Here is a 47,622-nt window from a genome sequence, read left to right as displayed (position 1 = left end):
AATTAATTTAACTAAAATAAGGAATCAATGTAGGGCGGACTTTAGTCCGCTAATGTAGGCAATCGATATATAAACGGACTAAAGTCCACTCTACGCGCTATTTTATATTACCAAAACATTCTCTAAAAAAGGTTAAAGCAATTTTACCGGGGTACTTAAAACACTTTACTGCAACTAGATAGAAGCCCTAACTAGAGCGACCTGGTCAGGGCTTTTTTATGAATATTGTTAATCTGGTGCTTTTAGTATCAATCGTTAGTTTCCTACTTTCTTTAAAGCTGCAATCTGGTATCTTTGTACTCTGGTCAATTGTTTGTATGCCTACAAACCATACTTTAAAGGATCTTACCTAATGGCGTCATCAAGTATACATATTCATTATTTTACCGATGTCTTATGTGTCTGGGCTTATCTGGCTCAGGTACGACTGGATGAGTTAATTAAGAACAACTCTGCTGATATAGAGATCAGCTATCATTTTATGCCTATCTTTGGCAATACCGAGCACAGGACAGGCGCGCCATGCTACCTCACGAAATTCCGGGACTCCTGTCGCCGTAATTCGTTCACCTACGCAGCGAATAGGAGATGCTCCAGCCGCCCTGCGTCCGCCACAGACTGAGCACAAAGCAGCTCAGTCATGGCTACCACAAATGGCTCTACGGCTATTCGGGATAAAATTTTAGCCTCCCTCGCGCGCTATCGCGCACTTCGGATTGGCAAATTTCCCTGCGCCTTCTGGAGACTATCAGCCCGTCCGGGGCTGACAGCGTAGGTGAGGGCTGGAAAGATAGAGGCGGGTATGCAGGATTCGGCAAGCATACTCATAAGGTCTGCACAGCCTATCCTCACCTGAGTTTGCATCAAGATGTGTGGAGAATAAATACGCCAAGAACCTCAGCAACCAGCCATTTATTTATCAAAGCGGTTCAATGCCTGGTCGATGAAGGTGTGATCAGCAATGAGGCTGATGCAGGTCTGCAGCACAGGACATTATTTGAAGAATATGTCTGGCAGGTACGCCTGGCATTTTTTCAGGATGCCAGAGATATTGGCAGCAGGACTGTGCTGATGGATATTGTCAAAACCTTACAATTACCGATCACTGAAATGGAGCGTGTGCTAGATAATGGTGCGGCTTTGGCTGCCTTGTTCCGGGATATTGAGCTAAGAGATGAGTTTCGGGTAGAGGGAAGTCCCACGTATATTCTGAATGAAGGACGACAGCGGGGAGTCGCTATTTTTGCGAAAGCTTGTTTTGGGCATCCCAGCCCAAGCAAGCAGCAAAAACTTAACGCGACCACTTATGCCTCCGGCGGCCCCGATTCGTCCTCGTCACCTCGTCCCGACCCAACAAGGGGTCGGAACATAGGCTCCAAATGACTTGACGCCGTGTCGGATGGCCTTTTATTTTGTCTCCACCTTCGCTAACGCTCAGACTCCGACAAAATAACGGCCCTACGGCTATCGCGGACTAAAAATCATCACTTCGCTTAGGCTCCGTTTCCCTGATTTTCAGCGTTGGCCTTTGATGAATCAGACCGAGCACGATCTAAGTCTACAAAACGTATTTATAAGGTTTACAAGCAGAAACACAAAGGCTCCGGCGGGTATGTTAATGGACAAACGATAGTATTATTGCTGCTAGTTACCTCATCCATTACAGTGCCTGTCGGTTTTTTCTTTTATATGCCGGATCCAGCCTTAAAGCAGTGGGATAAAGAAGATAAACGCAGGCGCGCCATGCTACCTCACGGAATTCCGGGACTCCTGTTGCCATAATTCGTTCAACTACGCAGCGGATGGGAGATGCCCTGAACGCCCTGCGTCCGCAACGACTACGCACAAAAGCCGCTTCGTCATTACTACCTCACTGGCTGGACGGCTATTCGGAATGCAATTCTTGCTCCTCTCGCGTGCTGCTAGCACACGTCGAATCAGCGAATTGCCCTGTCGCCTATCAGGGACTAAAAATCACCACTTCGCTAAGCTCCGTTTCCATGATTTTCAGCGTTCGAGTGGTGCTACCTTCAGGTAGGTTATAGGCTGCTTTGTTTAGGTGCTTCTTCTTTTAATGGGCTGAAGTTTCCCAATTATTGAGTAGCTGAAATACACAATGCTGGTGTATCGAGGTTTATTTTAGGTGGTTTTGCCATGTTTATAGCAAACCCCTACTTAATTCCCCTTAGGCAATAGCATTTGAAACGAATGAAAAGACTATTTTTTTCATATAGTTGTAGCATAGTTTCAATTTTACCATAAATAGTTATTGGGAAACTTCAGATAATGGGAACACTGATGGTTTAAGTTGTCATAACTCAACATATGCTCACAACTACTTGTCCGATCTTTGAATAAGCAGTGCTTTAATCATCGACAGGTTTGGCAACTTGCCTTACCGATGATAATTGCCAATATTTCTACACCATTATTAGGCTTGGTCGATACTGCGGTGATGGGGCATCTGGATAATGCCAATTACCTTGGTGCCGTTGCACTTGCAGGGTTGATATTCAATTTCCTTTTCTGGGGCTTCGGCTTTTTGCGCATGGGCACGTCAGGTCTTAGCGCCCAAGCATTTGGCGCTGATGATCCGGTAGAGTTACGGGCTATTTTAGTACGGGCTATGATGCTTGCCTTGTGCATATCCTTGATTATATTAGCCTGCCAGCAGCCTATCGCTACGCTTAGCTTTCATCTGATTAATAGTCACGCAAATATTGAGCCCCTGCGGGGAGTCGCTATTTTTGCGAAAGCTTGTTTTGGGCATCCCAGCCCAAGCAAGCGGCAAAAACTTAACGCGACCACTTATGCCTCCGGCGGCCCCGATTCGTCCTCGTCACCTCGTCCCGACCCAACAAGGGGTCGGAACATAGGCTCCAAATGACTTGACGCCGTGTCGGATGGCCTTTTATTTTGTCTCCACCTTCGCTAACGCTCAGACTCCGACAAAACAACGGCCCTACGGCTATCGCGGACTAAAAATCATCACTTCGCTTAGGCTCCGTTTCCCTGATTTTCAGCGGGCGCAGCAGTATTTTTTTTTACGTATCTGGAGCGCACCTGCTACTTTATGTCAGTATGTCATTTTAGGCTGGTTTTTAGGTCGACAAAATACTACTAGCCCTTTAGCCATCGTCGTCACAACTAATGTATGCAATATCTGCTTAGATCTGTTATTTGTCATGCATTACGGCATGAATACCGAGGGTGTCGCTCTGGCATCGGTATTGGCTGAATTTACTGGATTAGTCCTCGGCATATTTCTAATCACCCGGAATCTTCCAAAATGCCCTCGCTCCCTGTCATGGTCAACGCTGTTTCAGTACGACAAAATTAAAGCTATGCTGCTGATCAATAGCCACTTGTTTGTGCGAACTCTATGTCTGATTTTTACCTTTAGCTTTTTTACTGTGCAAGGTGCAAAATTTGGCAGTGCTACTCTAGCTGCCAATGCGGTTTTAATGAATTTTCAAACGTTTATGGCTTATGCTCTGGATGGCTTTGCTCACGCTGCCGAAGCGTTGATTGGCCGATCATTAGGCGCTAAAAACAAAGCCCTGTTCCAGCAATCGCTTAAAACGACAGGCCTATGGTCTTTAATGGTAGCGCTATTTTTTACCCTGACATTTAGCCTTGCGGGGAAAGATATTATTAATGCCTTAACTCATTCGCTGTCAGCCCCGGACGGGCTGATAGTCTCCAGAAGGCGCAGGGAAATTTGCCAATCCGAAGTGCGCGATAGCGCGCGAGGGAGGCTAAAATTTTATCCCGAATAGCCGTAGAGCCATTTGTGGTAGCCATGACTGAGCTGCTTTGTGCTCAGTCTGTGGCGGACGCAGGGCGGCTGGAGCATCTCCTATTCGCTGCGTAGGTGAACGAATTACGGCGACAGGAGTCCCGGAATTTCGTGAGGTAGCATGGCGCGCCTGTAACTGAGGTCCGTGACCCTGCCTATGAGTATCTACCCTGGCTTATAGCCTTGCCGCTGATATCGTTTAGTAGCTTTCTAATGGATGGCGTGTTTATCGGCGCGACTTTGTCCAGGCAGATGCGCGATTGCATTGTATTTTCGCTATTTGTAGTTTTTTTACCTGCATGGTATTACTCTCAGTCTTTGGGGAATCAAGGGCTGTAGCTGGCGCTTACTTTATTTATGCTTTGTCGCAGCCTTATCATGCTGGCTTACTTTTTATATTATCAGCGCTTGCTCTTTCAGTCGCTTTCTTTAAAATCATAAAAAAAGCACAGCTTGAAGGGTGTGGCTTGAGCCCACAAGTCCCCATCTCTTTATTAGAGGCGGACTAAAGCCGCGCCCTACGATTATTGCCAGATATATGCGCCTATTGATTCTCTGCACATGTGATATTATACGTTTTTCAATTTCAGTCTAGGCAGGCCTTATGAGCGTAAAAATTTACCATAATCCAAGATGCAGTAAATCACGTCAAACACTACAATTACTGGAAGAAAATGGCGTGCAAGCTGAAATCATTGAATATTTAGAAACCCCACCTACAGCTGAAGAGCTCGATACTATTTTGACTTTGCTGGATATGCAGCCGCGTGAATTAATGCGCAAAAGAGAAGCTGAGTATAAAGCAACCGGCATGGATAATCCTGATCTGGACCGTGATGCATTGATTGCAGGCATGGTGAGTTCTCCCAAATTAATTGAGCGTCCTATTGTGCTGGCAAATGGAAAAGCGGCAGTAGGCCGTCCACCAGAAAGCGTTTTGGCAATTTTATAAGTCTCTATTTACATAATATTCGTAGGGCGTGGCTTTAGCCCGCAGTTATTTAGATAATGGCGAGCTAAAGCTACGTCCTACCCCCCCCCTTCAGAAAAAATGGTCAATATTCTTGTTTTACTGAAGTTTCCCAATAATTATTTATGGTAAAATTGAGACTATGCTACAACTATATGAAAAAAATAGTCTTTTCATTCGTTTCAAATGCTATTGCCTAAGGGGAATTAAGTAGGGGTTTGCTATAAACATGGCAAAACCACCTAAAATAAACCTCGATACACCAGCATTGTGTATTTCAGCTACTCAATAATTGGGAAACTTCAGTTGTTTTATATTACAGCCCTAATGGCACCACCAAGACTATGGCGCAGCAAATTGCCCGGGGTATAGAGTCCGTTTCTGACGCAGAAGCCATGCTGCGTACCGTGCCTATAGTCTCAGCCGTCTGTGAACAGAGCGCTGACGTGATTCCTGAGTCGGGTTACCTTTATGCCACGCTGGATGATTTGCGACAATGCGATGGTATGGCATTAGGTAGCCCGACGCATTTTGGTAATATGGCGGCGCCGTTAAAGTACTTTATCGATAATACGACCGATGTCTGGTTTAGAGGTGCTCTAACTAACAAGCCAGCCGCAGTATTTACCTCGACAGGAAGCATGCATGGTGGCCAGGAAACAACCTTAATCTCGATGATGCTACCCTTATTACATCACGGCATGATTCTATTAGGCCTGCCCAGTAGTGAACATGCTTTACGCGAAACACAGACCGGTGGCACGCCCTATGGTGCAAGCCATGTCTCGCACGGACAACAATCATTAAGCAAAGATGAGAAAAGCCTTTGCTTTGCCCTCGGCGCACGTCTGGCACATACTGCTTTAAAATTAAAAACATCATGAATGCACGTCATTATTACACTCTTGCTCTAACGGGTTATGTGGGCTTATTTTCCCTGCTTATGCTCTGGAACACACTTATTTCGCCACCTGAAAAACTCCCCGTTGCCCTGGTACTTATTTTTACCGTGAGTCCTTTATTATTACCATTACGCGGGTTTATAAAAGGTAATTTGAAAAGCAGCTCGTGGATGGCTTATCTGAGCATGCCTTATTTTATCCATGGCAGCATTGAGGCTTATGCCCGCACAGAGCGATTATTACCCTCGCTGGAAGTGCTGTTCAGCCTGATGCTATTTTTAGGTTGCACTCTTTTTGTACGTTATGCGGCAAGAAACCAGTAATAATGGCGGAGCAAATCCCGGTACAATTTGATCTCCAGGCGGAACAATCCTTTGCCAGTTTTTACACCGCAAGTCATCAGCAAGTCATTCAACAGCTAACAGATACTGCGAGTGGACAAGGCGAGCAGCAACTCTATCTCTGGGGTAAACAAGGTTCGGGTAAATCACATCTATTACAGGCCTGTTGCCTGCGCGCCCATCAACGCAATCTAAGTGCTTTCTTTCTGCCCTTAGATAAAAACCAGCCACCTACTCCCGAAATTCTTAGCGGCCTGGAAACTTTTGATCTTATTTGTATAGATAATATTGAAGTGTGTGCAGGAAATAAAATATGGGAACTTGCTTTATTTAATTTCTATAATCGACATCGGGAAAATAATCACAAGCTGATTGTTTCGGCAGATTGTCCACCGAACTACCTGCCAATAGATTTGGCAGATTTAAAAACCCGTATGAACTGGGGCTTAACTCTAAAACTACAAGAACTTTCAGATACTGAACAGATATCAGCACTCACCTTTAAAGCGAAGAACCGAGGCTTTGAAATATCGCCACAGGTTGGTGATTTTCTACGTAAACATTATGCGCGTGACCTGCCGGAATTATGGAGCCTGTTACCAAAACTGGAACAAGCGACATTGGTTGCCAAGCGTAAATTGACCGTGCCTTTTTTAAAGCAGATTCTGGCTGAAGATACCGAGCTGTAAAACAGCTGAGATGTTGATCTAGCCTCAATTGAAACATCAATGCTTTAAGCACCTTCTACCAGCTACATCACTCACACCCCGCCAATTCCTGGTAATAATCTACAGCGCCGACAACTTCAATCCGGCTAGATAAATCCGCACTTCTTATATGCACTTCCTGTTCATAGAAAAAACCCAGATAGGTATTCGACTTTGCATAGTAACGATAGGTATAACCACCCCATTGTTGAGAGTTGCTTGAGCCTAGAGTAAATAGGTCTGGATATTGCTTTTCTGCCCACTGAAATAAACAATCTGATGTAACTGAAAAATCAGTTTTCTCCGCGAGTGTAAAAACACCAGAGCTGGTAGAGGCATATATGCTGCTGGTAGTGGTATGAAACGCTATATTATTTTCATTTTCCAGGCCTGTATTAATCCTGCTCCAGGTGCTGCCACTGTCAGTACTATGATAAACCTCGCCACTGTCTGCTTTCACCGCAAATAAGCCGCCACTATTATTGGGATCAAACACCATTTGCGGGGCCGCTGCATAATCATCTGTTAGCAATTGCTCAAGCGTAGGTTGCCAGTTTTCACCACCATCTGTTGATAACAAAATACGGCTCAATCCTCTGAAAAAAAGCAGCGTATCCGGATTAACCGAGTTAATCAGTAACTTCCATTCCCCAAACGCAGCCGTTTTTGGTTCAAAAAATACTTGCCAACTGTCACCTCGGTCGCTTGATTTAAAGATGCCTCCTGAGGCGAATGCATATAAGGAATTTGCATCAACGGGGTCAAACACAGGTAACTGCTGGAAACGATAGTCTGGGTCTACTACAGGGATTAAGCCCTGAAATGTAGGAGATTTAGGCGTGATATGGCGCTTATTGAATGGAATTCTAGGCGACTCTAACACTTGCGCAATGCGGCTTATACTCTTCCAGCTCTGCCCTGCATCTACAGTTCTGGCTATATCCCCTGCGATAAGCGTATAAATCGTGCCATCTTGTGCATAGGCTACTTGCGCATTTCTGGCAACAGACAATACTACTCAGTGTTTGCCGACATCTTTGCTTAAATATAAACCTTCATAGCTCTGACAAATAATTTCGCTATTCTGCACAGGGTTAAGCAGAAAGTTATTGCAAACTCCACTAACCGGCTCTTGTGTGGTAAAAGTTTGCCAAGACTGCCCTGCATCAATACTTTTATAGTAATGATTATAATCACTTACCAGATACATCACGCCATTATCAGCAATGCTTAATTGATTGCCAATTAGATTGATGCCTGTATTGCTTAGTACCCAGGTTTTACCGCCATCCTCACTGCGTAAAACGCCTTGCCCCTGCCCGGCTATCATTAATAATTTTTGCGTATTCTCTGCATGAATTGTAATTTCGGAGCCCGTGATATTAGGCGACACATCAATCAATTGCCATGTCTCTCCTGCGTCATAAGATTTAGCAATACGATTTGCATACATAGCTTGATCTTCGATTTTTTCAACAGTCAGATTGGCGTATAAAATCTGCGGGACTGCTGGGTCTATATGGATTCTGCTGATAATATAACTAACGAATTTTTCTGTGACCTGACCAACAAGCGCCCAACTTTCCCCACGATTAAAACTAACCATCGCGCTGCCGCTAAACGTGGCGTACAGCTTTGCATTATCATCTGCAACAATGCTCAAGCCACCCTTATATTACAACTTAGATAACCGCGCCCTGTGGGCGGGGGTAAAAAAAGCTTTGCGTAAAGATCTGCTCAAGAGTATCAAGTAGTTAAGTTGTTCCCGCAATTTAACTAGGAGAAACAAATGAGCAGATTTCAAAAATTATCACATGTCGTCTGGTTTTGCCAGTACCATATTGTTTTTGTACCAAAATATCGTTATCAAATTTTAAAAGGGCTCTTGGTAAGTATGTTTATCAAAGCATTTATGCTCATACAGAGAGAGAGAGAGCTGGATGTGAAGTTATCGAATTATCGGGGAGTCGCTATTTTTGCGAAAGCTTGTTTTGGGCATCCCAGCCCAAGCAAGCAGCAAAAACTTAACGCGACCACTTATGCCTCCGGCGGCCCCGATTCGTCCTCGTCACCTCGTCCCGACCCAACAAGGGGTCGGAACATAGGCTCCAAATGACTTGACGCCGTGTCGGATGGCCTTTTATTTTGTCTCCACCTTCGCTAACGCTCAGACTCCGACAAAATAACGGCCCTACGGCTATCGCGGACTAAAAATCATCACTTCGCTTAGGCTCCGTTTCCCTGATTTTCAGCGAATGTACAAACTAATCATGTCCACTTACTTGTAAAAATACCCCCCAAGGTTTCAGTATCAGATTTAGTTGGAAGAGTAAAAGGAAAAACTGCAATTCAAGCTTTCCAGAAATTCCGGAGCTTGCGAACAAAGAAGTATTGGGGGAATCATTTTTGGTCGGCTGGTTACTGTGTTGATACCGTAGGTATGGATGCAGAAATGATAAGAAAGTATGTAAAGTTCCAAGAAAATAAATAACCACTAAAATATTGGGAACTGAAGTTTCCTCCTGAATAAGACACTCCATAGCATCAGTGCTCCCCTATCAATTGAGGCCGTGAAACTAACCTCGCCACAAGAGAGCTCATAAAGCACTGTAAAGACATTCCTGTTATTATTGCGTTTTGAACTGCCCGAATGGTATACGAGCTGATACGAGATATTCTTGCCTGGAAAAATAATGGATTCACAAAACGATCTCGTTTTTGGGCCTGTTGCTGCCGCTGAAAATCATGGAAACGGAGCTTAGCGAAGTGGTGATTTTTAGTCCCTGATAGGCGACAGGGCAATTCGCTGATTCGACGTGTGCTAGCAGCACGCGAGAGGAGCAAGAATTGCATTCCGAATAGCCGTCCAGCCAGTGAGGTAGTAATGACGAAGCGGCTTTTGTGCGTAGTCGTTGCGGACGCAGGGCGTTCAGGGCATCTCCCATCCGCTGCGTAGGTGAACGAATTATGGCGACAGGAGTCCCGGAATTTCGTGAGGTAGCATGGCGCGTCTGTTTCACCACCCTCAGGCCCAATTCTTTGCCAATACCTTGCGTCTTCCGCTGTCAGCCCCGGACGGGCTGATAGTCTCCAGAAGGCGCAGGGAAATTTGCCAATCCGAAGTGCGCGATAGCGCGCGAGGGAGGCTAAAATTTTATCCCGAATAGCCGTAGAGCCATTTGTGGTAGCCATGACTGAGCTGCTTTGTGCTCAGTCTGTGGCGGACGCAGGGCGGCTGGAGCATCTCCTATTCGCTGCGTAGGTGAACGAATTACGGCGACAGGAGTCTCGGAATTTCGTGAGGTAGCATGGCGCGCCTGTATGGCGTAAAGGTTTGAGCTAAGAGTCAAAGAAGCAATGAATAGGCTTAGTTTTACTAATAGCGCTGTACTTGATGTTTTTTTCATACGCGGATTCATCCTGTGAATTAAAGAACCTACTGAGCCATCATCCCCTAGAACTGTATTTCCATTTTCCCGTATTGGGCAAGCGACATATCGGCTACTGTTTAGAAAAGCGAGACTATTCCATATTCCGCAAAGCCTCGGTGACTGCACGCAGATCATCCATAATCCAGGTCGGCGCATAATCAATCTGCTCTATATCTTCCTCTGTTGAAGCCCCGGTTAACACCATCAAACTGCGCATACCCGTGCGCACTGCTCCTAAAATATCAGTATCCAGACGATCACCAATAGCTATGGTGTTTTCCGCACTGCTGTTTAATACTGCCAATGCCTGCTGATAAATAATCGGCTCCGGCTTGCCTATCACTTTGGGCGTACAATCGGTTGCCGCTTGTAAAGCTGCTAAAATTGCGCCGTTACCCTGTATTAGCCCTAGCTCAGTTGGCAATGTAGTATCGCCATTAGTGGCAATAAACTCTGCACCTGCGCGTAAATTTAATGTTGCGGTAGATAGTTTGTCCCAGCTTATCGACTCGTCTTTACCACAGACAACAATATCTGCCCCCAGCCCTGGCGTATCCTCGGTATTTAACTCGAATAGCTCAGTTAGAATAAAACCCTGTTCCTCTAGTGGCTGGATTGCACCATCCTCACCTAAAACAAACACCCGCGTTTTAGCCGGATCATTATGCTGCGCTAGGTACAGAGCGGTTGCCATGCCCGAGGTCAAGATTTCCTTAGCTTCAATACTAACCCCCATGCGCGCCAGTTTTTTGATATATTGCTGATTGGTAAGGCTGGCATTATTGGTCGCCAGTACAAACGGGATTTGCTTCTCGCGTATTACCTGAAAGAAATCGTTTAATCCGGCAATAGCTTGTTCTCCATGCCATAATACGCCATCCATATCGATTATTAGCGCGTGTATATTTGTGAAAGGTGCAGTCATGTTAAGTTCTTTTTGGAAGCAAAATAAACGAATAAAAAATGCAGGCATTAGCTGCCTGTTATTAGTGCTGTTCAGTATAACAGGCTGTAGTATAAAACAACCACGCCAGGCTGCAATAGCATCAGCACACCCTCTGGCAACACAGGCAGGTTTTGAAATTTTACACCAGGGCGGCAATGTATTTGATGCCGCTGTCGCGGTGAGTGCAGCCCTGGCCGTCGTGGAGCCGTCTGGCTCAGGGCTGGGTGGCGGTGGATTCTGGTTATTACACCGGGAAAGCGATGAGCTGGATATTATGATTGATGGCCGCGAAAAAGCACCTCTAGCGGCACATAAAGATATGTTTCTTGATGCATCTGGCGAGGCAAAAAAACAACTCTCGTTAAATGGCGCTCTAGCGGCTGGAATTCCCGGCATGCCTGCAGGGCTTGTACATCTATCTGAAAAGTATGGCAAGCTACCTTTGGCAACAAGCCTGCAGCCAGCCATACGCTATGCAGAGCAAGGTTTTAAAATTGACACCAGACATCAGAAGCTATTAGGCATGCGTAGCGCTGTTCTAAATCAACACCCTGAAACGGCTGCTATTTTCTTAGATAAGGGTCGAGTACCGGAAAAGGGCAGCATACTCAGGCAAACAGACCTGGTGAAGACCTTGAAAATCATTGCGGCTCAAGGCAAGGCGGGTTTTTATGCAGGGCTTATTGCTGATAAATTAGTGATAGCAGTACAGCAGGGTGGCGGAATCTGGACACTAGACGACTTACATCATTATCAGATTGTCGAGCGGACTCCAGTCACAGGGAGTTATCAGGGCATTAAAGTCACCAGTGCTGCTCTACCTTCATCAGGCGGTATCGTTTTGCTGGAAGCGCTGAATATTCTGGAAACAGTTGACTTGGCAACGATGGATAGCATCACGCGAAAACACATGATAGTTGAAGCAATGCGCCATGCTTATCATGACCGTGCTTTATATTTAGGCGATGCCGATTTTATCGATGTGCCAGTTGAACGTTTGATTAACAAACAATATGCTTATGGCCTAGCCACGACCTTGCGTACCGACCAGGCTTTACCCAGTGAATATTTAACCGGACACACTCAAGCTAAGCAGGGCGGGCGTAATACCACGCACTTTTCTATTATAGATAATGAAGGCAACCGCGTAGCCGCTACATTAAGCATAAACTTTCCCTTTGGTGCAGGGCTAGTTGCAGAAGGCACCGGGGTAGTACTGAATAATGAAATGGATGATTTCGTCAGTGCGAAAGATAGTGGCAATGGTTACGGCTTAGTTGGCGGTGATGCCAATGCTATTGCCCCGGAAAAACGCATGTTATCCAGCATGACACCTACTTTTCTAGAAGATAGTGAACGTATTGCTGTATTAGGCACACCCGGTGGCAGCCGCATTATTTCCATGGTGTTATTAGCTACTCTGGACTTTGCTGCGGGATATTCACCAGAGTCGTGGGTGAAGGTAAAACGCTTTCATCATCAATATATCCCTGATCAGATTTTATATGAAAAAGCTGGTTTAACTAGCGAGGAAATAAATGGCCTGCAAGCCCTGGGTCACCAACTAAAGCAATATTATAATTATGGCAATATGCAGGCGGTGCAACTGAATAAAGCAACTGACAGCTTGTCCGCTGCCAGCGATCACCGAGGCGAAGGTTTAGCCAGTGTACAGCGAATTAATGAATAAACCTGAGATTAAAGTTTACTACACTGCTTCGGTATTAAGTTATACATTCAGGCTATCAGGCTATCAGGCGGTGCTGGATAAAGATGAATTAGCAACCGCTGAGCGTTTTAGTCTTCCTGAATTTAAGACACGCTATATTGTTAGCCATGGAATTCTCAGGCAATTATTAGCCGAGTTTCTGCATCAGTCAGCAGCAAACATACGCATAGCAAGAACCGACTTCGGCAAGCCTTTTTTACCCGATTATCCTGAACTAAGCTTTAATATGTCTCACTCAGGCGATATTATGGCTATTGCAATCAGCTACCAGTGCCAGCTAGGAATCGATGTGGAATGTTACAAAACACGTAATACCTGGGAAGGCCTGGTAAAGAAATGCTTTGCACCTGAGGAATCAGCTTATTGGTATAGCCTGGATACTGCCGACCGAAGTCGCGCTTTCTATCAGTTCTGGGTTAAAAAAGAAGCCTTTGTGAAGGCAGTTGGTAAAGGCATTACCCTAGGCTTAAATAAATGCGTGATAAATCCCGATAAGCTAAGCTCGTTTTTGCGTGTACCTGAATCCGGTGGCTTAGCTAAGCGATGGCAGATTTATGTTCTGGATCTAGCTGAAAATGAATTTGGTGCGGTGGTGTGTGATCGGAAAGACGCAGTATTGCACAAAATACCAATTCCCTGATGACAAATAAATCTACAACTAAATTGGAACAAAGTGCGGGGCGTAGGCAGGGGGTGAAGCTTGCGTAATCCCAGCATTTTTAGTTGCTGGTTTTCGTACCTCTACCCAGCCTACATTTACATTGGATATTTTTATCACCGCTAAAGACTACGCTGCTAGATGTCGAAATTATTTCGTATACAATCTTTTATACTCGATGTTCAAGTTTTTGATATTGAGAAGGTAAAATCAGGTATTCTGAGGTTGTTGTAATTTTATCGGTGTAAGCCCATGTTAATGAATGCCCCAGCCACCTTTATCCAAAGCTATATTGACGATTTAAATGATGCGCTCAATCAGCTAAAACCCGGAGCCGCTTTGACACGGATTCAAGCGGCTTGGTTGGGCACTTGTTTAACGGGCATACTGCTAATGAACTCTGTTTGCTGGGCTAAGTTTGAGCGAGCAAGCCTTGGAGATTGCAAAGTAGCCGCATTATCCTGGGTGTTTCGTAAAGCAAGTATACCCTGGGACTGGTTGCTACGGGAGAGTGTGGTCTTAATTTTAAAACGTTATGGCATTACTGAAGGTGTGTTGGCCTTTGATGAATCAGACCGAGCACGATCTAAGTCTACAAAACGTATTTATAAGGGTTACAAGCAGAAACACAAAGGCTCCGGCGGGTATGTTAATGGACAAACGATAGTATTATTGCTGCTAGTTACCTCATCCATTACAGTGCCTGTCGGTTTTTTCTTTTATATGCCGGATCCAGCCTTAAAACAGTGGGATAAAGAAGATAAACGGTTGAAAAAGAGCGGTATAGCAAAAAAATATCGGCCTATTAAGCCTGAACGTGACAGTGCCTACCCGACCAAAACAGAGATTGCATTAGGCTTATTAAAAGAGTTTAAAGTTGCGCATAGCCTGATTAAAATTAAAGGCGTACTGGCTTGATGCGCTGTATGGTGAAAAAGCCTTTATGGACGAAGCAGCTAAAGAATCTGGAGGCTCGCAGGTGATTAGCCAATTACGTAAAAACCAAAATATTGAATATAGAGGTAGAATAAGGTCAGTCGAGAGCTACTTTAATTCGATTAACAAAGGCATTGATCAGATAATACGTGTACGTGGCGGCAAAGAGATTAAAGTGACTGTCAGCAGTGCACGATTGAAGGTGAGTTCTCACAGTAAAAAACGCTTTGTCATTGCCTTAAAATATGACGGTGAAAACGACTATCGCTATTTAGTGGCGACAGACCTGACTTGGCGCACACAAGATATTATTCAAGCCTATACGTTGAGATGGCTGATTGAGGTTTTCTTTGAGGACTGGAAGCTTTATGAAGGATGGGGGCGTGAGGCCAAACAATTAGATGAAGAGGGATCAAGCCGTGGCCTGATTCTGAGTCTTTTGTTTGACCATTGCCTTCTCCTTCACCCAGAGCAAATAGCCCGCATTGAAAGCAAACTACCTGCGTATACCGTAGGAAGCTTACAGCGCAAGTCTCAAATGGATGTACTGCTTGAGTTCATCACGTCATTGCTAGAGTTTCCAGATCCTGGTGATAAGCTGAAAGAGTTAGGTGAATTAATAAAGGATGTGTTTCAACTGATGCCATCAGGAAAACATATGATTGGCAGAGATTTAGGGCGCTTAGAGCCAACACCATCATTAAAGTATTGTTCTGCTGGGTGAAGGTAAGAGTTTGATGGCAATGGGATGGAAAAACTTGAACATCGAGTTTATAGATAATTTTTTTAAGCACCCGATCAATCAGGAGTTCAAATGTCCGGTTTCTTTTCCAGGCAACGTGCCGTTGCCAAGCCTAATTATAATAGATGGATGGTTCCCCCAGCTGCACTGGCTGTTCATCTATGCATAGGGCAGGCATACGCTTTCAGTGTGTTTAACAGCCCATTAACGCGCATCATCGGTATTACTGAATCTGCTCCGGATGACTGGAAATTAACCTCTTTAGGCTGGATATTTAGCCTGGCCATTGTATTTTTAGGTCTATCTGCCGCTTTCGGCGGTAAGTGGCTAGAAAAAGTAGGTCCCAGGCTGACTATGTTTGTTGCTGCTTGCTGTTTTGGTGGTGGGTTTTTAGTGGCTGCATTAGGCGTTTACCTGCACCAAATCTGGATTGTTTACTTAGGTTATGGAGTAATAGGCGGGGTTGGTCTTGGGCTAGGCTATGTTTCACCGGTTTCAACCTTGATCAAATGGTTCCCCAATCGGCGTGGAATGGCAACAGGTATGGCAATTATGGGCTTTGGTGGTGGCGCTATGATAGGTGCGCCGCTATCGATTTTGTTGATGGAGCACTTCCAGTCAGCAAGCTCGGTGGGCGTTATGGAAACCTTTATCATCATGGGCTGTGTGTATTTTCTGTCGATGCTGATTGGCTCTTTTACCATCCGTACCCCTCCTGAAAACTGGCAACCGAAAGGCTGGAAACCACCTATCGTGCAAAATGACATGATCAGTCAACATCATGTGCACATTGATCAAGTCTTGAAAACACCACAATTTTATTTGCTTTGGTTAGTGTTGTGTTTAAATGTAACCGCCGGTATAGGAGTGCTAGGGCAAGCCTCGGTGATGATTCAGGAAATATTTAAAGGCACGATAAGTGCAGCCGCAGCGGCCGGGTTTGTTGGGCTCTTAAGCCTGTTTAATATGGGGGGACGATTCTTCTGGTCTTCTGCATCAGATTTTATAGGCCGTAAAAACACCTACTTTATCTTCTTTGTCTTTGGTATAGCATTGTATTCATCAGTTCCAACTATAGGCGCTTCAGGCAATATGGGATTATTTATCCTCTTATATGCACTCATCTTAAGCATGTACGGAGGCGTATTTTCCACTATCCCCGCCTATCTAGCCGATATATTCGGCACTAAATATGTAGGTGGCATACACGGTCGATTACTCACAGCATGGGCTACAGCTGGAGTGCTTGGTCCTGTTCTAATCAATTACATACGTGAATTCCAGATTGAGCAAGGCGTTGCAAAGGCCGATGCCTATAGCGTGACCATGTATATTATGGCAGGGCTTTTAAGTTTAGGCTTTATCTGCAATGCATTGATCCGGCCTGTGCATGAAAAACATCATATTAAGCAAGAGGATCTTGATGAAATAGATGGTATTTTTCCACGCTCTGATGCTAACGAATCCGAACAGACATTAACCGGGAAGAAATAACAATAGGAGCTACCATGAAAAACTCAAGAACACACAGCGTTGCTGATCTACTGCTTTTATTATTGTTCTGGCTTTATGTCAGCGTACCCCTTGCATGGGGTATCTGGTCGACCTTGCAAAAAGCACTGACCTTGTTTAATTAATTTGTATAGAAAAAATACCTGGATAATTTCGATGACTAGGACGCGGGGTCTTTAGCCCCGTATGGTACAAACGGAGCTAAAGACCCCGCTTCCTTTTGTGTGGAATTAATTTTATGTATGCTCTAAGATCATTAAAGAATAACCACCCTCCTGTAAAACGATTGTTAACCATAGAGAGTTTATTTGAATACCTACCCCATTCCAGATGAGACAAATGATTTTCTAGCAGCTTATGTATGCTTGATAGTAAAAAGCCTAAAGCAGTTTAAGGGATCGGGGAGTCGCTATTTTTGCGAAAGCTTGTTTTGGGCATCCCAGCCCAAGCAAGCAGCAAAAACTTAACGCGACCACTTATGCCTCCGGCGGCCCCGATTCGTCCTCGTCACCTCGTCCCGACCCAACAAGGGGTCGGAACATAGGCTCCAAATGACTTGACGCCGTGTCGGATGGCCTTTTATTTTGTCTCCACCTTCGCTAACGCTCAGACTCCGACAAAACAACGGCCCTACGGCTATCGCGGACTAAAAATCTTCACTTCGCTAAAGCTCCGTTTCCAGGATTTTCAGCGGAGGAGTTAACAGACTCTTCTCTAAGTATTGAAGAACAGGCAAAGCAGATTTATGAAGCTCCTTATGTGCTTTTAGCGCATAACGCAACAGTTGACCCTGTTTTCCAGTATGCCAATAAAAAAGGCCTGGAGTTATTTGAAATGAACTGGGATGAATTTACTCAGCTACATTCAAAATACTCCGCAGAACCCCAAAACCGCAAGGAACGGGAGCGACTGCTGAATGAGGTGCTATTAAAAGGCTATGCGGATAACTATTCAGGCGTGCGCATTTCAAAAACAGGCCGCAGATTTTTTATAAAAGCGGCAACAGTATGGAATATTCTTGATGATAATAATGAGAAGATTGGCCAGGCAGCATTGTTTAGACTGAAGTTTCCCAATTATTGAGTAGCTGAAATACACAATGCTGGTGTATCGAGGTTTATTTTAGGCGGTTTTGCCATGTTTATAGCAAACCCCTACTTAATTCCCCTTAGGCAATAGCATTTGAAACGAATGAAAAGACTATCTTTTTCATATAGTTGTAGCATAGTTTCAATTTTACCATAAATAATTATTGGGAAACTTCAGTTAATAAAGTGCCTTTAATATCTGCTGATACAAAATTACAGAATATTATAATACTCCCCATTGTCCAGACCAATTTATTAAATAGTTAAGATAGCCCTTCCCTTTTTATATTAATAATTTGTTATTATTGCGCCGCAGGCGTTTTGATACTACTCTTTGCCGACTGCGGTGAAATGTGGTCAAAGGGTGAATTAGTGTGGGTAAGTTCGTGGGAAACGGCTTTATCGTTTTCCATCAGCTTATCCACACGTTCCGTAGGAAATTCACGCTTTGTCCACATGGAGTCCGCCTGCAGGGACTCTCACGTATAGACCGTTTTTTTTATAATAAACCTCCGCTGGCGTTCGATAGTCCAAGGACTGATGAATTCGTCTGTGATTGTAAAATTCAAGATAGTCTTTCAGCCCTAAATATGCCATCAGTGTTCCCATTGAAAGAAGAAGTACCTAAACAAAGCAGCCTATAACCTACCTGAATGTAGCACCACTCGAATATTCCCATCTTTTTGATTTTAATCACTTATCACAGCAAATAGACACTCTGTAGGCACCGTAACCCATCTTCGTCACTATTGATGATGTAGTTGTTATAAATCAATTGGTTGAAATTTTAAAAAGTAGCCAGTTGGCACTACAGATTTTGTGTTTTTGTATAAAACGTTGGATTTTTTAGAGTATTTTTGTCGCATGTAAATTACACTCAAATAATGATGATTTTTTTGACAAAAGTCAATGAATTTATCGACAAAAATAATATAAATGGCACTACAAAACTTTCAAAAAAACACCATTGATTTTAACAGGCGCGCCATGCTACCTCACGAAATTCCGGGACTCCTGTCGCCGTAATTCGTTCACCTACGCAGCGAATAGGAGATGCTCCAGCCGCCCTGCGTCCGCCACAGACTGAGCACAAAGCAGCTCAGTCATGGCTACCACAAATGGCTCTACGGCTATTCGGGATAAAATTTTAGCCTCCCTCGCGCGCTATCGCGCACTTCGGATTGGCAAATTTCCCTGCGCCTTCTGGAGACTATCAGCCCGTCCGGGGCTGACAGCGAGAGAATTTTTCGACAAAAAATCGCTTAAACCGATGAATCAATGGCTTAGAAAGATGAAAGTGACGAAGATGGGTTAAAGCATTCCCGGAACTTGACGAATACACCATAGAAGCGGCGGATGGACATTTTATTGATCATGCCTGCCATACTGAAAAAAACAGCAATCGGGGAGTCGCTATTTTTTCGAAAGCTTGTTTTGGGCATCCCAGCCCAAGCAAGCAGCAAAAACTTAACGCGACCACTTATGCCTCCGGCGGCCCCGATTCGTCCTCGTCACCCGCTAAAAATCTTCACTTCGCTAAAGCTCCGTTTCCAGGATTTTCAGCGGGGGAAAGTTTATGCGGCCGGGGGGATTTACGCGTTGAATCTCAGAAGTGGGTTGCTCAGATTTCTTTGTCTGGTGACAAACGGAACTCAGAGACATCAAGAAATACCTGTGTTACGAGATCATATTGAAAAGCAAAACACAGGCGCGCCATGCTACCTCACAACATTCTGGGACTCCTGTCACCAACATTCATTCGCCTACGCAGCGAATGGAAGATGCCCTGGTCGCCCTGCGTCCGTCTCAACTACGCACAAAACCCTGCTCCGTTAAGACTACCTCAAATGGCTGGACGGCTATTCGGAATGCAATTCTTGCCTCCCTCGCGCGCTACTAGCGCACTTCGGATCAGCGAATTGCCCTGTCGCCTACCAGGGACTAAAAATCATCACTCCGCTTAGGCTCCGTTTCCCTGATTTTAAGCGAGGGAAATAACAGCTCTCAGAAACATCTCTATGTCTACGATAAAGCCGTCACCGACTTTGTCTGGTGGGATCGGCAGAAACGACATGCTAATTACATGATTTCAATGCTAAAAGAAAATTCAATTGCGACTCTGGTTGAGTCTATCCCTTTTGACTCCCGCCATGAGATCAATACAGGGGTTGAAGCATACAGTGTGTACGAAAACAAGGGCATCAAATTTAACGTGGTGGATTACCGTGATCCAGAAACCGGAAAACTTCACCGGTTTGTGACAACCTTGCCAATGACTATTAACCCTGGAACCATTGCCATGCTGTATTTCAAGCGATGGACGATTGAAAAGACATTCAATAACACTAAAAGTAATTTCAAGGAAACTAAAGCTTGGTCTTCCAATACCCGCTCACTTGAAAATCAAATGCGCCTGACTGCAATGAGCTATAATTTAATGCGCGTGTTTGAAGAGATTTCAAAAACACAACAGCCAGAATTGATTCATCCATCGGATAAAAAATATAGCGAGGCTCTGGAGATAAGGCAGCAACAGGCTCAAAAACGAGATCGTTTTGTGAATCCATTATTTTTCCAGGCAAGAATATCTCGTATCAGCTCGTATACCATTCGGGCAGTTCAAAACACAATAATAACAGGAATGTCTTTACAGTGCTTTATGAGCTCTCTTGTGGCGAGGTTAGTTTTACCGCCTCAATTGATAGGGGAACCAGGCGCGCCATGCTACCTCACGAAATTCCGGGACTCCTGTCGCCATAATTCGTTCACCTACGCAGCGGATGGGAGATGCCCTGAACGCCCTGCGTCCGCAACGACTACGCACAAAAGCCGCTTCGTCATTACTACCTCACTGGCTGGACGGCTATTCGGAATGCAATTCTTGCTCCTCTCGCGTGCTGCTAGCACACGTCGAATCAGCAAATTGCCCTGTCGCCTATCAGGGACTAAAAATCACCACTTCGCTAAGCTCCGTTTCCATGATTTTCAGCGACTGATGACTTAAACAGAATCAATACCAAAAATCCTGCGATACAAAACCCCATGTAGCACAACAAAAAATGGCAGAGCCCAGATCAATCCGATACCTAAAGGTATCAGGCTTAAAATGTAAATAATTCCCACCAGGGCATAGACAAAAAAGATCTTAAACCAGTGTTGATGCACTGCCTTACGCGAGGCTTCCATTGCCTGCCAAAAGTCCATGTTTTTTTCAATAATCAGCGGCATAGTAAAAACATAGGGCGCAGCTATGCCCTCTTGCAGGCTGCCTGATACCGAATTTATATTTTTATTTGGCTGCATAAATAAGCTCCAGGAAAAAAATAAAATAGCTGAGTTATAGAGTGTAGCGTAAAATACAAAAAATAAAACAGTAGCTTATTTATTGCGCGTTACCTTAAAGATAAAAAAGCATAAAAACCTTAAAAAAAGGTTGCGAACTTAAAAATGTTTTGTATAATAGTCGGCTCTTCTAAGGGTCCTTAGCTCAGTTGGTAGAGCACCGCACTTTTAATGCGATGGTCGAGCGTTCGAATCGCTCAGGACCCACCATTTATCTTAAATGGAATCAGAGACTTAGAAAGGATTTTAAGTTTTGGTAACTGTGTACTAAACAGACGACTACAGTGATAACTACAGTAGTTTAGTTTATTTCTCTTTCAAGAGGAAACACAGATGCTAAATTTTCATATCCGCAAAGTAACACTTCAAAGTGGCGATACCCGTTATCGTACAATTATTACCAAATCTGGTAAAAGTATAAAAACCAAAACATTTAGACGAAAAGCCGATGCCAAAACATGGGGTAGTCGAACTGTTTTAGATTTCCAAGAAAATGAAGCCAATCGCGGACTAAAAATCATCACTTCGCTTAGGCTCCGTTTCCCTGATTTTCAGCGAAGGTATTAAGCCTTGCACTATTACGTTTAGTCGTTTGGCAGATGAATACATGCACTGGTGGACTGGCAAAGACCATGATCGAGTTAGACTTGTTTTATGGTGGGAAAATCAATTAGGTAAAATTCTCTTATCTGAAATCACCCCTGAACTTATCCGCGAAAAACTCTCAAAGTAAAAAAATCCAAAGCCCCAGCCACATACAATAAACATTTAGCTGTTATTTCTGCAATTCTAGACTATGCTACATTACAGCAAGAAGAGGGTGATATTTCAGAACAGTATATTGATGAAAATCCTTGTAAGCGGGTTCGCTCTCTTAAAGTAAGTAATAAGCGAGTGCGTTATTTATCTGACGAGGAAAAACCGCGCCTATTAAAATCAGCTAAAGCTATTGGTGGTAAGTTTTATCTAAAAGTCTTAATGGTATTAACCACTGGTATGCGAAAAGGCGAACTAGAGAAATTATGCTGGAGTGATATAGACTTTGAACGTGGCTTAGCTTTGTTGCAAGATACCAAAAATGGTACTTCAAGACATACTCCCATTCCTGATGTAATTATGGGGGAAGTTAAAAAATATCGTGAGGTCGGTAGCGGTTTATTATTCCCTTCGACCGTGAATCCTGATAAGCCATTCGATTATAAAAAGCAGTGGGCTAATTGCCTTAAATCGGCAAATATCCAGGATTTCAGATGGCATGATATGCGTCACGATACAGCAAGTACCTTGGCGCGTGACGGAAAAACCTTAAAGGAAATAGCTGAAGTGCTAGAGCACAAATCTCTTGCTAGTACTGATCGCTATACTCATCTATGCACAGAACATAAAAGCCAATTGCTTAACGATACAATGAATAAGGCAATCAGTTTATAGTTTCTATATTATTAACCAGTGTAGGCATAGGAGGAGAATGCAAAGAGTTATTTTCTTGGTTACAAAATGGAAAAATGAATAGCTAAATCGTTTTTTAGGAATGGTGTGCTTAGCAGGCGCGCCATGCTACCTCACGAAATTCCGGGACTCCTGTCGCCATAATTCGTTCACCTACGCAGCGGATGGGAGATGCCCTGAACGCCCTGCGTCCGCAACGACTACGCACAAAAGCCGCTTCGTCATTACTACCTCACTGGCTGGACGGCTATTCGGAATGCAATTCTTGCTCCTCTCGCGTGCTGCTAGCACACGTCGAATCAGCGAATTGCCCTGTCGCCTATCAGGGACTAAAAATCACCACTTCGCTAAGCTACGTTTCCATGATTTTCAGCGAATGGATTGAGTCTAATTCGGGGAGTCGCTATTTTTGCGAAAGCTTGTTTTGGGCATCCCAGCCCAAGCAAGCAGCAAAAACTTAACGCGACCACTTATGCCTCCGGCGGCCCCGATTCGTCCTCGTCACCTCGTCCCGACCCAACAAGGGGTCGGAACATAGGCTCCAAATGACTTGACGCCGTGTCGGATGGCCTTTTATTTTGTCTCCACCTTCGCTAACGCTCAGACTCCGACAAAATAACGGCCCTACGGCTATCGCGGACTAAAAATCATCACTTCGCTTAGGCTCCGTTTCCCTGATTTTCAGCGAATGAAACTAAAGGTTTTAATCCTGAAAAGCATCTACAACGCCTTAAAAAAGAGGCAAACGGGGATATTTGGTTAAAGTTGACATGAAAAAACAAATTTGTAAATACAGTATTATTCGCTTTCAGCCTTATCCTGAAACTGAAGAATTTGCCAATATCGGTATCGTGCTTTATGTGCCCGCCTCTAAGCGCCTGGAGTTTAGATTGCTGGATAGCAAACACTATGCAAGGATTACGCATTTCTTTGACCCCGTATGCAGGCCTGTTTTTATCCAATCAAGCAAAGTAATCAGTGCTGAAATCAAACGGATTAAAGATTTTATAGGTAACACGGCTGGAACGGATATTGACTTTTACGCTGAGCTAATTCGGGACCGTGAAGATATTATTCGTTTTAGTGGTAATAGAGCTTTGCTTTGCAGCGATCCAGAAGCCGCTGTTGATAAGTTGTTTGAACACTATGTACACCGTAGTTTTCTCCATGAGCCAAGTTATGAAGAAAAAATGAAAAAACAGGTGCGTGACTTGCTTGATCAGTATCCGCTTGGAGGTAGATATAAAGAAGGTTTAATTGGAGATACTGATAAATATGAAGTAAGGTTTCCCTTTGTCAGTCAAGACGCTAAGCAAACCATTATTAAGCCTATTCACTTTAAGCATAATAAGCCTTCTCAATTGATTGACCACGGCCTTTCTTGGTTAGGTAAAATTCAGCAACTGAGTAAGCTGGGCTTTATTACTCGGGATCAGATTTTATTAACCTACAACACTCCAGATCATAATCAAAAACAGCTCTATAATGCCTTTAGTGGCATTAAGCAACAAATTGAGGCAGAAGATATTGTTATGGTTGATGTAAATAACCAGGATGAGATTATCAGGTTCGCAACTATTTAAGTTTCAAAAACTACAGTAAAAACTACAGTGGTTTATTCTGCTGCATACTATTTATAACCTGAAGTTTCCCAATAATTATTTATGGTAAAATTGAAACTATGCTACAACTATATGAAAAAAACAGTCTTTTCATTCGTTTCAAATGCTATTGCCTAAGGGGAATTAAGTAGGGGTTTGCTATAAACATGGCAAAACCACCTAAAATAAACCTCGATACACCAGCATTGTGTATTTCAGCTACTCAATAATTGGGAAACTTCAGTTATTTAACTTTAAGGACTTTAGTGCTTCCTGAGGAATCAAGCTGGCTGACCCCTTGATTCCCCCGGTCTATAGCTCTGCTTGTAAGCGCTGATAAATACCGCCAAAGCTTCCGTTGCTCATCATTAGAAAATGGCTATTAGGCGCTACTTCCTGCTGAAGTTCGTGCATAATTGCATCGATAGACGTGCAAATCTTTATATTATTTTCCGCTGTTTGTAGCGCGGTTAAGTCCCAGTCTAGCTCTTCAGGCTGATAGATAAGCGTACGGTCGGCCAGCATAAGAGATTCAGCCAGTACTTCTCGATGCACACCCATCCGCATGGTATTTGAACGTGGATCAACCACAGCAATAATTTTCTCCGCCCCCACATGCTTGCGCAGGCCCTCTAACGTCATCTGAATAGCAGTAGGATGATGTGCAAAATCATCATAGACGGTCACGCCCTTAATTTCAGCAATCACCTCCATGCGCCGTTTAACATTTTTAAACCTTGTTAATGCTGCAATTGCATCAGCAGGCAATATGCCTATATGCCGTGCAGAGGCAATTGCAGCCAATGCATTATAAACATTATGCTGGCCGGTTAATTGCCATACCACCTGGCCCTGGGTTTGCTGGTTAAATTTAATGACAAACTGACTACCATCATCTTCCAGTAATTCCACCTGCCATGCTGCATCCTGATTAATTGCAGTTAATTGCACCGGTGTCCAGCAGCCCATAGCCAAAGTATCCTGTATGTTTGCATCAGCTGCAGGGCAGATAATCAGGCCCTCACCCGGGACGGTTCTAATCAGGTGATGAAACTGCCGCTTAATGGCATCTAAATCATCAAAAATATCTGCATGATCAAATTCCAGATTATTTAATACCGTTGTACGTGGGCGATAGTGCACGAACTTTGAACGCTTATCAAAAAAAGCAGAATCATATTCATCCGCTTCAATCACAAAAAAATCAGAGCTCCCTGAGCGCGCTGAAATACCAAAATTCATCGGAATACCACCGATTAAAAACCCGGGGTTAAAGCCCTGATACTCCAGAATCCATGCGAGCATACTGCTGGTCGTCGTCTTCCCATGTGTGCCTGCAACCGCCAACACCCATTTACCCTGTAACACATATTCAGCTAGCCATTGCGGGCCTGAAGTATATTTTAGCCCTAGGTTTAGTACCGCTTCGACCTCGGGGTTACCCCGCGACATGGCGTTGCCAATCACCACTAAATCTGGTTTTATCTCTAGATTTTCAGCTTTGTAGCCCTGCATAAGCTGAATACCTTGTTCAGCTAACTGAGTGCTCATTGGTGGGTATACATTCTGGTCGGAACCGCTGACCGTATGGCCTAATTCCCTGGCAATCAAGGCAAGCCCGCCCATAAACGTACCGCAAATACCTAAAATATGAATATGCACAAGGCGCTCCTGTGTAATCGTACGAACTTAATTCAGCCTAATGCTCAGTATAGCCATCAATTTTAATTGCACTAATAATCGCCTGCAATTCTGTGTATTGCTTTACTAATGGCACTAACTGCATTTCAAGAAATGCGACATTTTCTGCAACGCCTTCTTTTGAACCGCTAATTTTCCGCAACATATGCAAGCGGCTATCTATTTGCTTTTTATGCTCTTTAATCTGCTGCCTCAAAGGTAAAAGCACGCTCTTGCTCCATTGGTTCGCATCTTGATGTGCTTGATGAAATACCTCACGAACACTGGAGATTATCAAACTATAAAGCTTTTTAATAACAATTGTTTGTTCAGTCATGGTTGTTTTGGTGCTGGAACGAAACAGCTCGCCTTCTTCCAGTATATGTTCTAACTGAAACTGGTATTCACTCATACTAAATAATTTTGGCTCCACGTTCTTAAAGCCATATTCACTGGCAAATGTTTTCTGAATCCGGTGTTTTTCAAGATAGTTTTCGCCTAAATTATTTAAGCCGCTTCATCAGTCCTGTCAGGATTTAATGAAACTGGCCCTGTAGCATCCCAGTTTCTGGTTGAGCCAGACCATCTGGAAGGTTTTTCTTTTTTCTTCTGGAGATATAATTTATCTCGCATTTCAAGAATATTTTTGTCTTTTCCTTCATGTCGTTCCGCAGGTGTGACGAATTTTATTTTGCTGTGCCAGTGCTCGTTGTTATACCATTCGACAAAGTTACCTACCCATTCTCGGGCTTCATCAAGACTATCAAAGCCACTGCCAGGCCAGTCAGGACAATACTTTACCGTTCTAAACAAAGCTTCAGAATAAGGGTTGTCATTACTCACTCGTGGGCGGCTGTATGAGCTGGTTAAGTTTAAATCATACATTTTGCTGCGCAAGGTGAGTGATTTCATTGGTGCGCCATTATCAGAATGGAGCACCAATGGGTTATACATCATTTTTTCCTTTAATAGGCTACGCTCAAGTAGTGTAGCGGCATCTTCGCCACTTTCTTGTTCATACACTTCAGCCCCGACTATTTTTCGGCTATAAATGTCCTCTATCATATATAAATAGTAGAACTGACCCACGAATGGGTGTTGGCATGTAGCTGATATCCCACGTCCATACCTGGTTCGCTTTTTCTGCGATATAACTCGTTGGCTTGGAGGTGTTTTTGCGCTCTTTAGCCCGCCCTCTATGTGTGACTTGTTCTGCTTTATGCAACACTCGATAAAATGATGATTCGGAGGCAATGTAGATGCCTTTGTCTGCCAGGATAGGGACGATTTGACTCGGTGGTAAATTGGCATACTCGTCCTCATTACAGGTCATTAAAATAGCAAGTTGCTCATATTCGCTTAATTTATTATTAGGAGATGGGCGTATGGCATCCGACCTTCTATCGGCCTCTACTCCTCCGTTAACTTGCCAGTTTTGTCAGGCGCGCCATGCTACCTCACGAAATTCCGGGACTCCTGTCGCCATAATTCGCTCACCTACGCAGCGGATGGGAGATGCCCTGAACGCCCTGCGTCCGCAACGACTACGCACAAAAGCCGCTTCGTCATTACTTCCTCACTGGCTGGACGGCTATTCGGAATGCAATTCTTGCTCCTCTCGCGTGCTGCTAGCACACGTCGAATCAGCGAATTGCCCTGTCGCCTATCAGGGACTAAAAATCACCACTTCGCTAAGCTCCGTTTCCATGATTTTCAGCGAAGGTACGAATGTTGATACCAACAATATTACAGACTTTGCCCTTTCTGGCACCTTGTTCAATAGCTTCATTGATCCATGTGACATAATTTACGCGCTCTGAGTGAGGAATTAAGCGTCCTCGTTTTCCTCCCAGAGCGCATCCAGCTTTTTTCTAAGCACCAATAAGGCCGCTGTTTCTGCAAGTGCTTTCTCTTTGCGATTAAGCTCTTTCTTTAATTTTTTGTTTTCACTACGTAATTGTTTTAATACGTTTTTATCTGTTTTTTCTTGCGTCACGTTTTGCTCTGATCCTTTAATAAAATGGGTCTTCCAGGACTCAAGCTCAGCTTTATAAAGCCCATGTGTACGACAATATTCATTACACTCTTGCTCGCTCAGGGTACTTGTTTCTATAATGGCTGATAATTTTTTCTCGGATGTCCACTGTATAGGAGAATGGCTTGTGTTTTTAGTGTTTTTGCACTTCTTATCAACATAAGTTTGCTTCCACGTATACAGCGTTCCGTAAGGAATATTTTCGGCCTTAGCTAATTCAGGTACGCTCATATTTAAGGGGGGAAGCATTTTGTTAATGATGGCATCTTTTCTTTCTTTTGGGTATTGAGTTGTCATGGTTTTATTTTTCCGCCCCTTGTTTGAGTCATTATTTTTCAAATAAGGCGAAAACTGTCCTGACACGGGGGGGGGTATCAACAGCGTCTTGCAATACATCACGTATATCTTCAAATAATATTTGAATTTTTTGCTTCATACGATAAGTTGTCAGGCTTTTAGTTAACTCGTCCTTGCTACGCTGAATGACTGCATCAACTCTCGCTGTCGATAATGAATCTACTAAAGCTCTAGCCTGAATAGCAAAAACCTGGACGCTCGCCTGAAAGTTTCCCACATTTAGCAAATAACTTTGCTGACGCTCACGGGTTTCAGCCAGCAATCTCTCCATCAACTCGGCATTATCACAATCTATTTTCTTAAATTCTTCCAGTTGCTCTAGAGCACCTTTGTATTTAGCTTCACTATGCCGTAATGATGCATTAAGTAAAAAGCCAATATTCTTTGTCAGCGCTTGCTGAAATGCCTTCCGTCGCGGCAATATAATATTATCCGACAAATAAGTTGCCAGGTTTGTTATACGGCTTTTTTTCAGCAAAGCGGCATCAGCCTTGATTTTTGCAATTAATGCCTGCTTCGCAGAGACAGGGAAAATAAGCGGGCTCACTTAACGCCAGGCACTCAGCCGATTTACGGATATGCTGTGCAATCATTCAGCACTCCCCAGCAATTCATCCCAGAGAGTATCAATCTTATTTATAACGACTACAGGCATCAGTGTTCCCCTATCAATTGAGGCCGTGAAACTAACCTCGCCACAAGAGAGCTCATAAAGCACTGTAAAGACATTCCTGTTATTATTGCGTTTTGAACTGCCCGAATGGTATACGAGCTGATACGAGATATTCTTGCCTGGAAAAATAATGGATTCACAAAACGATCTCGTTTTTGAGCCTGTTGCTGCCTTATCTCCAGAGCCTCGCTATATTTTTTATCCGATGGATGAATCAATTCTGGCTGTTGTGTTTTTGAAATCTCTTCAAACACGCGCATTAAATTATAGCTCATTGCAGTCAGGCGCATTTGATTTTCAAGTGAGCGGGTATTGGAAGACCAAGCTTTAGTTTCCTTGAAATTACTTTTAGTGTTATTGAATGTCTTTTCAATCGTCCATCGCTTGAAATACAGCATGGCAATGGTTCCAGGGTTAATAGTCATTGGCAAGGTTGTCACAAACCGGTGAAGTTTTCCGGTTTCTGGATCACGGTAATCCACCACGTTAAATTTGATGCCCTTGTTTTCGTACACACTGTATGCTTCAACCCCTGTATTGATCTCATGGCGGGAGTCAAAAGGGATAGACTCAACCAGAGTCGCAATTGAATTTTCTTTTAGCATTGAAATCATGTAATTAGCATGTCGTTTCTGCCGATCCCACCAGACAAAGTCGGTGACGGCTTTATCGTAGACATAGAGATGTTTCTGAGAGCTGTTATTTCCCTTGTTTTGCTTTTCAATATGATCTCGTAACACAGGTATTTCTTGATGTCTCTGAGTTCCGTTTGTCACCAGACAAAGGAATCTGAGCAACCCACTTCTGAGATTCAACGCGTAAATCCCCCCGGCCGCATAAACTTTCCCCTTGCTGTTTTTTTCAGTATGGCAGGTATGATCAATAAAATGTCCATCCGCTGCTTCTATGGTGTATTCGTCAAGTTCCGGGAATGCTTTAAGATAATCAATGCCTTGCGATAGCAGTGTTTCAGCGTGAAGATGATAGCTCTGCTGTTCAAATGCCTCAAGCATACTTGTTCGTCTATGCGACTTCAGTGATTTAAAATACGTTGAGTGGGGAAGCAGCTGGCCATAAATCTGTTCATTGGTTTGGAGGAAATGGCGACCACTATCGACTACACTGATACAGCGTAATAACCCAAGGCGAATAAAGTCGATATCCTTCAACTCTGGGCATGAACGAGCCCACAAAGGATGACGCTCTGCTAACAGGGCACGTTCCATACTTTCATTGCAGTGTTGGTGAATATGTTCAGAGAGTGGTAGGTCTTTAAGCATGGGTGATATCCGTTTATGAGGTGATTAAAACGGAAATTTTTAGAAAAATTTTTTCGGCAAATGCAAGCTTTATTTGAAATTATTTGTTGTTTTTTTACGGTGCCTACAGAGTGTCTATTTGCTGTTATAACTCGATGTTCAAGTTTTTGATATTGAGAAGGTAAAATCAGGTATTCTCAGGCGCGCCATGCTACCTCACGAAATTCCGGGACTCCTGTCGCCGTAATTCGTTCACCTACGCAGCGAATAGGAGATGCTCCAGCCGCCCTGCGTCCGCCACAGACTGAGCACAAAGCAGCTCAGTCATGGCTACCACAAATGGCTCTACGGCTATTCGGGATAAAATTTTAGCCTCCCTCGCGCGCTATCGCGCACTTCGGATTGGCAAATTTCCCTGCGCCTTCTGGAGACTATCAGCCCGTCCGGGGCTGACAGCGGAGGTTGTTGTAATTTTATCGGTGTAAGCCCATGTTAATGAATGCCCCAGCCACCTTTATCCAAAGCTATATTGACGATTTAAATGATGCGCTCAATCAGCTAAAACCCGGAGCCGCTTTGACACGGATTCAAGCCGCTTGGTTGGGCGCTTGTTTAACGGGCATACTGCTAATGAACTCTGTTTGCTGGGCTAAGTTTGAGCGAGCAAGCCTTGGAGATTGCAAAGTAGCCGCATTATCCTGGGTGTTTCGTAAAGCAAGTATACCCTGGGACTGGTTGCTACGGGTGAGTGTGGTCTTAATTTTAAAACGTTATGGCATTACTGAAGGTGTGTTGGCCTTTGATGAATCAGACCGAGCACGATCTAAGTCTACAAAACGTATTTATAAGGTTTACAAGCAGAAACACAAAGGCTCCGGCGGGTATGTTAATGGACAAACGATAGTATTATTGCTGCTAGTTACCTCATCCATTACAGTGCCTGTCGGTTTTTTCTTTTATATGCCGGATCCAGCCTTAAAGCAGTGGGATAAAGAAGATAAACGGTTGAAAAAGAGCGGTATAGCAAAAAAAGATCGGCCTATTAAGCCTGAACGTGACAGTGCCTACCCGACCAAAACAGAGATTGCATTAGGCTTATTAAAAGAGTTTAAAGTTGCGCATAGCCTTATTAAAATTAAAGGCGTACTGGCTGATGCGCTATATGGTGAAAAGCCTTTATGGACGAAGCCGCTAAAGAATCTGGAGGCTCGCAGGTGATTAGCCAATTACGTAAAAACCAAAATATTGAATATAGAGGTAGAATAAGGTCAGTCGAGAGCTACTTTAATTCGATTAACAAAGGCATTGATCAGATAATACATGTACGTGGCGGCAAAGAGATTAAAGTGACTGTCAGCAGTGCACGATTGAAGGTGAGTTCTCACAGTAAAAAACGCTTTGTCATTGCCTTAAAATATGACGGTGAAAACGACTATCGCTATTTAGTGGCGACAGCCCTGACTTGGCGCACACAAGATATTATTCAAGCCTATACGTTGAGATGGCTGATTGAGGTTTTCTTTGAGGACTGGAAGCTTTATGAAGGATGGGTGCGTGAGGCCAAACAATTAGATGAAGAGGGATCAAGCCGTGGCCTGATTCTGAGTCTTTTGTTTGACCATTGCCTTCTCCTTCACCCAGAGCAAATAGCCCGCATTGAAAGCAAACTACCTGCGTATACCCTAGGAAGCTTACAGCGCAATTCTCAAATGGATGTACTGCTTGAGTTCATCACGTCATTGCTAGAGTTTCCAGATCCTGGTGATAAGCTGAAAGAGTTAGGTGAATTAATAAAGGATGTGTTTCAACTGATGCCATCAGGAAAACATATGATTGGCAGAGATTTAGGGCGCTTAGGGCCAACACCATCATTAAAGTATTGTTCTGCTGGGTGAAGGTAAGAGTTTGATGGCAATGGGATGGAAAAACTTGAACATCGAGTATAAGTGATTAAAATCAAAAATATGGAAATATTCGAGTGGTGCTACCTTCAGGTAGGTTATAGGCTGCTTTGTTTAGGTACTTCTTCTTTCAATGGGAACACTGATGACTACAGGCTTAACCTTAACACGTCCACGCGCCCTGTTAACAAAGCTACGCCAAACTATTAAGTCGCTCTTGGTAACACCTCTATCAGCGGCTAGCACAAAGATAATAGCTTCGGCACGGGATAATATATTTAAGGTTAACTCAGGCTCCACACCTAGCGCACTAAGCCCCGGCGTATCCAGAATACATAAGCCTTGCTTTAACAATGGATGAGGGAGGCTGATCGAAGCATAGCGCCAGCAAGGTATCTCTACTTCTTCAGCATCCAGCAAACCAAGCTCGCTCGCCTCCCTCTCATTCCACAAACTCAGCTTGACCGCATGCTCTTTAGGCACTTTTTTAACTGCAAGCAACTCTTTAAACGCCGCCTGACTTTGATTGGGCGAATTATAATCCAGCTCAACCTGCTTCCAGCTAGCGACATTTGCCAGATACTCCACTAATGACGTACTTTCAAGCCGAGTTTCTATATCTAGCAAACGTATATAACAACTCTCGCCATTATAAAACAGCTCGGTAGGACACATCGTTGTCCGTTCTGTCGCTGCAGGTAACAGTCTTATGCCCATGTCAGTAAAAAACAAGGCATTAATCAATTCCGTCTTACCCCGCGAAACTTCTGCTGCAAAAGCCAGGGTAATACGCTCTGTACGTAAGGCATTAAGTATATTTAACCTATCTTCGTGACATATACAGTCAATTTCCCATTATTTCAATGAGTTAAATTTTCAATCGGCCCCAGTTGGCACTACAGGTTTCATATCAACGATCGTTTTAACTTTTCCAATCGGGTCGGGGTTAATATTCAACGCAGTGTATATTTGTTTTTGTCTGGTTTCTGCTTTGCTTGTGGTTCGCAGGTGAATGATTGTATCGTTATCCGTGGGTAAAGTAATGGTCATGCGTTGCTGGGTCGACATCCTGTTGCGAATGCTTTCCCAGCTTAGATGGATGTCCTGCAATCTAAGTTGATAACGCAGTACATGTACCAGGTGGTAAGCTAATAATGTGATGAATAGGTGTCCGGTAACCCGCTCTTCTTTTTTGTGATAGACAGGGCGCAAGCCTAGCTCGGTTTTCAGGCTTCTAAAGGTCGCTTCAATCTCAGTCAGCATGGTATAGGTTAGCCATAACTGTTCTTCCGACCAGTCAGGGATATTCGTTCTTAGCCCATCTTCGTCACTATTGATGATGTAGTTGTTATAAATCAATTGGTTGAAATTTTAAAAAGTAGCCAGTTGGCACTACAGATTTTGTGTTTTTGTATAAAACGTTGGATTTTTTAGAGTATTTTTGTCGCATGTAAATTACACTCAAATAATGATGATTTTTTTGACAAAAGTCAATGAATTTATCGACAAAAATAATATAAATGGCACTACAAAACTTTCAAAAAAAACACCATTGATTTTAAAGAGAATTTTTCGACAAAAAATCGCTTAAACCGATGAATCAATGGCTTAGAAAGATGAAAGTGACGAAGATGGGTTAGGCAGTAAACACCACAGTGCTTATCTTTTTGGTCACTTTCAGGTTTACGTTGCCATTCTATACCGATGGCTTTGTTTTTTTTGTCATCCGCGATAACGTTAATGGTGTAATCTGCAGCAACACGGCTATGTTTTTCACGTAGTCGTCCGATACGTTCCAGTATTTTGTCGTATTTTTTAAGGGTGCCTTTTTTGCTCAGACCTGTGTGCAGTTTTTCTAGGGCCTCTTCCAGACGAGCATGGAAGCGATTACGGATACCTTGTTCTTTTTTTGCTTTTTGTTCTGAATGACAATAGAGTCGGGTTTCCTCGGTTTCTTGATCAACTTCACGATAAACAACAACATTGCTGTCCCGGGTATCCCTGACCGCTACCGGAGTTTTCTGATCTCTTGGGTTTTTTACATGTTGTTCTCGACTGACAACGAGATAATGATAATCTTGTTCGATTAACCAGGCAATATTGTCAGCGCTGGCAATGCCGGCATCCATGATAACCACCGGCTTTATTTGATGAAAGGGATCCTTGTCTCGAAGTTCGTCAAGCATCAGTTTCAAGGTCGCGGGCTCACTGGCGTTGCCGGGAAAAACCTGACTACTCAATGGAAAGCCGTCACCATCCAGAACCAGCCCCAGAGTAACCAACGGGCAATCAGTGCGTTTCTCTTTAGAGCGACCGAATTTCGCTTTCGGGTTTCGGGCGCACTGGCCTTCAAAATAAGTATTGGTCAGATCGTACAATACAATCTTGCGGTTTAAATTGAACAACGTCTGCTCTCGGTCAGCCAGAAAATATTCAAGAGTTGCCTGATGTTTGAGTAGCTTGTCACTGACTGTATATAATCGCGTCAGGCTGGTGTTACCGTAGTCATGACCCAGTAATTCGCCCAGGCCTGTTTGATTTTGCAACCAGTCATGTGTTTGCAGTTCACTGCCGGGTGAAACCATACGTCCTATGATAGTGCCCAGGGCCGTCGCCGTATCTACTTTATTAAAGCCCAGCGCCATGAGTTTTTCGTCTAGCTGTAACTGCTGTGCGGCATGCAGTGCCAGGGTTTCAACACCAATACTACGGGCATTAATGGCTTCGACATGATTAATATCGACATGATGAAAATCTCGCGTTGTTGTTTTTGAATCTAGCGGTTGTGACAGTTTTGCAGTCATCAGTGAGCTATAGCGCTGGGCTGTTGCTTCCAGAAGTTGATTTAAATCATCGGCTAAATTGAATAGCTCTTCCTGATGTGGTTCCAAACCTTGCTGTAATTGTTCGATTCTGGCCGTCAGCAAGGGCCAGTACTTTTTATCAATCGTAACGTCCGCACCTATATTGAGCAATGTACGTTGCTTGACTTGTTTTCCTATACGCACAGATTCTACAATGCGGTACATCAATGTTCCCATTGAAAGAAGAAGTACATAAACAAAGCAGCCTATAACCTACCTGAAGGTAGCACCACCCGAATATTTCCATCTTTTTGATTTTAATCACTTATAACAGCAAATAGACACTTGGGGAGTCGCTATTTTTGCGAAAGCTTGTTTTGGGCATCCCAGCCCAAGCAAGCAGCAAAAACTTAACGCGACCACTTATGCCTCCGGCGGCCCCGATTCGTCCTCGTCACCTCGTCCCGACCCAACAAGGGGTCGGAACATAGGCTCCAAATGACTTGACGCCGTGTCGGATGGCCTTTTATTTTGTCTCCACCTTCGCTAACGCTCAGACTCCGACAAAATAACGGCCCTACGGCTATCGCGGACTAAAAATCATCACTTCGCTTAGGCTCCGTTTCCCTGATTTTCAGCGTCTGTAGGCACCGTAAAAAAACAACAAATAATTTCAAATAAAGCTTGCATTTTCCGAAAAAATTTTTCTAAAAATTTCCGTTTTAATCACCTCATAAACGGATATCACCCATGCTTAAAGACCTACCACTCTCTGAACATATTCACCAACACTGCAATGAAAGTATGGAACGTGCCCTGTTAGCAGAGCGTCATCCTTTGTGGGCTCGTTCATGCCCAGAGTTGAAGGATATCGACTTTATTCGCCTTGGGTTATTACGCTGTATCAGTGTAGTCGATAGTGGTCGCCATTTCCTCCAAACCAATGAACAGATTTATGGCCAGCTGCTTCCCCACTCAACGTATTTTAAATCACTGAAGTCGCATAGACGAACAAGTATGCTTGAGGCATTTGAACAGCAGAGCTATCATCTTCACGCTGAAACACTGCTATCGCAAGGCATTGATTATCTTAAAGCATTCCCAGAACTTGACGAATACACCATAGAAGCAGCGGATGGACATTTTATTGATCATACCTGCCATACTGAAAAAAACAGCAAGGGGAAAGTTTATGCGACCGGGGGGGATTTACGCGTTGAATCTCAGAAGTGGGTTGCTCAGATTTCTTTGTCTGGTGACAAACGGAACTCAGAGGCATCAAGAAATACCTGTGTTACGAGATCATATTGAAAAGCAAAACATCGGGGAGTCGCTATTTTTGCGAAAGCTTGTTTTGGGCATCCCAGCCCAAGCAAGCAGCAAAAACTTAACGCGACCACTTATGCCTCCGGCGGCCCCGATTCGTCCTCGTCACCTCGTCCCGACCCAACAAGGGGTCGGAACATAGGCTCCAAATGACTTGACGCCGTGTCGGATGGCCTTTTATTTTGTCTCCACCTTCGCTAACGCTCAGACTCCGACAAAACAACGGCCCTACGGCTATCGCGGACTAAAAATCTTCACTTCGCTAAAGCTCCGTTTCCAGGATTTCCAGCGAGGGAAATAACAGCTCTCAGAAACATCTCTATGTCTACGATAAAGCCGTCACCGACTTTGTCTGGTGGGATCGGCAGAAACGACATGCTAATTACATGATTTCAATGCTAAAAGAAAATTCAATTGCGACTCTGGTTGAGTCTATCCCTTTTGACTCCCGCCATGAGATCAATACAGGGGTTGAAGCATACAGTGTGTACGAAAACAAGGGCATCAAATTTAACGTGGTGGATTACCGTGATCCAGAAACCGGAAAACTTCACCGGTTTGTGACAACCTTGCCAATGACTATTACTCGATGTTCAAGTTTTTCCATCCCATTGCCATCAAACTCTTACCTTCACCCAGCAGAACAATACTTTAATGATGGTGTTGGCTCTAAGCGCCCTAAATCTCTGCCAATCATATGTTTTCCTGATGGCATCAGTTGAAACACATCCTTTATTAATTCACCTAACTCTTTCAGCTTATCACCAGGATCTGGAAACTCTAGCAATGACGTGATGAACTCAAGCAGTACATCCATTTGAGACTTGCGCTGTAAGCTTCCTACGGTATACGCAGGTAGTTTGCTTTCAATGCGGGCTATTTGCTCTGGGTGAAGGAGAAGGCAATGGTCAAACAAAAGACTCAGAATCAGGCCACGGCTTGATCCCTCTTCATCTAATTGTTTGGCCTCACGCCCCCATCCTTCATAAAGCTTCCAGTCCTCAAAGAAAACCTCAATCAGCCATCTCAACGTATAGGCTTGAATAATATCTTGTGTGCGCCAAGTCAGGTCTGTCGCCACTAAATAGCGATAGTCGTTTTCACCGTCATATTTTAAGGCAATGACAAAGCGTTTTTTACTGTGTGAACTCACCTTTAATCGTGCACTGCTGACAGTCACTTTAATCTCTTTTCCGCCACGTACACGTATTATCTGATCAATGCCTTTGTTAATCGAATTAAAGTAGCTCTCGACTGACCTTATTCTACCTCTATATTCAATATTTTGGTTTTTACGTAATTGGCTAATCACCTGCGAGCCTCCAGATTCTTTAGCGGCTTCGTCCATAAAGGCTTTTTCACCATACAGCGCATCAGCCAGTACGCCTTTAATTTTAATAAGGCTATGCGCAACTTTAAACTCTTTTAATAAGCCTAATGCAATCTCTGTTTTGGTCGGGTAGGCACTGTCACGTTCAGGCTTAATAGGCCGATCTTTTTTTGCTATACCGCTCTTTTTCAACCGTTTATCTTCTTTATCCCACGGCTTTAAGGCTGGATCCGGCATATAAAAGAAAAAACCGACAGGCACTGTAATGGATGAGGTAACTAGCAGCAATAATACTATCGTTTGTCCATTAACATACCCGCCGGAGCCTTTGTGTTTCTGCTTGTAAACTTTATAAATACGTTTTGTAGACTTAGATCGTGCTCGGTCTGATTCATCAAAGGCCAACACACCTTCAGTAATGCCATAACGTTTTAAAATTAAGACCACACTCACCCGTAGCAACCAGTCCCAGGGTATACTTGCTTTACGAAACACCCAGGATAATGCGGCTACTTTGCAATCTCCAAGGCTTGCTCGCTCAAACTTAGCCCAGCAAACAGAGTTCATTAGCAGTATGCACGTTAAACAAGCGCCCAACCAAGCGGCTTGAATACGTGTCAAAGCCGCTCCGGGTTTTAGCTGATTGAGCGCATCATTTAAATCGTCAATATAGCTTTGGATAAAGGTGGCTGGGGCATTCATTAACATGGGCTTACACCGATAAAATTACAACAACCTCAGAATACCTGATTTTACCTTCTCAATATCAAAAACTTGAACATCGAGTATTAACCCTGGAACCATTGCCATGCTGTATTTCAAGCGATGGACGATTGAAAAGACATTCAATAACACTAAAAGTAATTTCAAGGAAACTAAAGCTTGGTCTTCCAATACCCGCTCACTTGAAAATCAAATGCGCCTGACTGCAATGAGCTATAATTTAATGCGCGTGTTTGAAGAGATTTCAAAAACACAACAGCCAGAATTGATTCATCCATCGGATAAAAAATATAGCGAGGCTCTGGAGATAAGGCAGCAACAGGCTCAAAAACGAGATCGTTTTGTGAATCCATTATTTTTCCAGGCAAGAATATCTCGTATCAGCTCGTATACCATTCGGGCAGTTCAAAACGCAATAATAACAGGAATGTCTTTACAGTGCTTTATGAGCTCTCTTGTGGCGAGGTTAGTTTTACCGCCTCAATTGATAGGGGAACACTGATGATGCGGTAAGTGAAATAAGCTGAGCCGTCTTCAAGGCTTTTTGTTTTGGTTCTTCGAATATACATACCACTAGCATCGGTGAAAAACCGGGGAAAATCAAGGGGCAGAGCAAGTTAAGATGGCACTACAGAGACCCTCAAAAAAAACACCATTGATTCTAAAGGGATTTTTACGATGAATTTTTAATGCGAATTATAAATCAATGACTTGAAGAGATAAAAGTGACGAAGATAGGTTAAGAGCCTCTCGCTACTTTCTGCATCGTTTAAGCCATAACGATCACGCCAGTCACAATACATCTCAATCGACTTGGAAACGTCTTTTCGCCATTGGAAAAATTCATGCAATTGCGTTTTAAATTCCATACTTATCGCGCCTTTATTGCCAAGATTGAGTTAATTTAAATTGTAGTCTAAAAGCTGTAAAAATCACCCTACTTTCTTAACGCCGCTTAGACCTAGAAACTGCAAATGAGCACAGATTTTACGATCATTAGCGTAATATTCAGGTCCTTATAGTATTTGAGCGATCAACCGTGGGTTCTAGATTAAATATTAGATCCCAGACACCATGCCCCAGGCGCAAACCTCTTTGTTCAAATTTTGTTAAAGGTCGATAACCAGGCATGGGGCAATAACCCTGATCAGGGCTTTGGTTAGCGAATTGATCAGCAACATTTAATATTTTCAACATATGCTGGGCATAATGCTGCCAGTCGGTTGCCGCATGAAAATAACCACCAACAACCAATTTCTGCGCAATTAAATGCACAAAACTGGGCCGTACTATGCGCCTTTTATGATGCTTTCTTTTATGCCAGGGGTCAGGGAAAAATAAATGCACAGCAGACAAGCTATGCGCTGGTATACAGTTTTCTAAAACTTCTATGGCATCATGATAGAAGACCCTAACATTCCTTATTTCTTGTCTTTCCAGTTGTGCCAATAAATTTCCGACGCCGGGCTTATGCACCTCAATGCCGACATAGTCTTTATCAGGATTTTGTATAGCGGTTTTTGCCAGGCTCTCGCCATTACCAAACCCTATTTCCAGAATGATAGGCGCTGTACGCCCAAATTCTTCGGAAAAATCACACACGCGTTCATGCTCCAGACAGTATTTATCCCAGAGTGTATCCAGCGCCTGTTTTTGCGCTGCCGTCATACGTCCGATACGACGGATAAAGCTCTTTATTCTTGGCGCATCCTGTCCGTCCACTTGCACGACTTATCCGATCAAGCCATCAACAGGTGACGATGCAGAAGCAAAGCGTTTTCTTGGCATACGACCCGCCAGATAGGCTTCTCGACCCGCCTGAATACCTTTCTTCATGGCCGATGCCATTAATACCGGATGCTGCGCTGCCGCAATCGCAGTATTCATTAACACCCCATCACAACCTAACTCCATTGCAACTGCCGCATCCGATGCCGTACCAACACCTGCATCAACCAGAATCGGGACATTGGCATTTTCCACAATGGTCAGAATATTATATGGGTTTTGCACACCCAGGCCAGAGCCGATAGGAGCAGCAAGTGGCATTACTGCCACACACCCTATTTCTTCCAGGCGCCTGGCAGTAATCGGGTCGTCATTGGTATAGACCATGACATCAAAACCATCTTTAACCAGTAACTCAGCTGCAGCTAGAGTTTCAACTATTTCAGGCAGCAAGGTTTTTTGGTCTGCCAGAACTTCCAGCTTGACCAGCTTATGCCCACCCAGCAACTCACGCGCCAGACGACAGGTTCTAACTGCATCATCGGCTGTAAAGCAGCCAGCGGTATTAGGCAAGATAGTATATTTATCAGGCGAAATAACATCTAATAAATTAGGCTCGTCCGGATTCTGGCCAATATTCGTGCGCCTGATTGCCACGGTCACGATTTCCGCGCCACTTGCTTCAATTGCCAGGCGGGTTCCCTGCATATCTTTATATTTACCCGTACCCACTAATAAGCGCGATTTATATTGTTGTCCGGCAACGCTAAAATTATCGTCCTGTCCACCACCAATTGCCTGTACCACTTCCAGTTTGTCTTCTGCTTTAATACCGGTTTCAGTGTATTGATTAAAAGGCAGGATTTCTTTATTTAATTCAACAGCAATACGTTTATTGGCTAAACCTAAATCACTAACAATATCTGCCACGGTAATATTTTCTGCATACTGTCTGGATTCGCCATTTACATAAACATTCATTCTTTTGTTCCTGTTAGTTTTTTACAGTTCGTCTTTTTTGTACCGCACTAGCTAAACTCTTTAGCAACACCTCGGTATCAGCCCAGTCTATACAGCCGTCGGTAATGCTTTGTCCATAGACCAGATCATCTAAGGATTGTCCAACACTGACATCCTGCCGACCCGATTTTAAATGGCTTTCAATCATAACGCCCATAATGCGCTGATCACCACCGGCTACTTGCTCTGCCACATCTTCAGCAACCAGTAACTGGCGCTGGCATTGCTTTAAACTATTCGCATGGCTCAAGTCAATCATAATACTTGCTTTTAAATCTGCCTGCTGCATGCTGTGTGCGACCTGATCGACGCTCACGGCATCATAATTAGGGCCATCACTACCGCCACGCAGGATAATATGTGCATCTTCATTACCCGTGGTGGAAAAAATAGCAGAATGCCCTGCACTGGTCACCGACAAGAAATGATGTGGTCGCATCGCCGCTTTAATAGCATCGTTAGCAATTGCAGTTGTGCCATCGGTTGCATTTTTAAAACCAACAGGACAAGATAGGCCAGAAGCCAGCTCTCTGTGACACTGACTTTCAGTTGTTCGCGCACCAATCGCGCCCCAGGCGATCAAGTCAGAAATATACTGCGGGGTAATTAAATCCAGATATTCTGTTGCTGCAGGTACACCGAGTGTATTCAAGTCTAATAATAATTTCCTGGCAACACGCAGGCCTTTATTAATATTAAAGCTATCATCTAAATCAGGGTCATTAATCAGTCCTTTCCAGCCCACTGTCGTGCGGGGCTTTTCAAAATATACGCGCATAATAATATGCAGGTCTTGCTTTAACTCGTCTTTAACAACTTTTAGCTTTTGCGCATAATCCAGGGCTGCTTTGGTATCGTGTATAGAACATGGCCCTACAACCACGACCAGACGATCATCTTGTCCGACTAAAATATCATGCACTGCAGCGCGTGCTTCTATGGTCGTCTTGGCGGTCACTTCGGTCAATGGTAACTCTTCATGAGTTTGCACAGGCGCCATCACCTCTTTGGTCTCTCGAATTCTTAAATTATCTGTATTAAATTGACTTTGCATGAGCTATCCGAAACACGATTATCACCGATTAATTAATTGACCGCGCATTTTAACACATAAATAGTGGTAAATAAGCCTGCCTTTTTAAAACAGGAAAGGCTATAATTTTATATCCATTAAATAGGGTGAGATGTAGGGCGTGTCTTTAGCTAGCCAATATTCGAAGCTTCTAAACACGCGGGCTAGAGCCACGCCCTACAAGCGTATCCGTAACATTGTTTTGAACTGTTTCAGACACACATTTTCAGCAACCAAGGATCAATCATGCAGCATACACAAAACCTGGTACATGATACCGGACTTGGTTTACGCCGTTCTTTTATCGAGCAAGCACTGAGCGCACCCATTAAGAATGTCAGTTTTTTTGAAGTAGCACCTGAGAACTGGATGCAAATGGGCGGAAAATATGGTAAGCAATTTACTGCAATAGCTGAGCGCTACCCGATCATCTGTCATGGCTTATCGTTATCAATCGGTAGCACAGACCCACTCGATGAAGAATTCATTAACCAGATAAAAGACTTTATACAGCAGCATAAAATCAAATTTTATAGCGAGCATCTAAGCTACTGTAGCCACGAAGGACATCTCTATGACTTACTGCCCATTCCGTTCACCGAAGAAGCAGTACATCATGTCGCTAAACGCATCCAGCGGGTACAAGATATTCTGGAACAAAAAATAGCCATTGAAAATGCATCCTACTACGCAGCACCTGGCCAGGAAATGACTGAAATTGCTTTTTTCAATGCGGTAGTTGCAGAGGCAGATTGTGATGTGCTTTTAGACATCAATAATATTTACGTCAACAGCGTTAATCATGGCTATCATGCAGAGCAGTTTTTACAGGCTATTCCTGCCCAGCGCATCAGCTATGCACATATTGCCGGACACTATGTAGAAGCAGAGGATTTTCTAGTTGACACGCATGGCGCCGAAGTCGTTGACCCGGTTTGGCAATTACTCGGCAAAGCCTACGAATATCATGGCGTTTTCCCAACGCTTTTAGAAAGAGACTTCAATATTCCCAGCGTTGCCGAGCTTGAGCGTGAAGTGGCCATTATTCATTCGATACAAAACGCATGGAGCACGCATAATGAACAACTCTCTGCATAAAGTAGACTTTAAAGCTAAACAAGCGGAATTTACCTCCTATATCCGCAACCCCTCCAGCAACCCTTGCCCAGAAGGCGTGCGGGAAAACCGCATGCAAATGTATCGCGAGCTGTGCTTTAATAATGTAGAAAGCTTCCTATCCAGTAACTTCCCGGTGTTACGGAAAATCTGTAACAACGACTACTGGCAACAACTTACGCAGGATTTTTTTGCCAATCACCCAAGTACAACGCCGTATTTTTCCGAGATCCCAGAAGAATTTATCGCGTATTTGCAAAACCAAAGAAAAATCAGTGCAGATGATTACCCCTTTATGCTGGAACTTGCGCATTATGAGTGGGTGGAAATGGCTTTAACTATTTCCACCGAAGAGAGCCCTGCGACTGAAATACATCAAATCACCGACTTAACCCAATCAATTAATTTATCACCCCTAGCCTGGCCTTTAGCCTACCAGTTCCCGGTACATAAAATCTCCCCTGACTACTTGCACCAACAAACACCAAAGCAACCCAGCTATCTTGTGGCCTACCGTGATACAAAAGATGAGGTGAAATTTATTGAACTAGCGCCGTTGAGCTTTTGTCTATTGCAGACAATTCAAAACCAGCAGCCCATAAGTATCGATCTCTGTTTAACAACCGTTCTGCCCGATAATCCCAGCGAATTGTTAAAAAAATCTGCCCTAGAGGCAATACAGCAGTTTATAGATAAGCAGGTTGTATTACTTGTGTAGAATACGTTTACCGGGTTCAAGCTATAAATGCAGTACCCTGTGATATATTTAATTCATTATGGGCATTTCGCAAAAAACTTCCCAGGACGTTTTGTAGTTTAAGGTTTTTAGCAAACGGAACACTATTAATATTAAGTTTAATAAGTATTCGCTAATGCTCTTATGTTTCAAAAACTCGGAAACTTCAGTACAATAAGTATAATTATAATAATAACTGGAGTCTTAATGGACATTATTTTTTTAGGCGGTTTGAAAATTGATACAGTCATCGGTATTTACGACTGGGAGCGCGAAATCAAACAAACAGTTATCCTGGATATTGAAATGGCTCACGATATCAAAAAAGCTGCTGCAACGGATGATATTGAAGACACATTAGACTACAAAGCCGTCTCGCAACATGTTATAAACTTTGTCGAGCAAAGCGAGTTTTTCCTGGTAGAAAAGCTTGCCGAAGAAATCAACCATACCATTCGTAGCACATTTAATGTCCCCTGGGTCAAGCTGACACTCAATAAAAAGGGTGCGATCAGCGGCGCTAGCGATGTCGGCATTATTATTGAGCGCGGTACAAAGTAAACATGCCTCTGTGTTTTATCAGCATAGGTAGCAATATCAATCCAGAGCATAATATTCCTTCTGCTCTTGAGATATTACAGTGCAAATTTGGCAGCCTGACTTATTCCAGTGTTTATGAATCTGCTGCAGTTGGCTTTGCCGGTGACGCATTTCTAAATCTAGTCATTTCTTTTTACAGCGAGCATGACCCTGTGCACATCTCGCTACAGCTAAAGAACATAGAAGCAGAGCACGACCGGGTGCGGACTGAGAAAAAATTCTCTTCACGCACGCTAGACCTGGACTTGCTCTTGTATGATCAGGAAATTATCACTACCGAAGCATTAACTATCCCGCATAAGGACATTCTTGATTACGCCTTTGTACTTGAACCTTTAGCTGAAATAGCGCCAGAACGACATCATCCAGTTAAAGATGTGTGCTTCGATAAACTCTGGCAGGAATTCGATAAAAGCAAGGCTGCTCAACAAAAAATTGAACATTTATCTGGCAAAATAAGTCTAGCTGAATAAAGTTCGTCCACCGTCTACCGTCAATACCTGACCTGTCATATACTCGGCATCATTAATTAAATAAGCAATTGCCTTGGCAATATCTTCGGGGCTGCCCGTGCGTTGCAAAGCAACTTTAGCCCGAATCTCCTGCTTTTGCTGTTCATCAGACTCATATTCCGGCCATAGAATTGCGCCTGGCGCCACGGCATTCACTCTTATTTGTGGCGCCAGTTCTTTAGCGAGTATTTTGGTCAGCGCCGTGAGGCCTGCTTTAGCAATGCTATACACAGGGAACCCAGGCAAACCCCGCTCGGCATGAATATCTACGATATTCACCACACAGCCCTGTCGCTTGCTTAAGCCAGGGGCGAGCGCCTGAATCAAAAAAAATGGCGACTTTAAATTGCTCGCCAGTAAATCATCCCATTGCGATTCTGTCACCTCAGCTATGCCAGTGGCATAAAAAGCGGATGCATTATTAATTAATACATCAACCCCTCCCCATGCCTGCTCAGCCATTTCTGCCAGCTCTTGCAGTGCGTTAATATCCTGCAGTTGCGCCTGATAAATACGCACCGAATCAGCACGCAGCTCATTAAGCTCACCTGCCAAGGCCTGCGCCTCATTTTTTGAATTCCGATAATGCAAAATAATATTAGCGCCCTGCGCATGCAGATAACGCACACAATACGCACCGACTCTTTTTGCTCCGCCGGTAATTAAAATATTCTTATTCGCTAACATTATCCTAGAAAAATCATTTGACCGCTTAAGTTGCTTGCAAGCTGTTGAATATACATTATGATGTCGACTTGTTAGTTTTACCCATCGGGCGAATTAAAAACGCTTCACGGTTTTGTGGAAAATCCGTGCTCAATTGATTTTTCTAGGATTATTGGTAAGTTCTGCCCTGATATTTTAGCCAGCCAGAAATATGACGACTGCCGGGGGCTTTATGCGTCCAGTGGATAACACCGCCCTTTGCATTCCATTCATACTCGCCATAAAACTCAACGGTATCCCCTTTTTTCAGCCCAGAAAGCCTGGGTGCCAGGTCTATATTATGAGCCACCAACACGCTTTGCCCGGTATTATTGCGCAGAATAAATTTCTGGTGTTTTGAGCCCTTAGTGTCATCACGTAATACTTTTACAACCACACCAGCCCCCTGAATCTGCAGATCACTTTGCTTATTATTGAAAGCACGCTGCAGACTGTTGTTTTCGCTATTTTCAAGTGTAAAAGTTTGCAATAAATCGTCGGCGATCAGGAAATTTCCTTGCTCCTGATAGCTCTCGAAGATAATTAGCGCAACAGTGACTAATAAAATAAGGGTTTTTTTCATATTCGTAGTCCGGCCAGGTACTTGCCTATCATTATATTGATTACTTTTCCTGCAATGGCAAAGGAGTGCAATCGCTTTCGCTATGTCGGGTATAGTGGAATAAAGTTCTTAACGGTATTTAACCCCTGGTGCTGCACTAGTCTGTACCTATTTGTCGCTGCTTATCTTTTCTGACAAATAATCGTGAAAATAACAAGCCGGTTTCAAATAACAGCCAGATAGGGACTGCCAGCAAGGTCTGTGAAATAACATCGGGCGGCGTTAAAAACATGCCGATAATAAAAGCACTGACAATAATATAAGGTCGTTTTTCTGCCAGCTGCCGGGGTGTAAAAACACCGACCCAGACTAACACAATTGTGACAATGGGAACTTCAAACGCCATACCAAATGCAAAAAACATGGTCAGCACAAAGTCCAGGTACTTGGCAATATCGGTCATCACCGACACGCCTTCAGGCGCTGCCGCAGTAAGAAATCCAAACACCAGCGGGAAAACCACGTAATAAGCAAATACCATACCCAGTACGAACAACAAGGTACTAGCAATTAATAAGGGCGCAATCATGCGCCTTTCATGTGCATACAGGCCTGGCGCAACAAATGCCCAGAATTGATACAAAATAACCGGAACGGCTATAAATATTGCTGCGACTAATACTAGCTTAAACGGCGTTAAAAAAGGCGAGACCACATCGATGGCTACCATCGACGTATTTTCTGGTAAAAACTGCATCAAAGGCTGGGCTAAAAAACTATAGATCTCATTAGCAAAAGGAGCCATCGCCAGAAAAACCAGCAACACACTTAACACCACCTTTAATAATCGATTACGTAACTCGACAAGGTGAGAAATAAATGGCTGCTCCTGCTCTTCACTCTCCGCCATGTTTGTCTTTATCCATTTGTTGCTGCTTTGAATCTAAAAAATGCTCTGCCCGGCCATTCAAGCTCAGATCTTTGGTCATCGCATCTATTTTATCTTGCTGCTCTTTTAATAACTGCCTTAGTTCTTCTTCCTTAAATTCTTCTTTTATCTCTTCTTTAACCGAGGCAACCATATGCCGCGTTTTACCCACCCAGAAGCCTGCAATTCGTGCAACTTTAGGTAATTTTTCTGGACCAATAACAAGCAAGCTTACCAGGCCAATCATGCAAATCTCCCAAAAGCCGATATCAAACATGGCTTAGACTTTATCTTCTTCAGATTGCTTTTTTGTTACTTCGCCTTCAAGAATATCAGCTTCGTTTTCCTCAATTTTTGTGTCTTGCTCACCACCTTTCATTGCCGAACGAAAGCCTCTTATTG

Annotated in this window: 68 protein-coding genes, 1 tRNA gene and 7 pseudogenes (1 of these 76 only partly in view); 51 read left to right on the top strand and 25 right to left on the bottom strand. The window is 43.6% G+C overall.

Going from position 1 to position 47,622, the window contains the following annotated elements; all coding sequences use genetic code 11:
* Window positions 1-352 precede the first annotated feature (352 nt).
* The 13 genes and pseudogenes from K6984_RS35755 to hda all read left to right on the top strand — a co-directional run bounded on the left by K6984_RS35755 (window position 353) and on the right by hda (window position 6,701).
* On the top strand, window positions 353-622 hold the full coding sequence (locus tag K6984_RS35755) for a DsbA family protein (protein WP_221896367.1): 270 nt from the start codon (window positions 353-355) through the stop codon (window positions 620-622).
* An 18-nt stretch (window positions 623-640) separates the two neighbouring features.
* Window positions 641-775: a hypothetical protein gene (locus K6984_RS33840; RefSeq protein ID WP_263458593.1), complete on the top strand. Its 135-nt coding sequence runs from the start codon at window positions 641-643 to the stop codon at window positions 773-775.
* 468 nt (window positions 776-1,243) lie between these two features.
* On the top strand, window positions 1,244-1,372 hold the full coding sequence (locus K6984_RS33835) for a hypothetical protein (protein ID WP_263458596.1): 129 nt from the start codon (window positions 1,244-1,246) through the stop codon (window positions 1,370-1,372).
* Between the two features lie 149 nt (window positions 1,373-1,521).
* Entirely contained in the window at window positions 1,522-1,782 is a 261-nt protein-coding gene (locus K6984_RS15650) for a hypothetical protein (protein WP_221896366.1), read from the top strand.
* A gap of 20 nt (window positions 1,783-1,802) precedes the next feature.
* Window positions 1,803-2,045 carry a hypothetical protein gene (locus K6984_RS15645; RefSeq protein WP_221894839.1) on the top strand — a complete coding sequence of 81 codons (243 nt, stop codon included), beginning with the start codon at window positions 1,803-1,805 and terminating at the stop codon, window positions 2,043-2,045.
* A 356-nt stretch (window positions 2,046-2,401) separates the two neighbouring features.
* Window positions 2,402-2,647: pseudogene (locus K6984_RS33830) on the top strand (MATE family efflux transporter); the annotation flags it as partial.
* Between the two features lie 100 nt (window positions 2,648-2,747).
* The gene (locus K6984_RS33825; protein ID WP_263458600.1) at window positions 2,748-2,876 is read left to right on the top strand and encodes a hypothetical protein; all 129 of its coding nucleotides are present in this window, start codon (window positions 2,748-2,750) and stop codon (window positions 2,874-2,876) included.
* 27 nt (window positions 2,877-2,903) lie between these two features.
* Window positions 2,904-3,779 (top strand): MATE family efflux transporter, encoded by an 876-nt coding sequence (locus K6984_RS15635; protein WP_221896365.1) that lies wholly within the window; start codon window positions 2,904-2,906, stop codon window positions 3,777-3,779.
* Window positions 3,780-3,816: 37 nt separating this feature from the next.
* The gene (locus K6984_RS33820) at window positions 3,817-3,939 is read left to right on the top strand and encodes a hypothetical protein (protein WP_263458772.1); all 123 of its coding nucleotides are present in this window, start codon (window positions 3,817-3,819) and stop codon (window positions 3,937-3,939) included.
* Between the two features lie 464 nt (window positions 3,940-4,403).
* A complete protein-coding gene (gene arsC / locus K6984_RS15630; RefSeq protein ID WP_221896364.1) occupies window positions 4,404-4,751 on the top strand; it encodes an arsenate reductase (glutaredoxin) in 348 nt (115 codons plus the stop codon).
* A gap of 275 nt (window positions 4,752-5,026) precedes the next feature.
* Window positions 5,027-5,653: an NAD(P)H:quinone oxidoreductase gene (gene wrbA, locus K6984_RS15625; RefSeq protein ID WP_263458774.1), complete on the top strand. Its 627-nt coding sequence runs from the start codon at window positions 5,027-5,029 to the stop codon at window positions 5,651-5,653.
* On the top strand, window positions 5,650-5,994 hold the full coding sequence (locus K6984_RS15620; protein WP_221896362.1) for a DUF2069 domain-containing protein: 345 nt from the start codon (window positions 5,650-5,652) through the stop codon (window positions 5,992-5,994). Before wrbA ends, K6984_RS15620 begins: the two co-directional genes overlap by 4 nt.
* A 2-nt stretch (window positions 5,995-5,996) precedes the next feature.
* Complete coding sequence (gene hda / locus K6984_RS15615; protein ID WP_221896361.1) at window positions 5,997-6,701, top strand: DnaA regulatory inactivator Hda; 705 nt, start codon at window positions 5,997-5,999, stop codon at window positions 6,699-6,701.
* Between the two features lie 67 nt (window positions 6,702-6,768).
* Here hda and K6984_RS15610 read toward each other — a convergent pair whose 3' ends face one another.
* Both K6984_RS15610 and K6984_RS15605 read right to left on the bottom strand, forming a co-directional pair.
* Window positions 6,769-7,731: a WD40/YVTN/BNR-like repeat-containing protein gene (locus K6984_RS15610; RefSeq protein ID WP_221896360.1), complete on the bottom strand. Its 963-nt coding sequence runs from the start codon at window positions 7,729-7,731 to the stop codon at window positions 6,769-6,771.
* A 6-nt stretch (window positions 7,732-7,737) separates the two neighbouring features.
* On the bottom strand, window positions 7,738-8,382 hold the full coding sequence (locus K6984_RS15605; RefSeq protein WP_221896359.1) for a WD40/YVTN/BNR-like repeat-containing protein: 645 nt from the start codon (window positions 8,380-8,382) through the stop codon (window positions 7,738-7,740).
* Window positions 8,383-8,508: 126 nt separating this feature from the next.
* On the opposite strand from K6984_RS15605, the pseudogene K6984_RS35750 reads away from it, so the two are divergent.
* From K6984_RS35750 to tnpA, 3 genes and pseudogenes are all read left to right on the top strand, one after another.
* Window positions 8,509-8,652, top strand: a pseudogene (locus K6984_RS35750) (transposase); the annotation flags it as partial.
* 43 nt (window positions 8,653-8,695) lie between these two features.
* On the top strand, window positions 8,696-8,824 hold the full coding sequence (locus K6984_RS33815; RefSeq protein ID WP_263458596.1) for a hypothetical protein: 129 nt from the start codon (window positions 8,696-8,698) through the stop codon (window positions 8,822-8,824).
* Between the two features lie 149 nt (window positions 8,825-8,973).
* A pseudogene (gene tnpA / locus K6984_RS15600) lies at window positions 8,974-9,210 on the top strand (IS200/IS605 family transposase); the annotation flags it as partial.
* Window positions 9,211-9,263: 53 nt separating this feature from the next.
* On the opposite strand, the gene K6984_RS15595 reads toward tnpA, so the two are convergent.
* Window positions 9,264-9,521 carry a hypothetical protein gene (locus K6984_RS15595; RefSeq protein ID WP_221896358.1) on the bottom strand — a complete coding sequence of 86 codons (258 nt, stop codon included), beginning with the start codon at window positions 9,519-9,521 and terminating at the stop codon, window positions 9,264-9,266.
* A complete protein-coding gene (locus K6984_RS15590) occupies window positions 9,419-9,664 on the bottom strand; it encodes a hypothetical protein (RefSeq protein ID WP_221896357.1) in 246 nt (81 codons plus the stop codon). The genes K6984_RS15595 and K6984_RS15590 overlap by 103 nt, the downstream gene beginning before the upstream one ends.
* Between K6984_RS15590 and K6984_RS15585 the strand changes: the two genes are divergently transcribed.
* Window positions 9,621-9,803 (top strand): hypothetical protein, encoded by a 183-nt coding sequence (locus K6984_RS15585; RefSeq protein WP_221896356.1) that lies wholly within the window; start codon window positions 9,621-9,623, stop codon window positions 9,801-9,803. The genes K6984_RS15590 and K6984_RS15585 overlap by 44 nt on opposite strands.
* Window positions 9,804-9,923: 120 nt before the next feature.
* The gene (locus K6984_RS33810; protein ID WP_263458771.1) at window positions 9,924-10,049 is read left to right on the top strand and encodes a hypothetical protein; all 126 of its coding nucleotides are present in this window, start codon (window positions 9,924-9,926) and stop codon (window positions 10,047-10,049) included.
* Window positions 10,050-10,241: 192 nt separating this feature from the next.
* Here K6984_RS33810 and K6984_RS15580 read toward each other — a convergent pair whose 3' ends face one another.
* On the bottom strand, window positions 10,242-11,123 hold the full coding sequence (locus tag K6984_RS15580; protein ID WP_230988118.1) for an HAD-IIA family hydrolase: 882 nt from the start codon (window positions 11,121-11,123) through the stop codon (window positions 10,242-10,244).
* Here K6984_RS15580 and ggt point away from each other — a divergent pair.
* From ggt to K6984_RS15540, 13 genes and pseudogenes are all read left to right on the top strand, one after another.
* On the top strand, window positions 11,074-12,786 hold the full coding sequence (ggt, locus tag K6984_RS15575; protein ID WP_221896355.1) for a gamma-glutamyltransferase: 1,713 nt from the start codon (window positions 11,074-11,076) through the stop codon (window positions 12,784-12,786). The genes K6984_RS15580 and ggt overlap by 50 nt on opposite strands.
* Window positions 12,779-13,465, top strand: a complete 687-nt coding sequence (locus tag K6984_RS15570) for a 4'-phosphopantetheinyl transferase family protein (protein ID WP_221896354.1) — start codon at window positions 12,779-12,781, stop codon at window positions 13,463-13,465. The genes ggt and K6984_RS15570 overlap by 8 nt, the downstream gene beginning before the upstream one ends.
* A 270-nt stretch (window positions 13,466-13,735) precedes the next feature.
* Window positions 13,736-14,401 carry a hypothetical protein gene (locus K6984_RS31195; protein WP_230988117.1) on the top strand — a complete coding sequence of 222 codons (666 nt, stop codon included), beginning with the start codon at window positions 13,736-13,738 and terminating at the stop codon, window positions 14,399-14,401.
* A 25-nt stretch (window positions 14,402-14,426) separates the two neighbouring features.
* Window positions 14,427-15,143 (top strand): hypothetical protein, encoded by a 717-nt coding sequence (locus K6984_RS31190; protein WP_230988116.1) that lies wholly within the window; start codon window positions 14,427-14,429, stop codon window positions 15,141-15,143.
* Between the two features lie 10 nt (window positions 15,144-15,153).
* Window positions 15,154-15,330 (top strand): hypothetical protein, encoded by a 177-nt coding sequence (locus K6984_RS31185; RefSeq protein ID WP_230988123.1) that lies wholly within the window; start codon window positions 15,154-15,156, stop codon window positions 15,328-15,330.
* Window positions 15,291-16,798, top strand: a pseudogene (locus K6984_RS15560) (L-lactate MFS transporter). Before K6984_RS31185 ends, K6984_RS15560 begins: the two are co-directional and overlap by 40 nt.
* Window positions 16,799-17,088: 290 nt before the next feature.
* Window positions 17,089-17,217, top strand: coding sequence for a hypothetical protein (locus K6984_RS33805; RefSeq protein ID WP_263458596.1), 129 nt, complete (start codon window positions 17,089-17,091; stop codon window positions 17,215-17,217).
* Window positions 17,218-17,244: 27 nt separating this feature from the next.
* Window positions 17,245-17,376 carry a hypothetical protein gene (locus K6984_RS33800; protein WP_263458770.1) on the top strand — a complete coding sequence of 44 codons (132 nt, stop codon included), beginning with the start codon at window positions 17,245-17,247 and terminating at the stop codon, window positions 17,374-17,376.
* A gap of 17 nt (window positions 17,377-17,393) precedes the next feature.
* A complete protein-coding gene (locus K6984_RS15555; protein WP_221896376.1) occupies window positions 17,394-17,756 on the top strand; it encodes an MEKHLA domain-containing protein in 363 nt (120 codons plus the stop codon).
* A 1,110-nt stretch (window positions 17,757-18,866) separates the two neighbouring features.
* Window positions 18,867-19,076, top strand: a complete 210-nt coding sequence (locus K6984_RS15550; protein WP_221896352.1) for a hypothetical protein — start codon at window positions 18,867-18,869, stop codon at window positions 19,074-19,076.
* A 41-nt stretch (window positions 19,077-19,117) separates the two neighbouring features.
* Window positions 19,118-19,597, top strand: coding sequence for a hypothetical protein (locus tag K6984_RS15545; RefSeq protein ID WP_221896351.1), 480 nt, complete (start codon window positions 19,118-19,120; stop codon window positions 19,595-19,597).
* Window positions 19,536-19,661, top strand: a complete 126-nt coding sequence (locus K6984_RS33795; protein WP_263458769.1) for a hypothetical protein — start codon at window positions 19,536-19,538, stop codon at window positions 19,659-19,661. Before K6984_RS15545 ends, K6984_RS33795 begins: the two co-directional genes overlap by 62 nt.
* A gap of 183 nt (window positions 19,662-19,844) precedes the next feature.
* Entirely contained in the window at window positions 19,845-20,765 is a 921-nt protein-coding gene (locus K6984_RS15540) for a transposase (RefSeq protein ID WP_221896350.1), read from the top strand.
* Here the strand turns inward: K6984_RS15540 and K6984_RS15535 are convergent.
* Window positions 20,762-21,064 (bottom strand): DUF2189 domain-containing protein, encoded by a 303-nt coding sequence (locus K6984_RS15535; RefSeq protein WP_221896349.1) that lies wholly within the window; start codon window positions 21,062-21,064, stop codon window positions 20,762-20,764. The two genes, K6984_RS15540 and K6984_RS15535, sit on opposite strands and share 4 nt — an antisense overlap.
* A gap of 173 nt (window positions 21,065-21,237) precedes the next feature.
* Between K6984_RS15535 and K6984_RS15530 the strand changes: the two genes are divergently transcribed.
* The 6 genes from K6984_RS15530 to K6984_RS15510 all read left to right on the top strand — a co-directional run bounded on the left by K6984_RS15530 (window position 21,238) and on the right by K6984_RS15510 (window position 24,135).
* A tRNA-Lys gene (locus K6984_RS15530) sits at window positions 21,238-21,313 on the top strand.
* A 123-nt stretch (window positions 21,314-21,436) separates the two neighbouring features.
* Window positions 21,437-21,670: a hypothetical protein gene (locus tag K6984_RS15525; protein ID WP_221896348.1), complete on the top strand. Its 234-nt coding sequence runs from the start codon at window positions 21,437-21,439 to the stop codon at window positions 21,668-21,670.
* 327 nt (window positions 21,671-21,997) lie between these two features.
* On the top strand, window positions 21,998-22,534 hold the full coding sequence (locus K6984_RS15520) for a site-specific integrase (protein ID WP_221896347.1): 537 nt from the start codon (window positions 21,998-22,000) through the stop codon (window positions 22,532-22,534).
* Window positions 22,535-22,716: 182 nt separating this feature from the next.
* Complete coding sequence (locus tag K6984_RS15515; RefSeq protein WP_221896346.1) at window positions 22,717-23,013, top strand: hypothetical protein; 297 nt, start codon at window positions 22,717-22,719, stop codon at window positions 23,011-23,013.
* A complete protein-coding gene (locus tag K6984_RS33790; RefSeq protein ID WP_263458596.1) occupies window positions 22,962-23,090 on the top strand; it encodes a hypothetical protein in 129 nt (42 codons plus the stop codon). The genes K6984_RS15515 and K6984_RS33790 overlap by 52 nt, the downstream gene beginning before the upstream one ends.
* Window positions 23,091-23,307: 217 nt before the next feature.
* On the top strand, window positions 23,308-24,135 hold the full coding sequence (locus tag K6984_RS15510) for a DUF3037 domain-containing protein (protein ID WP_221896345.1): 828 nt from the start codon (window positions 23,308-23,310) through the stop codon (window positions 24,133-24,135).
* A gap of 330 nt (window positions 24,136-24,465) precedes the next feature.
* Here K6984_RS15510 and mpl read toward each other — a convergent pair whose 3' ends face one another.
* The 3 genes and pseudogenes from mpl to K6984_RS31180 form a co-directional block, all read right to left on the bottom strand.
* Window positions 24,466-25,815: a UDP-N-acetylmuramate:L-alanyl-gamma-D-glutamyl-meso-diaminopimelate ligase gene (mpl, locus tag K6984_RS15505; protein ID WP_221896344.1), complete on the bottom strand. Its 1,350-nt coding sequence runs from the start codon at window positions 25,813-25,815 to the stop codon at window positions 24,466-24,468.
* Window positions 25,816-25,852: 37 nt separating this feature from the next.
* Window positions 25,853-26,266 carry a hypothetical protein gene (locus K6984_RS15500; RefSeq protein WP_221896343.1) on the bottom strand — a complete coding sequence of 138 codons (414 nt, stop codon included), beginning with the start codon at window positions 26,264-26,266 and terminating at the stop codon, window positions 25,853-25,855.
* 74 nt (window positions 26,267-26,340) lie between these two features.
* Window positions 26,341-27,271: pseudogene (locus tag K6984_RS31180) on the bottom strand (IS3 family transposase); the annotation flags it as partial.
* Window positions 27,272-27,341: 70 nt separating this feature from the next.
* Between K6984_RS31180 and K6984_RS15485 the strand changes: the two are divergent.
* The gene (locus K6984_RS15485; protein ID WP_221896341.1) at window positions 27,342-27,653 is read left to right on the top strand and encodes a hypothetical protein; all 312 of its coding nucleotides are present in this window, start codon (window positions 27,342-27,344) and stop codon (window positions 27,651-27,653) included.
* 8 nt (window positions 27,654-27,661) lie between these two features.
* On the opposite strand, the gene K6984_RS15480 is transcribed toward K6984_RS15485, so the two are convergent.
* From K6984_RS15480 to K6984_RS15470, 3 genes are all read right to left on the bottom strand, one after another.
* Entirely contained in the window at window positions 27,662-28,207 is a 546-nt protein-coding gene (locus tag K6984_RS15480) for a transposase (RefSeq protein WP_221896340.1), read from the bottom strand.
* Window positions 28,197-28,772 (bottom strand): P-loop NTPase family protein, encoded by a 576-nt coding sequence (locus K6984_RS15475; RefSeq protein WP_221896339.1) that lies wholly within the window; start codon window positions 28,770-28,772, stop codon window positions 28,197-28,199. The genes K6984_RS15480 and K6984_RS15475 overlap by 11 nt, the downstream gene beginning before the upstream one ends.
* A gap of 107 nt (window positions 28,773-28,879) precedes the next feature.
* Entirely contained in the window at window positions 28,880-30,178 is a 1,299-nt protein-coding gene (locus tag K6984_RS15470) for a transposase (RefSeq protein WP_221896338.1), read from the bottom strand.
* 305 nt (window positions 30,179-30,483) lie between these two features.
* Here K6984_RS15470 and K6984_RS15465 point away from each other — a divergent pair, with 305 nt between their 5' ends.
* The 3 genes from K6984_RS15465 to K6984_RS31170 are packed head-to-tail and all read left to right on the top strand — an operon-like array spanning window position 30,484 to window position 32,052.
* Complete coding sequence (locus K6984_RS15465; protein WP_221896337.1) at window positions 30,484-30,642, top strand: hypothetical protein; 159 nt, start codon at window positions 30,484-30,486, stop codon at window positions 30,640-30,642.
* Window positions 30,643-30,646: 4 nt separating this feature from the next.
* Window positions 30,647-31,375 carry a transposase gene (locus K6984_RS31175; RefSeq protein ID WP_230988115.1) on the top strand — a complete coding sequence of 243 codons (729 nt, stop codon included), beginning with the start codon at window positions 30,647-30,649 and terminating at the stop codon, window positions 31,373-31,375.
* Window positions 31,336-32,052 (top strand): hypothetical protein, encoded by a 717-nt coding sequence (locus K6984_RS31170; RefSeq protein ID WP_230988114.1) that lies wholly within the window; start codon window positions 31,336-31,338, stop codon window positions 32,050-32,052. The genes K6984_RS31175 and K6984_RS31170 overlap by 40 nt, the downstream gene beginning before the upstream one ends.
* Before the next feature lie 120 nt (window positions 32,053-32,172).
* Here K6984_RS31170 and K6984_RS15455 read toward each other — a convergent pair whose 3' ends face one another.
* The 3 genes and pseudogenes from K6984_RS15455 to K6984_RS15445 all read right to left on the bottom strand — a co-directional run.
* Window positions 32,173-32,841: a dynamin family protein gene (locus K6984_RS15455; protein ID WP_338024526.1), complete on the bottom strand. Its 669-nt coding sequence runs from the start codon at window positions 32,839-32,841 to the stop codon at window positions 32,173-32,175.
* A 93-nt stretch (window positions 32,842-32,934) separates the two neighbouring features.
* A pseudogene (locus K6984_RS15450) lies at window positions 32,935-33,375 on the bottom strand (IS1634 family transposase); the annotation flags it as partial.
* Between the two features lie 320 nt (window positions 33,376-33,695).
* Window positions 33,696-35,099: pseudogene (locus tag K6984_RS15445) on the bottom strand (IS1634 family transposase); the annotation flags it as partial.
* Window positions 35,100-35,224: 125 nt separating this feature from the next.
* Between K6984_RS15445 and K6984_RS33785 the strand changes: the two are divergent.
* The 5 genes from K6984_RS33785 (at window position 35,225) to K6984_RS15435 (ending at window position 36,910) form a co-directional block, all read left to right on the top strand.
* Complete coding sequence (locus tag K6984_RS33785) at window positions 35,225-35,353, top strand: hypothetical protein (protein WP_263458596.1); 129 nt, start codon at window positions 35,225-35,227, stop codon at window positions 35,351-35,353.
* 259 nt (window positions 35,354-35,612) lie between these two features.
* The gene (locus K6984_RS15440) at window positions 35,613-36,173 is read left to right on the top strand and encodes a hypothetical protein (RefSeq protein WP_221896334.1); all 561 of its coding nucleotides are present in this window, start codon (window positions 35,613-35,615) and stop codon (window positions 36,171-36,173) included.
* Between the two features lie 28 nt (window positions 36,174-36,201).
* A complete protein-coding gene (locus K6984_RS33780) occupies window positions 36,202-36,330 on the top strand; it encodes a hypothetical protein (protein WP_263458596.1) in 129 nt (42 codons plus the stop codon).
* A gap of 27 nt (window positions 36,331-36,357) precedes the next feature.
* Complete coding sequence (locus K6984_RS33775) at window positions 36,358-36,489, top strand: hypothetical protein (RefSeq protein ID WP_263458768.1); 132 nt, start codon at window positions 36,358-36,360, stop codon at window positions 36,487-36,489.
* 85 nt (window positions 36,490-36,574) lie between these two features.
* A complete protein-coding gene (locus K6984_RS15435) occupies window positions 36,575-36,910 on the top strand; it encodes a hypothetical protein (RefSeq protein WP_221896333.1) in 336 nt (111 codons plus the stop codon).
* Here the strand turns inward: K6984_RS15435 and K6984_RS15430 are convergent.
* Entirely contained in the window at window positions 36,820-38,226 is a 1,407-nt protein-coding gene (locus tag K6984_RS15430) for a transposase (RefSeq protein ID WP_221896332.1), read from the bottom strand. The two genes, K6984_RS15435 and K6984_RS15430, sit on opposite strands and share 91 nt — an antisense overlap.
* A gap of 79 nt (window positions 38,227-38,305) precedes the next feature.
* Here K6984_RS15430 and K6984_RS15425 point away from each other — a divergent pair, with 79 nt between their 5' ends.
* A complete protein-coding gene (locus K6984_RS15425; protein ID WP_338024525.1) occupies window positions 38,306-38,743 on the top strand; it encodes a transposase in 438 nt (145 codons plus the stop codon).
* Window positions 38,744-38,927: 184 nt separating this feature from the next.
* Here the strand turns inward: K6984_RS15425 and K6984_RS15420 are convergent, their stop codons facing one another.
* From K6984_RS15420 to K6984_RS15405, 4 genes are all read right to left on the bottom strand, one after another.
* Complete coding sequence (locus K6984_RS15420) at window positions 38,928-39,110, bottom strand: hypothetical protein (RefSeq protein WP_221896330.1); 183 nt, start codon at window positions 39,108-39,110, stop codon at window positions 38,928-38,930.
* Window positions 39,111-39,249: 139 nt separating this feature from the next.
* Window positions 39,250-39,909 (bottom strand): tRNA (guanosine(46)-N7)-methyltransferase TrmB, encoded by a 660-nt coding sequence (gene trmB / locus K6984_RS15415; protein WP_221896374.1) that lies wholly within the window; start codon window positions 39,907-39,909, stop codon window positions 39,250-39,252.
* A 63-nt stretch (window positions 39,910-39,972) separates the two neighbouring features.
* Window positions 39,973-40,950: a sulfur carrier protein ThiS gene (gene thiS, locus K6984_RS15410; protein WP_221896329.1), complete on the bottom strand. Its 978-nt coding sequence runs from the start codon at window positions 40,948-40,950 to the stop codon at window positions 39,973-39,975.
* Window positions 40,951-40,963: 13 nt separating this feature from the next.
* Window positions 40,964-42,043, bottom strand: a complete 1,080-nt coding sequence (locus tag K6984_RS15405; RefSeq protein WP_221896328.1) for a 3-deoxy-7-phosphoheptulonate synthase — start codon at window positions 42,041-42,043, stop codon at window positions 40,964-40,966.
* A gap of 264 nt (window positions 42,044-42,307) precedes the next feature.
* Here K6984_RS15405 and K6984_RS15400 point away from each other — a divergent pair, with 264 nt between their 5' ends.
* The 4 genes from K6984_RS15400 (at window position 42,308) to folK (ending at window position 44,986) form a co-directional block, all read left to right on the top strand.
* Entirely contained in the window at window positions 42,308-43,159 is an 852-nt protein-coding gene (locus K6984_RS15400) for an HvfB family MNIO-type RiPP peptide maturase (RefSeq protein WP_221896327.1), read from the top strand.
* Window positions 43,140-43,895: an HvfC family RiPP maturation protein gene (locus K6984_RS15395; RefSeq protein ID WP_221896326.1), complete on the top strand. Its 756-nt coding sequence runs from the start codon at window positions 43,140-43,142 to the stop codon at window positions 43,893-43,895. Before K6984_RS15400 ends, K6984_RS15395 begins: the two co-directional genes overlap by 20 nt.
* Window positions 43,896-44,120: 225 nt before the next feature.
* On the top strand, window positions 44,121-44,474 hold the full coding sequence (gene folB, locus K6984_RS15390) for a dihydroneopterin aldolase (RefSeq protein WP_221896325.1): 354 nt from the start codon (window positions 44,121-44,123) through the stop codon (window positions 44,472-44,474).
* A 2-nt stretch (window positions 44,475-44,476) separates the two neighbouring features.
* The gene (folK, locus tag K6984_RS15385; RefSeq protein WP_221896324.1) at window positions 44,477-44,986 is read left to right on the top strand and encodes a 2-amino-4-hydroxy-6-hydroxymethyldihydropteridine diphosphokinase; all 510 of its coding nucleotides are present in this window, start codon (window positions 44,477-44,479) and stop codon (window positions 44,984-44,986) included.
* Here the strand turns inward: folK and K6984_RS15380 are convergent.
* The 5 genes from K6984_RS15380 to tatA all read right to left on the bottom strand — a co-directional run.
* Window positions 44,975-45,712 carry a pteridine reductase gene (locus K6984_RS15380; protein WP_221896323.1) on the bottom strand — a complete coding sequence of 246 codons (738 nt, stop codon included), beginning with the start codon at window positions 45,710-45,712 and terminating at the stop codon, window positions 44,975-44,977. The genes folK and K6984_RS15380 overlap by 12 nt on opposite strands.
* Window positions 45,713-45,860: 148 nt before the next feature.
* Window positions 45,861-46,313 carry a DUF3465 domain-containing protein gene (locus K6984_RS15375; RefSeq protein ID WP_221896322.1) on the bottom strand — a complete coding sequence of 151 codons (453 nt, stop codon included), beginning with the start codon at window positions 46,311-46,313 and terminating at the stop codon, window positions 45,861-45,863.
* Window positions 46,314-46,449: 136 nt separating this feature from the next.
* The gene (gene tatC, locus K6984_RS15370; protein WP_221896321.1) at window positions 46,450-47,202 is read right to left on the bottom strand and encodes a twin-arginine translocase subunit TatC; all 753 of its coding nucleotides are present in this window, start codon (window positions 47,200-47,202) and stop codon (window positions 46,450-46,452) included.
* Complete coding sequence (gene tatB, locus K6984_RS15365; protein ID WP_221896320.1) at window positions 47,189-47,497, bottom strand: Sec-independent protein translocase protein TatB; 309 nt, start codon at window positions 47,495-47,497, stop codon at window positions 47,189-47,191. The genes tatC and tatB overlap by 14 nt, the downstream gene beginning before the upstream one ends.
* A gap of 3 nt (window positions 47,498-47,500) precedes the next feature.
* Window positions 47,501-47,622: the 3' portion of a twin-arginine translocase TatA/TatE family subunit gene (gene tatA, locus K6984_RS15360; RefSeq protein ID WP_221896319.1), read on the bottom strand. The gene runs 100 nt beyond the window's last position; the window shows 122 of its 222 coding nt (coding positions 101-222); its start codon lies beyond the right edge, outside the window — the gene reads right to left on this strand; it ends in the stop codon at window positions 47,501-47,503.

Source organism: Bathymodiolus japonicus methanotrophic gill symbiont (assembly GCF_019721995.1).
GTDB lineage: Bacteria > Pseudomonadota > Gammaproteobacteria > Methylococcales > Methylomonadaceae > Methyloprofundus.
The sequence above is the reverse complement of the archived record's forward strand: the minus strand, read 5'-3'. Positions and strand labels throughout refer to the sequence as shown.

Coding starts and splice junctions, on each gene's coding strand:
- K6984_RS31170 (WP_230988114.1), top strand. CDS start 31,336: ATGGACGAAGCCGCTAAAGAATCTGGAGGCTCGCAGGTGATTAGCCAA.
- K6984_RS15395 (WP_221896326.1), top strand. CDS start 43,140: ATGAACAACTCTCTGCATAAAGTAGACTTTAAAGCTAAACAAGCGGAA.
- K6984_RS15515 (WP_221896346.1), top strand. CDS start 22,717: ATGGGAGATGCCCTGAACGCCCTGCGTCCGCAACGACTACGCACAAAA.
- K6984_RS15485 (WP_221896341.1), top strand. CDS start 27,342: ATGGGAGATGCCCTGAACGCCCTGCGTCCGCAACGACTACGCACAAAA.
- K6984_RS15420 (WP_221896330.1), bottom strand. CDS start 39,110: ATGGAATTTAAAACGCAATTGCATGAATTTTTCCAATGGCGAAAAGAC.
- K6984_RS15590 (WP_221896357.1), bottom strand. CDS start 9,664: ATGGGAGATGCCCTGAACGCCCTGCGTCCGCAACGACTACGCACAAAA.
- K6984_RS15405 (WP_221896328.1), bottom strand. CDS start 42,043: ATGCAAAGTCAATTTAATACAGATAATTTAAGAATTCGAGAGACCAAA.
- K6984_RS15645 (WP_221894839.1), top strand. CDS start 1,803: ATGGGAGATGCCCTGAACGCCCTGCGTCCGCAACGACTACGCACAAAA.
- tatC (WP_221896321.1), bottom strand. CDS start 47,202: ATGGCGGAGAGTGAAGAGCAGGAGCAGCCATTTATTTCTCACCTTGTC.
- K6984_RS31190 (WP_230988116.1), top strand. CDS start 14,427: ATGGACGAAGCAGCTAAAGAATCTGGAGGCTCGCAGGTGATTAGCCAA.
- K6984_RS35755 (WP_221896367.1), top strand. CDS start 353: ATGGCGTCATCAAGTATACATATTCATTATTTTACCGATGTCTTATGT.
- K6984_RS15380 (WP_221896323.1), bottom strand. CDS start 45,712: ATGTTAGCGAATAAGAATATTTTAATTACCGGCGGAGCAAAAAGAGTC.
- folK (WP_221896324.1), top strand. CDS start 44,477: ATGCCTCTGTGTTTTATCAGCATAGGTAGCAATATCAATCCAGAGCAT.
- tatB (WP_221896320.1), bottom strand. CDS start 47,497: ATGTTTGATATCGGCTTTTGGGAGATTTGCATGATTGGCCTGGTAAGC.
- K6984_RS15580 (WP_230988118.1), bottom strand. CDS start 11,123: ATGCCTGCATTTTTTATTCGTTTATTTTGCTTCCAAAAAGAACTTAAC.
- K6984_RS15470 (WP_221896338.1), bottom strand. CDS start 30,178: ATGCTTAAAGACCTACCACTCTCTGAACATATTCACCAACACTGCAAT.
- folB (WP_221896325.1), top strand. CDS start 44,121: ATGGACATTATTTTTTTAGGCGGTTTGAAAATTGATACAGTCATCGGT.
- K6984_RS15440 (WP_221896334.1), top strand. CDS start 35,613: ATGCTTAAAGACCTACCACTCTCTGAACATATTCACCAACACTGCAAT.
- hda (WP_221896361.1), top strand. CDS start 5,997: ATGGCGGAGCAAATCCCGGTACAATTTGATCTCCAGGCGGAACAATCC.
- K6984_RS31195 (WP_230988117.1), top strand. CDS start 13,736: ATGTTAATGAATGCCCCAGCCACCTTTATCCAAAGCTATATTGACGAT.
- K6984_RS33800 (WP_263458770.1), top strand. CDS start 17,245: ATGGCCTTTTATTTTGTCTCCACCTTCGCTAACGCTCAGACTCCGACA.
- K6984_RS15535 (WP_221896349.1), bottom strand. CDS start 21,064: ATGCAGCCAAATAAAAATATAAATTCGGTATCAGGCAGCCTGCAAGAG.
- K6984_RS15375 (WP_221896322.1), bottom strand. CDS start 46,313: ATGAAAAAAACCCTTATTTTATTAGTCACTGTTGCGCTAATTATCTTC.
- ggt (WP_221896355.1), top strand. CDS start 11,074: ATGTTAAGTTCTTTTTGGAAGCAAAATAAACGAATAAAAAATGCAGGC.
- K6984_RS33795 (WP_263458769.1), top strand. CDS start 19,536: ATGGAAGATGCCCTGGTCGCCCTGCGTCCGTCTCAACTACGCACAAAA.
- K6984_RS15540 (WP_221896350.1), top strand. CDS start 19,845: ATGATTTCAATGCTAAAAGAAAATTCAATTGCGACTCTGGTTGAGTCT.
- K6984_RS15435 (WP_221896333.1), top strand. CDS start 36,575: ATGATTTCAATGCTAAAAGAAAATTCAATTGCGACTCTGGTTGAGTCT.
- K6984_RS15620 (WP_221896362.1), top strand. CDS start 5,650: ATGAATGCACGTCATTATTACACTCTTGCTCTAACGGGTTATGTGGGC.
- K6984_RS33840 (WP_263458593.1), top strand. CDS start 641: ATGGCTACCACAAATGGCTCTACGGCTATTCGGGATAAAATTTTAGCC.
- K6984_RS15550 (WP_221896352.1), top strand. CDS start 18,867: ATGGCTACCACAAATGGCTCTACGGCTATTCGGGATAAAATTTTAGCC.
- K6984_RS15465 (WP_221896337.1), top strand. CDS start 30,484: ATGGCTACCACAAATGGCTCTACGGCTATTCGGGATAAAATTTTAGCC.
- K6984_RS15570 (WP_221896354.1), top strand. CDS start 12,779: ATGAATAAACCTGAGATTAAAGTTTACTACACTGCTTCGGTATTAAGT.
- trmB (WP_221896374.1), bottom strand. CDS start 39,909: ATGACGGCAGCGCAAAAACAGGCGCTGGATACACTCTGGGATAAATAC.
- K6984_RS15400 (WP_221896327.1), top strand. CDS start 42,308: ATGCAGCATACACAAAACCTGGTACATGATACCGGACTTGGTTTACGC.
- K6984_RS33775 (WP_263458768.1), top strand. CDS start 36,358: ATGGCCTTTTATTTTGTCTCCACCTTCGCTAACGCTCAGACTCCGACA.
- K6984_RS31175 (WP_230988115.1), top strand. CDS start 30,647: ATGTTAATGAATGCCCCAGCCACCTTTATCCAAAGCTATATTGACGAT.
- K6984_RS15525 (WP_221896348.1), top strand. CDS start 21,437: ATGCTAAATTTTCATATCCGCAAAGTAACACTTCAAAGTGGCGATACC.
- arsC (WP_221896364.1), top strand. CDS start 4,404: ATGAGCGTAAAAATTTACCATAATCCAAGATGCAGTAAATCACGTCAA.
- K6984_RS15545 (WP_221896351.1), top strand. CDS start 19,118: ATGGACATTTTATTGATCATGCCTGCCATACTGAAAAAAACAGCAATC.
- K6984_RS15430 (WP_221896332.1), bottom strand. CDS start 38,226: ATGTTAATGAATGCCCCAGCCACCTTTATCCAAAGCTATATTGACGAT.
- K6984_RS15635 (WP_221896365.1), top strand. CDS start 2,904: ATGGCCTTTTATTTTGTCTCCACCTTCGCTAACGCTCAGACTCCGACA.
- thiS (WP_221896329.1), bottom strand. CDS start 40,950: ATGAATGTTTATGTAAATGGCGAATCCAGACAGTATGCAGAAAATATT.